Raw genomic sequence first — 55,742 nt, forward strand, 5'->3', positions numbered from 1 at the left:
GGTTCTCAGTCGTCTTCTCGCGAGGACGGCTTTTTGCCTCGTGGCGGAGCCACTCGGGAAAAAGACCCCGCAGCGAGAAGACGACTGAGGTTCCGCTGAATGACCCGCTACCCAAGACGGACACCCGAGCCACGCTCAAGACAGTCCCTGGACGGAGGGCTAGCCTCGTGCACGCCATGGATTCCGCACTCGCCCGGCGCATGCTGGCCGCTTCCACCGAGATCACCAAGGCGGCGCTGTCCGCCGACGATCCCGACGTGGTGCTGCCGATGGTGGTGCGCCGCGCCGCCGCGCTCGCCGAAGCCGACCTCGGCCTCGTCATGGTGCGCGCCGACGACGGCAGGCTCACCGTCGAAGCCGCCTACCCCGCCCAGCCCGAAACCGCGGGCGACCCCGTCGGCGCCGTGCTCTCCGCGCGTTCCGCCGCCGCCCGCGTCTCCCGCAGCGGCGTGCCGATCGTGGTCGACGACCTCATCGACGACCCGCTCACCGCGCCCTACGTGCCGTCGTCGCTGCGGATCTACGGGCCGTTCGCGGTCGCCCCGTTCGGCACGCGGGAACGCAGACTCGGGGCGCTGGCCGTGTACCGGCGGCGCGGCGCCCCCACGTTCACCCGCGTCGCCGTCGAAGTGCTCACCGGCTTCGCCGCGCAGGCCGGGCTCGCGCTGGTGCTCGCCGAGGGCTCCACCGCCCGCGAGCGCATCGCCGTCTACCAGGAGCGGGAACGCATCGCCCGCGACCTGCACGACGTGATCGTGCAGCGGCTCTACGCGGCGGGGATGCAGCTCGAAGTGCTCGACCGCAAGCTCACCGGACGGCTCGCCGCCGAGGACTCGGCGCGGCTCACCGACACGATGGACCAGCTCGACCAGACCATCGCCGAGGTCCGCGCCACCGTGCGGACCTTGCGGTCCGCCGACCCGGACACGCCCGCGCACGCCCCGGACCTGGCGGATTCGATGCGTTCCGAAGTGCAGATCGCGGGGGAACTGCTCGGCAGGCCGCCGAAGCTGGAGATCGAGGGCGACCTCACTGAGGTCCCGGTCGCGCTCGCCGACCACGCCCGCGCCGCGATGCGCGAAGCGCTGTCGAACGTGGTCCGCCACTCCGGGGCGCGTTCGGTGCTGGTCCGGATCCGCCGCTCGGCCCGCTCCATGCGGCTGCAGGTCGTCGACGACGGCTGCGGCATCCCCCGCGACGTCACCAAGCGCGGCCTCCGCCACCTGGAGGAGCGCGCCGCGGCAGCGGGCGGCAGCTGCGTCATCCACTCCTCCCCGGACAGCGGCACCACAATCACCTGGGAAGTCCCGCTTTGATTGGGTCCCTTCTGCGAACGGCCTGCTTAGCGGGTCGGGTGGCGGAACCTCAGCGGCTTCCTCGCTGCGGGATCGATTTCTGATGTAGCTCCCTACACGGCGAAATCGCTGTCCTCGCGAGGAAGCCGCTGAGAACCCGCCGGTGGTCGACTTGCTCAAGCCGGTCGCTGCTCAGCGGCTCCGCCGCTGACAAGACAAAGATCAAAAGATCAGCGAACAACCCGCCTTGCGGCCGAAGGCCGTGCCTCGCGGCGAAGCCGTGCCTTGGGCGAGCGGAGCGAAGTCTGCCTTGCGGCCGTAGGCCGTGCCTGTATGTGCGAAGCACATAGCCCACGTCAAGAAGACACCTGAGGTTCCGCTACCCGGACACCCGAGCAAAACGAGCCCAGGAACACCGTCACCCCTGCCGACGGGCCACCCAGGCTGCTGCTTGGGTGCGGCGTTCCATGCCTAGTTTGGCGAGCACTGCGGTGACGTAGTTCTTCACGGTCTTCTCCGCCAGGAAGAGGCGTTCCGCGATCTGGCGGTTCGTCAGGCCTTCGCCGATCAGGTCCAGCACTTTGCGCTCCTGGTCGGTGAGCGCGTCCAGTTCGTCGGCGGGGCGGTCGGCGCCGCGGCGCATCCGCTCCAGCACTCGCGCGGTGGTCACCGGGTCCAGCAGCGAGCGCCCGGCCGCGACTTCGCGCACCGCGTTGACCAGGTCGCGTCCGCGCACCTGTTTGAGCAGGTAGCCGGCGGCGCCCGCGTTGATCGCCCCGATCAGCGCCTGCTCGTCGTCGAACGCGGTGAGCACCAGGCACTGCGGCGGCACCGGCAACGCCCGCAGCCTGCGGCACAGGTCGAGGCCGTCGCCGTCGGGAAGCCGCATGTCGACCACGGCCACGTCGGGTTCCGCGGCTTGCGCCCGGACCACCGCCTCGCCGACTCCGCCGGCCTCGGCGACGACGTCCAGGTCCGGCTCGGTGCTCAACAGGTCCCGCAAGCCGCGGCGAACCACTTCGTGATCATCGACGAGCAGCACGCGTACCGGCACGTCCTCACGCTACGACCGACTCCACCGGACGTGCAGGTAAGGGTGCCCTGAGCCGGGCGCGAACGGGTCTCGTTCGCGCCCGGGAGGGGTCAGCGGCGGCGGGCCTTGCGGGCGGCCTTCTTCGCCTGCTTGACGTTGAGCTGGGTCTGCTCCGCCACGCGGGAGGCGCCGTGCTTGGCGCGGTAGGCGACGGACGGTTTGCCCTCGGTGTCGACCGCCGTGATCAGCAGCCCGCCGAGCAGGCCTAGGTTCTTGAAGAAGTGGATCTGCTGCCCGGCGCGCTCTTGCGGGTCGTCGAGCTCCCAGAACCGGTGGCCGGCGAGCGTCGTCGGCACCAAGGTGCCCGCGAGCAGCAGCGCGGACAGCCGCGGGGCCTTGCCGAGCGCCAGCAGCACGCCGGCGCCGACCTTGACCGCGCCGTCCAGCTTCACCAGCGTCACCGCGTCGGTGGGCACCTGCTCCGGCAGCGTGTCCTCGACTCGCCCGACCGTCTGGTCCAGCACGGGTTGAGCGGTCTTGGTGAGCGCTTCGGGATTGCGCAGGGCGCCGATGCCGCCGTAGATGAACATCGCAGCGAGCATCGGACGGGCCAAACGGCGGACGATCATGAGACCTCCTCAGTGGACGCGGCCCCGACCGTACCGCGCCGCGTGCCGGTGCTCCGGCTCTGCTGTTGATCTTCACTCCAGGTGCGTCCCGTTCGCACGAGATGTCGGGGTGCTGCTCCCGGTTCCGCGCGGAGTGCCGGTCGGGTGATCGGCGAAAAGCCCTGGTCGGCGACCAGCGAGGGATGTCGTGGGCGGCGAATCGAATCTTCTTCGCTGCGCCGGGAACAATCCGCAAAGTTGAGTCGTTGAGGCTCATGTAACCGCAGTGACCGGGCATCCGCTTCGGTGATGACCCGGCTTCGATGAGGGAGTGATGAGTGATGGCTCTTGCCGTTCGTGGCTGGGACGCGTTCACCGGCCTGGACCGTGAGTTCGACCAGCTGGTCCGCGGCGCCTTCGCCGGTCGCGGTGGTTCCGGACAGGCGTTCGCCCCCGCGGCGGACGTGCTGCGGGACGGTGCCGACCTGGTGTTCCGGCTGGACCTGCCCGGGGTGGACGTCGAGCAGGACGTGACGGTCGAGGTCGCCGACGGGACGCTGGCGATCAGCGGCAGTCGCACCACCCGCGCCGACGCTCCGGCCGAAGACGAGCCGGAAGCGCCGCGCGCGCTGGTCCGGGAGCTCCGCGGCGGATCGTTCAGCCGTCGCTTCCGGCTGCCGAAGGGCGTGACCGGTGACCAGGTCGAAGCGGACTACGACCGCGGCGTCCTGGAGGTCCGGGTGCGCGGCGCGCTGGAACAGGCGACCCCCACCAAGGTCACCATTCGCGCTCGGAATGCGTCGGAGTGACCTGTGTAGGGGTCGGGTGGCGGAACCTCAGCTTCCTTCTCGCTGCGGGATCTTTTTCCCGAGTGGCTCCGCCACGAGGGAAAAAGCTGTCCTCGCGAGAAGGAAGCTGAGAACCCGCTGGTGGTCGGCTTGCTCAAGCTGGTCACTGCTCAGCGGCTTCGCCGCTGATAAGAAGCTGACCGGAAAAGGTGCTGAGCCGTGGATCAGTTCTGGTCGGCGCGGGCGAAGACCTCGTCCCAGGCCGCGGCGACCTGGTGGGCGCACAGGCGGGGGTTCACGCCGCCGACTCCGGTGCCGAGGCCGGGCAGCGCGATGGTGCGCACGACGTCGCGCACCCGCATCCCGTTCTCCAGCACCCCGTGCGTCCACAGCCGCAGCACCGCTCGCGCGGCCAGGTACGGGTGCACGGTGTCGGAGGGCAGCACCTCGCCGGGAGTGCGCATCGTGGGCGAACTGACCAGCCAGGCGGGCGACGGGGCTCCAGTGGGCACGAGCAGCGCCTCACCGACCGGCAGCTCCCCGCCGTGGTAGGCGAGCACCGCGCTGCGCACCGACTCCTCCACGTTCGGGAAGGCGCGCGAGTACAGGGCGTCGACCCCGCCGCGCATCCACCCGTACGAGTTGGCCGGGCTCACCACCGCGTCCACCCGCAGGTCGAGCACCGATCCTTGGTGGACGTCGAGGTTGTCGCGGTCGGTGGCGACATCGCGCCATGCTGCCGTCAGCGGCTCGTCCAAGGCGCAGAGGACGAGCCGGAGCTCCGGTTCCGCTCGGTCTGCTGAGCGCTCCGAATCCGCGGTCACCCGCACAGCATCGCAGGAACGGACGACTGAATGTAATTGGGTAGGTCACACCTTCGGGGAATGATGATCACCGATCTGGGGTCGGGGGAGGGGTTCAGCGCGGGCCGTAGGCTGGTGCTCGTGCCGCACATCGCCTACCTGGGGCCGCCGGGAACCTTCACCGAACAGGCGACCCGGATCCTCACCGAAGGCTTCGACGCCGACCTGCTGCCCTACGAGACCGTGCCGCAGGCGCTGGCCGCGCTGCGCGCCGGTGAGGTGCTCGCCGCGGGCGTGCCCGTGGAGAGCTCAGTGGAGGGCTCGGTGCCCGCCACGCTCGACGCGCTGATCAGCGGTGACCCGCTGATCGCGGTGGCCGAGGCGACCGTGCCGGTGCAGTTCGACGTGCTGGTGCGCGCCGGCGTCACCGCAGACCAGGTGCGCACCGTGGCCAGCCACCCGCACGCCATCGCGCAGGTCCGCGGCTGGCTCGCGGCGAACCTGCCGGACGCGGACGTGCGGATGGCCTCGTCCACGGCGGCCGCGGCGAAGGAGGTCGCCGACGGCGAGTTGGACGCGGCCATCGCCGCACCGCTGGCGATCGAGCTGTTCGACGGCCTCAGCGCCCTCGCCCGCGGCATCGCCGACACGCCCGACGCCATCACGCGGTTCCTGCTGCTGCGCAGGCCGGGCGCGCTGCCCGAACCGACCGGCGCCGACCGCACCTCCATCGCCGCCGTCATCACCGACGAGGTCGGCACCCTGACCGAGCTGATGCTGGAGCTGTCGCTGCGCGGCATCAACCTCAGCCGCATCGAGTCCCGGCCCACCAAGGACCGCCTCGGCGAGTACCGGTTCTTCCTCGACTTCGACGGGCACGTGGCCGACGCGCGGATCGGGGACGCGCTCAGCGGCCTGCGCAGGCGGTGCAGCGAGGTCCGCTTCCTCGGTTCCTACCCGAAGGCCGACCACTCGCCTGCGAACGTCCGGCCGTCCGCTTCCGAACAGGCTTTCCAAGCATCCGCCCGCTGGCTGGCGCGGCTGCGCGAAGGAGGTGTCGCATGAGCCCGGTGTTGCGCGCGCACGCCGACGGACTGCGCCTGGTGCTGGTGCGCCACGGCCAGACGCCGTCCAACGTGCGGGGAGTGCTCGACACGCTCCCGCCCGGCCCCGGGCTCACCGACCTGGGCAAGCGGCAGGCCGACGACCTCGCGGACCGGCTGGCCACCGAGAAGGTGCTGTCGGTGCACGCCAGCCGCGCGCTGCGGGCGCAGGAGACCGCGCTGCCGACGGCCACCCGCCACGGCCTCGACGTGCGGGTCGTCGACGGCACCCACGAGGTCTTCGTGGGCGAGCTGGAAGGGCTCGGCGACGAGCGGTCCCGGGCGCTGTTCGACGAGATCTACGAGGGCTGGCACCACGGCGAACCGGACCGGCCGATGCCCGGCGGGGAGACCGGAACCGAAGCGCTGACCAGGTTCTTCGGCTCCGCGCAGCCCGTGCTGGACGACGTCACGACCGGCTCGGTGGTGCTGGTGAGCCACGGCGCGATGGTGCGGCTGGTCGCGAACCGGCTGGCCGGGGAGATCTCCGCGCGGCGCTCCAGCGAGGCGTACCTGCCCAACACCGGGGTCATCGTGCTCGAAGCGGACTCGGGCACGGAGACCGGTTGGCGCTGCGTCCAGTGGGACGACCTGCCCGACTGACCTCGCGGGCCGGTCAGCCCCAGCCGAGGGCGTGCAGGGTGTCCTCGTTGATGCCGAAGTGGTGGGCGATCTCGTGGACCACGGTGATCGCCACCTCGTCGACCACCTCGTCCTCGCTGTCGCACATCTCCAGCAGCGGCTCGCGGTAGATCGAGATCCGGTCCGGCAGCACGCCCGCGTAGTTGCTCTGCTCGCGTTCGGTCAGCGCGATGCCGAAGTACAGGCCGAGCAGTGACGGATCTTCCTCGTTGTGGTCCTCGACGAGCACCACGACGTTGTTCATCGCCGTCGCGAACTGCTCGGGAACCAGGTCCAGGGCGTCGGCGACGAGCTCCTCGAAGCGCACCCGCGTCATCTCCACCGGCATCGCCGATCAGCGCTCCCCGGCGGCGGGAACGCCGGGCTCGATCGGCGCGGTGTCCTGCGGGGCGGGTTCCTGGCCGACCTGCACGTCGCCCTTGACGCTGCCGGTGATCGGCGCGAGCCCGCTGCCGTCGGGCAGCTGCGCGCTGGCCTTGCAGTTGACCTCCCGCGAGCCCGCGTCCCAGCTCTCCTGCGGCAGCGTGTCCCAGTAGGCCACGAGCTTCTTGTCCGCCACCGCCGTCGGGCTGCCCGCGTACTCGGCGGTGAGCTCACCGCACCGGGTCGCGAGGAAACCGTCCTGGTCGTCCTCCGACGGGTATTCGGCGGGGAACTCGGTGCCGAGGTCGACCACGCCGGTGATCTCCACCGAGTGCGGCTGCGCGCAGTCCACCGAGTCCCACACGTCGGTGCCGTTGATGCCGAGGCAGCGCCCGACCTCGTAGGTGTTCGACTGGTCCTGGCTCGCCACGTTGCCCTTGCTGGCGTAGAGCTTCCCGGACGGACCGGGCTGCTGGAGACCGCAGTGCAGCTTCCGGTCCCCGGCGCCCCAGCCCTGCTGGCTCGGGGTGAAGGCGCCGACGGAGAACCGCCCGTTCGGGTCGAACCGCCCGCGGAGGTACTGCTCGGAGACCGCGGTGCAGCGTTCCTGCTTGAGCTGTTGCCACTGCTCGGCGCTCGGGTACGGGGCGGTCTTCGCGAAATCGGCGTTCAGGTCGGCCTTGCCGGTGACCTCGAAGAGGTGGCGTTCGCCGCATTTGACCTGGCGGATGTCCCTCGCGTCCGGTTCGGTCCAGTGCAGGCAGGTGCCCGCCTTCGCCTCGAACACGGGCGGCGTGGCGGGCGAGGCGCCCTCGCGGCCGGGGCCGCCGATGCCGGAGCCGCCACCGCCGGTCGGGGTGTTCAGCAAGGCGCTGATCAGCAGAACGAGTGCGCCACCGATGGCGGCGGCGATCATCACCAGCCGGGTGTTGGGCTTCCGGCGGTGCTTCTGGGTGTCGCTGCGCTCGGCCATCGATCACATCATGCCTGTCGGTCCGGCCGTGTGCTCAAGCGCTCACGCATCGCTTTGAAACCGATTCGTGTCCGGCTGCGTCACAGCAAGGCGTACCCCGTGCGGGGGCACGGTGGGTAGTGTTGCTGCTGGGAGTGGGCTATGACGGAAGATGGCAGACCATTGGCAGACCAGGACGGGCCGCAGCGCAGCGACCAGCCCTCGACGGGCGGGTCCGCTGACGACGTGACGCAGGCGAACGCAGGTGGCGAGCAGCAGGACGCGGGCCAGGCTCGTGGCCGGATGCGCTACCAGGACGAATCGACGACGCCGCGAGAACCGACGCTCGCCGAGAAGCGGGCGCGCATCGCCGCGGAGAAGCGCCAGGAGGAGCAGGCCCAGGCCGCCCTCGCCGAGCAGGAGAGCAAGACGCAGAAGCGTCGTCGCGTGATGGTCGGTGGCGGTGTCACGGTCGGCGTGGTCGCGCTGGTCGCGGCGTTCTACTCGGGCTCGGCCTACAGCGCGGAGCAGAACGCGGTGCAGGAGTACTGCGCAGCCGAGAAGCAGGGCGAGGTGGCCCAGAACCCCGACCTCTGCGACGAGAACTACGTCCGGGAACAAGGCGGGTACAGCTCCGGCGGCATGTTCTTCATGCCGATCTTCCTGCCCGGTGGCGGAATCGGCGGGTACAACTCCTACCGGTACGGCTACACCCCGCCCGGCGCTCCGGCGCCCACCCCGGGGCAGACGGTGTCCGGTGGAAGCTTCAACAAGCCCGCCGACGCGAACATCAAGAACACCAAGGGCCAGACGGTCCAGCGCGGCGGTTTCGGAATCAGCAACAAGAGCGGCAGCAGCGGGAGCTGAACGAGTGCGTCGGAGGACAACCGAGCGTCGGCCGGACTGGCAGCGCAAGGTCGAAGAACTGGGACTGGTGTTCGGCACCCCGGCACGCGCGGCGGACGGTTCGCAGCGCCCCTACTGGGACGAGGGCGTGCACTACGAGTTCAGCTTGGACGAGGTGCTCTCGCTGGAGGCCGACGTCGAACTGCTCCAGTCGATGTGCCTGGACGCGGTGGACCAGGTCGTCACGACCGAGCGGTACAAGGACTTCGGCATCCCGGAATGGGTGTGGCCGAAGATCGCCGAGTCGTGGAAGCGGCACGATCCGCACCTCTACGGCCGGTTCGACCTGCGCTACGACGGTTCGGGGCCCGCGAAGCTGCTGGAGTACAACGCGGACACGCCGACCTCGCTGCTGGAGGCGGCGGTCGTGCAGTGGAACTGGCTGACCGAGTGCCACGAGGGCGACGACCAGTGGAACTCGATCCACGAGAAGCTCGTGGAGCGCTGGGGCGAGATCAGCGACCAGCTCGCCACCCGCGAAGTGCACTTCACCTGGTCGAGCTCCGACACCAGCGGCGAGGACAACATCACCTCCGCTTACCTGCAGGAGACCGCGGCCGAGGCCGGCATGGACACCGTCGGCATGTCGATCGAGGAGATCGGCTGGGATCCGCTGCTGGAACGCTTCGTGGATCTCGAAGAGGCGCCGATGAACTCGGTCGTCAAGATCTACCCGTGGGAGTGGATGGTCGACGACGACTTCGGCCGCCACGCGGTGAACACGCTGCCCGCGACGCAGTGGATCGAGCCGCTGTGGAAGATGCTGCTGTCGAACAAGGCGCTGCTGGCGGTGCTGTGGGAGATGTACCCCGGGCACCCGAACCTGCTGCCGACGTTCCTGGACCAGCCCGGCCTGCTCACCGAGTACGTGCGCAAGCCGCGGCTGGGCCGCGAGGGCAACAACATCACCGTCGTCGCCCCCGGCTGGGAGACCGAGACCGGCGGCTTCTACGGCGAGGAGGGCTACGTCTACCAGGCGTTCGACCCGCTGCCGGAGTTCGACGGCATGCGGCCCGCACTGGGCGCGTGGGTCGTCGGCGACTCCTCGGCGGGCCTCGGCATCCGGGAGACCGCGGGCCTGATCACCGACGACGGCGCCGCCTTCGTCCCGCACCGCATCCCCGGCTCCTGACCCGGTCCGGTTCGACCCGCGGTGCGACCCCAGCGGGGTTCGGGAAGAACCGGGCCAGCTAGGCTCACCAGCTGTGATCGACCTGAAGACGCTTCGCGAAGATCCGGAGGCCGTGCGCGCCTCGCAGCGCGCCCGAGGTGAGGACGTGTCCCTCGTGGACGCGCTGCTCTCCGCCGACGAGCGTCGCAGGTCAGCGGTGTCCCGCGCCGACACGCTGCGCGCCGAGCAGAAGCAGCTCGGCAAGCAGGTCGGCAAGGCCAAGGGCGACGAGCGCGACGAGCTGCTGGCCCGCGCGAAGGACCTCTCCGCCCAGGTCAAGCAGGCCGAGGCCGAGCAGACCGAGGCCGACGCGGAGCTGCTGAGCACGCAGAAGAAGGTCTCGAACATCATCGAGCCGCAGACCCCGCCCGGCGGCGAGGACGACTACGTCGTGCTCAAGCACGTGGGCACGCCGCGCGAGTTCGACTTCGAGGTCCGCGACCACCTCGACCTGGGCCTGGGGCTGCGCGCGTTCGACATGGAGCGCGGCGCGAAGGTCGCGGGCGCCCGGTTCTACTTCCTCACCGGCATCGGCGCGCAGCTGGAGCTGGCGCTGCTGAACATGGCCGCCGCGCAGGCCACCGCGGCCGGGTTCACCCTGGTCGTGCCGCCGGTGCTGGTCCGCCCGGAGATCATGGAGGGCACCGGTTTCCTCGGCTCGCACTCCACCGAGGTCTACCGGCTCGAAGAGGACGACGCGTACCTCGTCGGCACCTCCGAGGTGCCGCTGGCCGGGTACCACTCGGGCGAGATCCTCGACCTGGCCGAGCAGCCGCTGCGCTACGCGGGCTGGTCGACCTGCTTCCGGCGCGAGGCCGGTTCCTACGGCAAGGACACCCGCGGCATCATCCGCGTGCACCAGTTCAACAAGCTGGAGATGTTCGTCTACTGCCGCGAGGAGGACTCGCGCGCCGAGCACGAACGCTTGCTGGCCTGGGAAGAGGAGATGCTCGCCAAGATCGAGGTGCCGTACCGGGTGATCGACACCGCGGCGGGCGACCTCGGGGCGAGCGCGGCGCGGAAGTTCGACTGCGAGGCGTGGGTGCCGTCGCAGCAGGCCTACCGCGAGCTGACCTCCACGTCGAACTGCACGACGTTCCAGGCCCGCCGCCTCAACACCCGCTACCGCGAGGCCGACGGTCCCAACGCCATCGCCTCCACGTTGAACGGGACGCTGGCCACCACCCGGTGGATCGTGGCGATCCTGGAGAACCACCAGCAGCCCGACGGTTCGGTGCGGGTGCCGGAGGCGCTGCGCCCGTTCCTCGGCGGCCGGGAAGTCCTCGAACCCGTCGCGTGATCCGGGGGCGCCGGGTCCGTCCCGGCGCCCGCCGACCACCTGGTCAGGCCGGGGCGGTGATCTCCTGGAGGAGCCCCTTCTCCAGGGTGATCCGGACCAGCGCGGCGGAGAGCCGGGCGTAGTCGTCCGGCTCGACCAGCCGCGCCAGCCGGTCCACGTCCGTCGGCAGCCCGGCCTGCTCCGCCCCGGACAGCGCCTTCTTGTCGAAGTAGGGCCGCAGCTCCGGCCACACGGCCTGCGCCTCCCGGCAGAAGATGTGCGCGCCGACCGGCCCCAGGCTCGGCACCTCGCACAGCAGCTCCCGCATCCTCGGCACGTCGCCGTCCGCTTCGGCACGGAGCCTGCGCAGGTCACCGCGGTACTCGTCGAGGACGAGCTCGGCGCCGCGGCCGAGCGCGGTCGCGGTGCTCTCGTCGTAGCGCACGTAATGCCCGCGGCCCAAGGCGTCGACGCGCTGCTGCCAGGTCGCGTCGCGCATCCGCTGGGCCGTCGGGAACTCGCCCAGTTCGCGCGCCGCGGCGACCGCGATCTCGGCCTTGATCCGGGTGGACAGCAGCACCGACAGCACCAGCAGGCGGTACAGCGGCGACGGCTTGTCGGTCAGCGGCGCACCCGCCTGCTCCGCGTAGGTCGTGCCCGCTTCGCGCAGCAGCGCGCGGGCGGTGGATCGCTCGGACATCTCGCACCTCCTTCCGCTCCGGCCTACCCGCCGGTCCCGGCACGCACACCGGAGCGCGACCCGCCGCGGTCCGGTGCGGGGCGACGCGTGGTACCTGCGCTTATGGTGGAGGATGTGGCGGATCGATCAGCTGAGGCGCACGGCTCGCGCGACGACGGCCGGGTCGGCCGGGTGCTCGCCGGGATCGGCGAGCGGGTCGGCCGGCTGCGCGCCGAACGGGAGATGTCGCGGACCGCGCTGGCCGAGGGCGCGCACGTCGGCGAGCAGCGCTTGGCGGACGTCGAGGAGGAACGCGGCACCCCGACGCTGGCGGAGCTGACGGCGGTCGCCGCCGTGCTGGACGTGCCGTTGGCGGAGCTGTTCACCGACGCCGTTCCCGGCCCGGCCGCCGTCGTGATGCGCGGTGACGAGGTGCCCACCGTCGAGTCCGGTGATCTCGCGGTGCAGGTGCTCACGCCCAGGTCGGTGCTGCCGGGCCTGTACGCGGCGCGCTACCGGCTGTCGCCCACCGGTGGCGGGGTGCGGCCGGTGCAGCACGAGGGGCACGACTGGTTGTACGTGCTCAGCGGGCGGCTGCGGGTGGAGTTCGAGCAGGACTCGGTGACGCTGGGAGCGGGCGACAGCGCCAGCTTCGGATCCGCGGTCTGGCACCGCCTCGTGGTGCCCGGCGACGAGCCCGCCGAATTCCTCGCAGTCGGAGCAACCTTGCTGACCACTCCTGCGAGCACTGAGTGAGCGCTTGGCCTGCGTAGGGGTTGGGTGGCGGAACCTCAGTGGCTTCCTCGCTGCGGGATCTTTTTTCCAAGTGGCTCCGCCACGAGGAAAAAAGCTGTCTTCGCGAGGAAGCAACTGAGAACCCGCGGGTGGCCCGGCTGCGTGCTGGGTCGCTGCTCAGCGGCTTCGCCGCTGACAGGACAACGATCAACAACACCGCTCACGTGGAAAACCGAGATCAAAGGCGGGCGGTGAGGTTCCGCCGACCCATTGCGCGAGCCGAGATCAAGGACGAACTCGGGACGATCACAGTTCGGGGAGCACCTCGGAGGCGATCTCCTCGACGGTGGATTCGGTGCCTTCGTAGGGGGATTCGGTGCGGGGCCAGTGCGTGATGACGTCGGTGAAGCCGAGTTCGGCGGCGCGGCCGACCACTTCCTTGAAGTACTCGGCGCTGCTCAGCGAGTACTTCGGCGCGGCATCGGCCTGCAGGTAGCGCGCCACGCGGTGCGGGGCGCGGCCGTCGGCGGCCAACGTGTCGTCGAACCTCTTGGTCAGCTCCGCCACACCGCGCCACCAGGCTTCGAGGTCGTCGCCGCCCTCGTTGGTCCCGGTGGTCACCCAGCCCTGCCCGTAGCGGGCGGCGAGCCGCATGGCGCGCGGGCCGTTGGCGGCGATGACGAACGGCAACCGGGGCAGCTGCACGCAGCCGGGTGCGCGGCGGGCCTCGACCGCGGTGTAGTGCTCGCCGTACCAGCTGGTGTTGTCCTGGGTGAGGATCTTGTCGAGCAGCTCGACGAACTCCTCGAACCGCTCGGTCCGACCGGCCGGCGCGGGCGCCTGCCCGCCGAGCACGGTGGTGTCGAAACCGGGGCCGCCGGCGCCGATGCCCAGCGTGAGGCGCCCGTCCGAGATGTCGTCGAGCGCGGTGACCTCGCGCGCGAAGTGCACCGGATGCCGGAAGTTGGGCGAGGCGACGAGGGTGCCGAGCCGGATCGTGGAGGTCGCGGTGGCCGCCGCCGTGAGCGTGGGCACCGCGTCGAACCACGGTTTGTCGACCAGCGACCTCCAGCCCAGGTGGTCGTAGGTCCAGGCATGGGCGAAGCCGTACTCCTCGGCCATCCGCCACAGCGGCTCCGCGGCCCACCACCGGTGTTCGGGCAGTATCACAATCCCAACGCGCACACCGCTGACCGTATCGGTACCACCCGGAAGGGTTCGACCCTGTGCGGGTTGTTCTCGCGCATCGGGACCGGCGACACGTCCGTGTTGCAGGTCACCGGGAAGATCCACACGCTCAGGTGAAGCGGAATTGATCGGCCACCGCGCTGGTCACGGCCTCGCCAGCATGTCCGGCGTGAACAAACCTGCGCTGGTCGCATCCGATGTGGACGGAACATTGCTGGACTCTTCGGTCCGCGTGAGTGAACGGACGGCGCGCACCGTGCGCGCCGTCGCGAACGACACCCCTTTCGTGCTGGTCACGGGACGACCACCACGATGGGTGCCGCAGATAGTGGAGGGGTTGGGAACGGCGGGGCTCGCCGTGTGCTCCAACGGCGCCGTCGTCTACGACGCCGCCGCGGACAAGGTGCTGCGCAGCTCCGAGATGGAGCCGGTGCGGCTGCGCGACGCGGCGCGCGAACTGCGCGACGCGCTGCCCGGCTGCACGTTCGCCGTCGAGCGCTCCACCCGGCGGGCCCGCGACGACGTGGCCGAGCAGTTCCTGGCGGAGGCGGGCTTCCACCGCGTGTGGCCGAACCGGGACATCCGGGTGGTCGACGACGGGGAGCTGTTCGACCGGCCCGCGGTGAAGCTGATGGTGCTGCACGAGGACCGGCTCGACATCGACCTGGCCTCGGCGGTCGAGGAAGTGCTCGGCGCCGGTCTGTGCCTGACCTGCTCGATGCAGGGCGGCCCGGTCGAGCTGTCCTTGCCGGGGGTGGACAAGGCCAGCGGGCTCAGGTCCGTCGCCGACGACATCGGCGTCGGCAGGCACGAGGTGATCGGGTTCGGCGACATGCCCAACGACATCCCGATGCTGGACTGGGTCGGCCACGCCGTGGCGATGCGCAACGCGCATCCGGGCGTGCTGGAGGTCGCCGACGAGATCACCACCTGCAACAGCCAGGACGGCGTGGCCCAGGTGCTGGAACGCTGGTGGTGAACGCGCGCCGGATTCGGCGTGCGCACGTGAAAACTCGATGAACGAACGGTGCGCCGTGTTCGGGCTGGGGAGGCGAACACGGCGTCCGGGCTACACCCCGGCGGGCACCTGCTCGGTGGGCGGCTCGGCGGGCCGCCGCGGCCGGTGCAGCGCGTAGGCGACGGCGCAGGCGATGAGGAACCCGATCCCGAGCAGCGGGTAGGAGTTGCCCACGACCTGCTGCGAGAACGTCCAGTCCAGTTCCCGGTCGTTGGTGTAGGGCAGGTACCAGTGCGGCGCCACCAGCACGGTGAGCGCGCAGAGCCCGGCGTAGAGCAGCACCCCGTACCAGCGGTGCCACCAGGCCATCGCGACCATCAGCGCCAGCGCGGGCCCGGCCCACACCCAGTGGTGCGACCAGGAGATCGGCGACACGATCAGCACCAGCACCGCGTTGATGATCAATGCCAGCGGCACGTTGCGGGTGTGCAGCGCGTAGCGCATCCCCAGCACGGCCAGGACCAGCAGCAGCACCGAACCCGCTACCCACAGCGAGTCCAGCGGCGCGCCGGTCAGCTCCTGCTTGGCGAGCAGGCTGCGCAGCGTCTGGTTGCCCGCGTACACCGCGCCCGTCTCCTCGCCGGTGGACCACATCTTGTCCAGCCACCAGTCCGCGGAGTCGTTCGGCGCCGCCAGCAGGCCCAGCAGCACGGTCGCGGCGAACGTGACGGCCGCGATGGACATCGCCCGGAAGTCCTTGCGCAGCAAGAACAGCAGCAGGAAGCCGAGCGGGGTGAGCTTGATGGCGGCGGCGACGCCCACCAGCAGCCCGCGCGGCCAGCGGGTGCGCGGCAGCAGGCAGTCGGCGGCGACCAGCGCCATCAGCAGCAGGTTGATCTGCCCGTAGTTCAGCGTGTCCCGGGTCGGCTCGATGATCGTCATGAACGGCAGCAGCGCCGCGGTGGCCACCGCCACCAGGCCCGCGCGGGGTGCCAGATATGTCGAGGAACGGGCCAGCGAATACGCGGTAACCAGGATCGACAGATGCGAGATCACCGCGACGGCGATCACCGCGCCGTCCTCGGATAACCACCACAGCGGGGTGAACAGGATTGCGGCGAATGGCGGGTAGATGAACGGCAGGGTTCCGCTCTCCGGGGATTCCGGAGTGAGGTCGTCGCCGTAGACCTCGTAACCGTTCAGCCACGCTCGGGCACCGAGGCGGTAAATCTCGGTGTCCATATAGCCACGAGTGTCGATCCAGTGGACGAACCAGATCGCCAGCACTTCCAGGATGATCGCCGTGACCAGCAGGTACCGGCCGTCGCGGGCCCGAGTCACGCTTCGGATCACCTTCTCGCTCGCGGGGCTGCCGTGGGGGCGCTGATACTACCCAATCCGACTCGCCGGGCCCGTCGCCGACCAGAGCGACATTGATCGACCCGATGACTCCGGAGGGTGCAGGAATGTTACTGTTCGTGGTGCGCAATCCGTCCTGATCGGACTCACCGCCACCCGGATGGCCAGCGAAAACACGGGTGGTAGTCGGATCGGGACGGGAACCTCAACGCGGTTTCCGGGCGCGGGTGGCTGGCCGCTACCCTCGACGACTGTGAGCTTCGCAGGCTATGACCTGATCGTTGTTGGTTCCGGATTCTTCGGACTGACGATCGCAGAGCGCGCCGCCACCCAGCTGGACAAGCGGGTGCTGGTGCTGGACAGACGTGACCACATCGGCGGCAACGCCTATTCGGAACCGGAACCGGAAACCGGTATCGAGGTGCACCGCTATGGCGCGCACCTGTTCCACACCTCGAACAAACGGGTGTGGGACTACGTCAACCGGTTCACGGATTTCACCGATTACCAGCATCGGGTGTTCACCCGTCATGAGGGGCAGATTTACTCGTTCCCGATGAACTTGGGTCTGCTGACCCAGTTCTTCGGTCGCGCGTTCTCCCCGGACGAGGCCAAGGCGCTGGTCGCCGAGCAGGCGGCGGAGATCGAGACCGCCGACGCGCAGAACCTCGAGGAGAAGGCGATCTCCCTGATCGGCCGCCCGCTGTACGAGGCCTTCGTGCGCGGGTACACGGCCAAGCAGTGGCAGACCGACCCGAAGGAACTGCCCGCGGCGAACATCACCCGGCTGCCGGTTCGCTACAACTTCAACAACCGCTACTTCAACGACACCTACGAGGGTCTTCCGGTCGACGGCTACACGGCCTGGCTGGAGAAGATGGCGGACCACCCGAACATCGACGTCAAGCTCAGCACGGACTACTTCGACGTCCGCGGCGAGCTGCCCGCCGACGTGCCGGTCGTCTACACCGGTCCGCTGGACCGCTACTTCGACTACTCGGAGGGCGAGCTGGGCTGGCGCACCCTCGACTTCGAGTCGGAGGTCGTGGCCACTGGTGATTACCAGGGCACGCCGGTGATGAACTACGCGGACGAAGAGGTGCCCTACACCCGGATCCACGAGTTCCGGCACTTCCACCCCGAGCGGGAGCACAAGCACCCGAAGGACAAGACGGTCATCGTCCGGGAGTACTCGCGGGCGGCCGAGAGCGGCGACGAGCCGTACTACCCGATCAACACCTCCGATGACCGGGTGAAGCTCGAGGCGTACCGGGAGCGGGCGAAGGCCGAGGCCAAGGAGCGCAACGTGCTCTTCGGCGGTCGGCTGGGCACCTACAAGTACCTCGATATGCACATGGCGATCGGCTCGGCGTTGAGCATGTTCGACAACAAGCTCACCCCCTATTTCACCGAGGGCCGTTCGCTGGACGGCTCGCTGGAGGACTGACGTGACCGACCGGACCCCCGACGAGTCCTCGGCCGCCGCGAAGCGTGCCGAGACCGGACCCGCAGCCGCGGGCGAGAGCAAAGTCAGCGACGTGACCTCGGTCCGCTCCGGCGGTCGCCGCAAGGTCGCCCCCGAGCAGGTGCTGCAACGCGTGGTGTTCCCGCGCGGTGAGGACCCGCTGGACGTGCGCGCGCTCTACATCGACGAGCCGCAGACCGGCACCACGACCGTCGTGAACCGGCGCTCGATCAAGGTGCCCGCGCACTCCAAGATCTCGCTGGCGTCCTACTTCAACGCCTTCCCCGCCAGCTACTGGAAGCGGTGGACGAAGGTCGGCGAGGTGGTGCTGCGGCTGAAGGTCAAGGGGGCCGGTCGGCTCGACGTCTACCGCTCGAAGGCCAACGGCGACAGCGTGCACCTGGAAGGTGCGCCGGTCGCCAGCCCGAAGTCGTGGACGTGGCTGGAGTTCCGGGTCTCGCTGCAGCCCTTCGAGGACGGCGGCTGGATCTGGTTCGACCTGTTCACCAACGACAGCGCGCTGGAAGTCGACGAGGCGGCCTGGACCACCGACGTCGAGCTGCCGCGCCAGCGGGTCGTGGTGGGCACCACCACGATCCGCCCGGCCGACTGCGTCACCGCGCTGCGGACGCTGGGGGAGGACCCCCAGGTCATGGACGTGGTGGAGAAGGTCGTCGTGGCCGACCAGGGCGGCCAGAAGATCCGCGACACCGAGGGCTTCGACGTGGCCGCCGAGCGGCTCGGCGACAAGCTCCAGGTGATCGAGCAGGCCAACATCGGCGGCTCCGGCGGGTTCACCCGCGTCATGTACGAGGGCGTGTACAACTCGGACGCCGAGCAGGTCCTGCTCATGGACGACGACATCGCGCTGGAACCGGACAGCGTGCTGCGCGCCAACGCGTTCGCCCGCGCCGCCACCAACCCGGTGATCGTCGGCGGTCACATGCTGAACCTGCAGGCCCGCTCGCGGCTGCACAGCATGGGTGAGGTCGTCGACGTCGGCATCGGCATCTGGCGCCCGGCGCCGGGTGCGGTCACCGACTACGACTTCGCGAAGACCCCGCTGCGCAAGAGCAAGAAGCTGCACAAGCGGATCGACGCGAACTACAACGGCTGGTGGATGTGCCTGTTCCCGCGTGAGGTCATCGAGAACTCCGGGCTGCCGCTGCCGCTGTTCATCAAGTTCGACGACTCGGAGTACTCGCTGCGCGCCGGCGCGAACGGGTACCCGACGGTGACGCTGCCGGGTGCGGCGATCTGGCACATGCCGTGGACGGACAAGAACGACGCCACGGACTGGACGGCCTACTTCCACACCCGCAACCGGCTGGTCATGGCCGCGCTGCACAGCCCGGAAGAGGTCCGCCAGGTCCTGGTCAAGCAGGGCCTGAAGCTGACGCTGCGGCACCTGCTGTCCATGGAGTACTCCACGGTGGCGGTGCAGCAGAAGGCCATCGAGGACTTCATGGCCGGGCCGGGCGAGCTGTTCGACTCGCTGCACACGGCCCGCCCCGACGTGGTGGAGCTGCGCAAGCACTACGACGACGCGAAGACGCTGCCCTCGGCCCGCGAGTTCCCGCCGCCCTCGGCGGACCCGATCATGGCGGAGGGCCTGCTGAAGCCGCCGGTGAACCCGGCGATCATCGCGGCCCGCGCGTCGAAGGCGCTGCTGCACAACCTCAAGGAGCCGGACCAGGCGGCGGGCGAGCGCCCGCAGCTGAACATCCCGGCCGACAGCGCCCGCTGGTTCCTGCTCGGCGCGCTGGACAGCGCGACGGTGTCCAACGCCGACGGCAGCGGCGTGTCGTTCCGCCGCCGCGACCCCGAGGAGTTCCGCAGGCTCGGGCTCCGCGCGCTGGCGAACTACCGCAAGCTGGCCCGCGAATGGCCGCGGCTGCGCGAGGTCTACCGCGCGGCGCTGCCGGAGCTGACCAGCCCGGAGTCCTGGAAACAGGCCTTCGACAAGAAGTGAGTACCCCCTGATCTGTGTGCCCCGACCCCGGAGACGAAGTGGCTGCTGAACCGACTACGACGACTCCCGGCGCTGCGAGCGCCGAGGAGCGGGAGTTCATCCCCGGCACCTGGGAACCGGTGCCGGAAGTCACCACCGAGACGCTCGCCCTGCGCAAGGTGCAGGGCGCGCTGGCGAAGCCGCCGGTGGTCAAGGCGGCCCGCGCGATGTCGCTGTTCGGCGAGCACGCGGCCGGGTGGCTGGCGATCGGTGCCGTGGGCGCGCTGGTGGACCGCAAGCGGCGCGGCGAGTGGGTCGCGGCGACGGCGGGCGTAGCCTTCGCGCACGGGGCGTCGATCGGCGTGAAGCGGGTCGTGCGGCGCAGCCGCCCCGGTGACCCGCAGGTCCAGGTGCTGGTCGGGACGCCGAGCAAGCTGAGCTTCCCGTCCTCGCACGCCACGTCGACGACGACGGCGGCCGTCCTCTACGGAGGACTGCTGGGCAAGCGGCTGACTCCGGCGCTGGTGCCGCCGATGATGGTCAGCCGGATGGTTCTGGGGGTGCATTACCCGAGCGACGTTCTCGCCGGTTCAGCGCTCGGCGGTGCCGTGGCGCTGGGCGTCCGGCGGTTCATGAGACGGCGGAGGAACCGTGGCTGACAAGAACGAGACGGGCGCGACCGTCAGCGAGCCCGAGAACGGGCTCGACGAGGCCGCGACCAACGGCGCGTCCGGCAACGGCAAGGCCGTGACCGAGACCGACGCGGACCAGGTGCGCAACGAGGTCGACTCCGACTCGGAGGGCTCGATCGGCTCTGAGGGCGGCGGCAGCGCCGGCGCGCTGGAGGAACCCGAGCAGAAGAAGGCGGACACCGGGGACGAGAAGGACAAGTCCTCCGACGCCTACCACGCGAAGGTGACCGCGAAGGCGGGCACGCCCGCGGGCCTGGTCAGCGGACTGATCAAGGAGCTTCGCCCGAAGCAGTGGGTGAAGAACGTCCTGGTGCTGGCCGCACCGTTCACGGCGGGCGCGCTGCTGCAGCCGTCCGTGGTGCTGGACGCGGCGCTGGCGTTCGTGGTGTTCTCGATGGCCGCTTCGGGCATCTACTTCATCAACGACGCCATCGACGTCGAGTCGGACCGCCAGCACCCGACCAAGCGCAACCGGCCGATCGCGGCGGGCCTCATCCCGCTGCCGATCGCCTGGGGCGTGTCGGTGCTGCTGCTCGGCGGCTCGCTGGCCATCTCGGCCGGGGTGAGCTACGGGCTGCTGACGGTGATGGCCGTCTACATCGCGGTGCAGCTGGGCTACTGCTTCGGCCTGAAGCACCAGCCGGTGATCGACCTGTGCATCGTGGCCTCCGGGTTCCTGCTGCGCGCGGTCGCCGGTGGTGCCGCGGCCGGGCTGGAGATCACCCAGTGGTTCTACATCGTGGTGGCCTTCGGTTCGCTGTTCATGGTGGCGGGCAAGCGCTACGCCGAGGTGAAGCTGGCGGCCGAGACCGGCGCGAAGATCCGCAAGTCGCTGAAGGCGTACTCGCCTTCCTACCTGCGGTTCGTGTGGGCCATCGCCGCCGCGATCACGATCATGACGTACTGCCTGTGGGCTTACGACATCCGCGAGATCGAGCAGTCCCGCTGGGGCATCATCTCCATCATCCCGATGGTGATCGCGATCCTGCGGTACGCGGTGGACGTCGACAAGGGCGTTGCCGGTGAGCCCGAGGAGGTGGCGCTGAAGGACAAGGTGCTGCTCGTCCTCGGCGCCTGCCTGGCGGGGTGTTTGTTCCTGGCTTACTACCTGTAATTCCTCGCTCCACTGGAACGCCCCCGGCCCTTCGGCCGGGGGCGTTCTGCGTTTCTTGCTTTGGTGGTCGGGTGGCGGAACCTCAGTGCCTTACTCGCTGCGGGATCTTTTTCCCAAGTGGCTCCGCCACGAGGGAAAAAGCTGTCCTCGCGAGGAAGGCACTGAGAACCCGCGGGTGGTCGGCTTTTGGACGTGGGCTATGTGCTTCGCACATACAGGCACGGCCTTCGGCCGCCAGGCAGGCTTGCTTCGCCGCCCAAAGCACGGCTACGCCGCAAGGCACGGCCTTCGGCCGCAAAGCAGGCTTGCTTCGCCGCCCAAGGCACGGCTTCGCCGCGAGGCGTGGGTTGGTCGCTGCTGCGGTCGGGGTGGCTCAGGCTGACGGGCTCTGGTCGAGGCCGAGGGTGTGGATGACGTCGTGGGCCATCTGGATCGCGTAGCTCTGGCCGCGGTCCTGCGGGTAGATCTGCGACATCGTGGCGAGCGTGACGCCGGGCATCGACGTGGTGTGCTCCGGGATCAGCGCGCGGTACTCGGGGGTGACGACGGGCTGGGCGAAACCGGCCTTCGAGAAGTGCCAGTCCTGGATCCACGACTCGTCGAAGTCCGGATTCAGCTTGCGCAGCCACGGGATGTAGCGCGACAGCAGCTCCGAAGGCTCGGTGGTGAACCGCCAGTCGTCGCGCGGCACGTAGTTGCCGACGTAGACGACGTGGCGCCCACCGTACTCGGCGCGGTCGACCATGTTGGTGTGCTCGACGACCGCGAGGAACGGGAACTCGGTGTCGTTGATGTTGAGCCAGTAGTACGGGATGACGCTGCGGTCGCACTCCAGCACGAAGCACGTCGCCCCGAGGTACTGGTTGCGCCACAGCACGTCGTCGGACTCGATGTCGGCGGCCTTCGCGAACACCGGCTGCGGCACGGTGACGATGAGCCGGTCGAACTCGTAGGCGGTGCCGTCGGCGGTCTTGACCTCCACCGACGCGGGCTGGCGGATGGAGGTGACGGGCTTGCCGAACTCGACGCTGCCGCCGCGTTCGGTCACCGCGTCCAGCAGCGCCCGGTACACCTGCTCGAAGCCGCCGTGCACGTAGCCGAGCCCGAAGGTGCGGTAGTGGATCCGCGCCCACAGCCACGCCATCGACACCTCTTCGGCGCGGTCGCCGAACTTCCCGGTCAGCAGCGGTTCCCAGATGGTCCCGGTGACGCGCGGCCCGGCCCAGCGGCGCATCCAGTCCAGCGCGCGCACCGAGCCGAACCGGGAGCCGTCGCGGACCGCCTTGAGCGCGGCGGAACTCGCGCCGAACCGCAGCCGGTCGAGTATCGAGAACTTCGGGAACTTCAGCATCTCCACCGGGGTGCCGAACGGGTGCAGCTCCCCGTCCAGGTACACGCCGGTGGTGGGGGAGTGGAACCGCAGCTTGTCGGCCAGCCCGAGCTCGGTGATCAGGTCGATGATCGCCCGGTCCGTCTTGAAGCTGTGGTGGTAGAAGCGCTCCAGCGGGGTGCCGCCGACCTCGATGGACGCGGCGAGCCCGCCGAGTTCGGCCGACGCCTCCAGCACGGTGACGTCGTGGCCGGCCTTGACCGCGTCGAACGCGGCCGTCAGGCCGGTGGCTCCGGCGCCCACGACACCCAGCTTCATCCGAAACTCCATCTCTTGTTGATCAGGTATTGCAGGACCACGACCAGCGGGATCGCGGCGGCCTTCACCAGGTTCGGGTTCAGCCCGAGCACCGCGGAGCCCAGGTGCAGCAGCAGGAACGTCAGCGCCATCCCGGCGAGCCCGACGCTGTAGAACCGGGCGAAGCGCAGCGGCAACCGGTCCGTGGTGCGGAAGTTCAACCAGGCGTTGAGCGCGAAGTTGTTCGCGATGCCGATGCTGGTGCTGATCGCGTTCGCGAGCTGCTCGTGCAGGCCGACGGTGTTGAACAGCAGCAGGAACACCAGGTAGTCGAGGGTGACGCCGCTGACGCCGATGATCCCGTAGAGCACCAGGGCGCGGCTGGGCCGCGGCAGCCTCGGCGGGCGCGGCTCAACTCTGGTCATGCCGGATCACCTTGCGCACGATGTAGAGCGGGCGCTGGCGCACCTCGTCGTAGATGCGCCCGACGTAGCTGCCGATCACGCCGAGCGAGAGCATCTGCACGCCGCCGAGGAACAGCATCACCACCATGATCATGGTCCAGCCGGACACGGTGACCTGCGGCAGGAACACCCGCATCGCCACGGCGTAGAGGATGCCCAGCGCGGCCAGCGCGAGGCTGAGGAACCCGATGCGGGTGATCAGCTTCAGCGGGGCGGTGGAGAACCCGGTGACCCCGTCGGCGGCTAACCGCACCATCTTGCGCAGCGGGTACTTCGTCTCGCCCGCGGCTCGCTCGTCCCGGTCGAACAACACCTCGGTCTGCTGGAACCCCATCGAGGCGACCATGCCGCGGATGAACCTGCTGCGTTCGCGGAATCCGCGCAGCTCCTCCGCGGCCCGGCGGTCCAGCAGCCGGAAATCCCCGGTGTCGACGGGAATGTCCACTTCGGCCAGGTTGTGCAGCAGGCGGTAGTAGGAGTGCGCGGTGAGCCGCTTGAAGCGGGTGTCGCGGCGGGTGCGGCGCCGCGCCGACACGATCTCCGCGCCCCGCGTCCACGCGTCGATCATCTCGATGCTGACGCGCGGCGGGTCCTGCAGGTCGGTGTCCATCACGATCACCGCGTCGCCCTCGGCGTGGTCGAGTCCCGCGGTGATGGCGATCTGATGGCCGAAGTTGCGGGCGAAGTCCAGCACCCGCACCCGCGGGTCGGCCTCGGCCAGTTTCCGCAGCACGGCCAGGGAATCGTCGGCGGACCCGTCGTTGACGTAGATGAACTCGTAGTCGAAGTCCGGCCGGGTGTCGATGGCGGCGATCAGCTCGCGGTGGAAGCGGCGGATGCCGTCCTGCTCGTTGTAGACCGGGAGCACGTAGGAGATGAGCGAACCCGTTGCCGCCTCCTCGGTCCGCTGGTGCGACGGCACCGGCACCGCTGGGCTGATCGTTTCGGCCACCTGACTCCCCCTCATCACCGCTCGCCCTGCGTGGACGCCGAGCGCGGCTGATCGGTTGCCCGGCCGCCGGGGACCCGTCGCGGGCCTTCCGGGCGCGGAACGCCGCAGGTGCCCGGCGTGGCCAGTTTTGCGCATCCGCGGGGACTTTCGCACCGAGATCGTGTGATCGTTATGCGTCGGCCCGGCGAACGCGGTGATCACGGGCTTGCGGCGGCTCGGCGCGTCACCGGATCGGCGGGTGCGGCGGGCGCGGTCACGGATGCAGGTTCCCCTCCTCGAACGGGTACTCGCCGTCGCCGTCCGCGCCGCCTTGGCGCACTCGGCGGGTCGTCCGGTCGTAGACGTCGCGGTCCAGGTCGTAGCTCACCGACAGCACGTGGCCCCAGGTGAAGCCGGGATCGCCGCGCAGCCTGCTCGGCGTCTCCCACCTGCGGGATTGGGTGGGAACTCCGGTGAACACGCCGCCGTAGGACGGGTCGAACGCCATCGAGCCCTCCCCGCCGGGCGGGGTGATGAGCAGGCCGGGGCTGTCGGCGGTGCCGTGCGAGACGCGCGGGTAGTCCACGTAGCAGGGGAACAGGAAGCTGATCGGCCAGTCGACCAGCGCCGGAACACCGCCGTCGAGCACGTCGCGCAGCGGCACCACGTCGCGCACGGCGGGCCCGCCGAACGCCAGCCAGCCCTGCTCGTCGGTGGTGGCGTCGGTGGCGCGCAGCCGCACCCGGTCCGCGCCCGCGGGCAGGTCGGCGGCGTCGACGGTGATCAGCCGCCAGGGGCGGAAGTCGCGCCAGTCGGCGGCGCGGCCCATCCGCGGGTCGTCGAACGGGAGCTGGCGCGGCGGCGGATCGCGCAGCTCGCGGGAACCCAGCGCGCGCACCTGATCGGCGGCTTCGGGGCCCGCGGTGTTCTGGCCGAACTCCACGCGCAGGTCGTTGCCCTGCTCGGGGCGCCCGGCGACCCACACCGACAGCTCCTGGCCGGAGCGCAGCGCGGGCAGCTCGAACCAGCCGGTGGTGACCTCGCCGGTGGTGCGCGGGCCGTCGGCGAGGCTGTCCCACATCAGCGGGCTCGCGTCGGTGGGCTCGGCCTCGGCGCCGGTGGGGCGCAGCGCGAGCTCGTCCGGCGGGCGGCGCAGCAGCGGTTCCTGCGGGGGCCGGCCGGGACGGCCCTGGTTGGCGACGAAACCGGCGGGTTCGCGGCGCGTCTCGTCCGGCGCGTCCTGCTCGGTGTCGTCCAGCGGTCCCGCGGTGAGGGCGAGCGTGCCGTCCTCGGCCAGCGGCAGCGTCTCCACCTCGTTCTCGATGCCGCAGCTGCGCGCCCGCACGCTGTCCCAGCTGGAGCGCCCGACGGAGAACGCGCCCGCGTGCGCGGGAGCCTGCAGGAACGAGCCGATCAGCACCGCGACCATCACCAGCGCCGACGTCGTGAACAGCGCCGTCGCGGGCAGCGTCCACGCCCCCGCCAGCGCCCGCAGCCGCACCAGCCCGAACGCGACGACGCCGACCAGCACCGCCGCCAGCAGCCACGGCAGCGGACCGTCCAGCGGCAGGTCCAGCGGACGGGTCGCCGTGTCCGACCACGGCACGCCGAAGTCCGAGTACTGCCACCACGAGTTCGGTCCCTGGAACGCCAGCGCAGCCGCCCCGGCACCGGCCACCGCACCGGCGACGCCGAGCTGCCGGGCCTCCCGGCGGGCGTTGGGCAACGAACCGACCCGGGCCAGCAGCACCACCGTCGCCGCCAGCAGCGCGGGCGCGACCCCGGCGAGCGCGCCGAAGTGGTGCGTCCACTTCGACGGCGTCAGCCACAGCGTCGCGAACACCGCCAGCACCGCGCCGATCAGCAGCGGCAGCTCCGGCATCCGCACCGCGCGGTGCAGCCGCCGCAGCACCCCGGCCGCGGCCAGCAGCACGGCGGCGAGCACGAGCAGCACCGCGAGCCGCTTGCTCGCGGTGCCCCACGTGCTGGTCCCCAGCAGCGACGAGTAGCGCTCGATCTCCTCGTACCAGCCGAGGTTCGGCCCGAACTCGTTGTGGATCGCGGTGGCCCGCGCGAAGCCGGTCCAGGTGGAGTCCGCGAACATCGCGACCACGCCGACCGACCCGAGGCAGCACAGCAGCACGGCGCGCGTCGGCACCGCCATCCAGCGCGGCAGCTCGCCCGGCAGCAACAGGAGCCGCCAGATCCGCGGCGCGAACATCAGCACGATCAGCACCGCCGCGATCCCGGTGGGCGTGACCGCGACGGTGAGCCCCGCCAGCAGCGCGGCCCCGCCGAGGTGGCCGAACGGAGCCCGCACGCCGGGAGCGGTGGCGCGCAGCAGCAGCGCGAGAACGGCGGCGGTGCCGAGCGCGACGAACGCCTCCGGCCGGATGCCGAGGTCGAACGGCAGCCAGCAGGCGAGGAAGAACACCGCGGTCAGCAGGTGCACCCCGGCCCGCCGGACGCCCCGGCACAGCGGGGCGACGATGCCGTGGCTGAGCACCAGCCAGGTGAGCATTCCGGCGACGACGCTCGGCACCCGCAGCCACGCCGGGGCCAGGCTGTACTCCGAGACCCAGCGCATCAGGTGCTGCACCAGCGTGAACGGCGCCTCCGAGGCGTTGAACCAGCGGTAGAAGTTGCCGATGTCGCCGGTCGCGGCGTGGTTGCGGATGGTCAGCATCGCGAAGCCGTCGTCGTCGCTGATCGGCCCGATGACCAGCCACAACGCCAGCACCACGGCGACAGCGGCATCAATCAGGAGTAATAGCGAGAGGTCGAAGCGGATGCGACGGAGGGCTGCTCGCCGGATTCCCGCCCACGTCGGCGGGGTGTGCGCGATGAGCAGCAGCAACGACGCGGCGGCCAGCACGATCGCGAACCCGGTCAAGGACAGCTTCAGCGACGTCGGGGCCGTCTCGAACCAGGTGTAGGTGCGGGCCGTGACCGACAGCTCCGCGGCCTGCTCCGGTGGCAGCCCGGTGCTGAACGTGAAGATCTCCGGCGCGGGCACGCCGGGCAGCGCGATCGGCGGCAGCGTCCCGACGGTGATCGTGGAGCGCTGGGCGTCGGCGCGGACGGTGAGGTCGCAGTCGGCGGGCAGCGGCGGCAGCGCCACGGCGCGCTCGCCCATGATCAGCTTCGGGGTGCCGCCTTCGGCGCTCAGCAGCAGGCCGTCGCGGTCGCTTCCCGGCGGCACCGTCGCGAGCACCATCGTCGGATCCGGCCGGTCCAGCGCGGACCGCAGCACGGGGCACGGGACGTTCGCGGTGAACTGGGCGGGCCGGTACGGGGCGAGCAGGGCGGTGGTGGACACGGCGGGTTCGTCGGCGGCGGGCCAGCTCACCTCGCTGCGGTCGGCCCACACCGGGGCGAACGGCAGCGCGAGCGCGCAGCTCAGGCCGGCCGCGCCGAGCAGCAGCGCCACCACGTGCGCGATCCACCGGGCGCGGCGTGCCGCGGGGGCGGGCAGCGCGTCGAGCGGACGGCTCGGCGGCGCCCCCGGTCTTTCCCCGGGTGTTCCGTCCGAGCGGATCGGGCTGCTGGGCTCCACGACACCGTCCTCAAGAAGATCTTCCCCGTCGCCGCGGGATCATTCTTGCGCACGCGTCAGGCCCGGCTCCGGTTGCCGCCGGGGGAGCCGGTCTTCCCGCCGGCGGTCAGAGCGATTCGTCGAGGAAGGTGGCGGTGTCGCCGGGGCTCAGCGCCGCCGCGCGGAGCCGGGTGAACGCGGTGTCGTACCAGTCGGTCTGGGCGGGCCCGTCGAGGTAGTCGGCGTTGACCAGGTTCTCGATGTAGACCAGCGAGCCGGGGGTGGGCTGCTCGAAGCGCAGCAGGTGGAAGGTGGTGCCCATCGCGGCGTGCGCGCCGGTGCCGAACGGCAGCACCTGCACCGTGATGTTCGGCCGCTCGGTGAGGTCGCGCAGGTGGGCGAGCTGCTTGTGCATCACGGCGCAGCCGCCGACCTGGCGGCGCAGCACGGCTTCGTTGAGCACGGAGGTGAGCACCGGCGGTTCGTCCTTGCTGAGCACCGATTGGCGGTCGGCGTTGATGGTGACGAGCCGTTCGAGCTCGTCGGCGTCGCGGCGCGGGTCGGTGGCGAGCCCGACGGCCTTCGCGTACTCGGGGGTGCGGAACAGCGCGGGCACGAGTTCCGACTCGTACGTCGAGATCGTGGCGGCGATGCTTTCCATCGCGATGAATCGCTGCGCCCAATCGGGAACGCGAATGTGATTCCGTTTCCGCGCTTGGCGGGCGAGTTGCACAACGGTGTCCGCGGAGTCGCCCGCCACCCCGTAGCAGTCGATGAGCAGCCGGACATCTCCCGGTCCGATGGTGGCCTTGCCCGTCTCGATCTTGCTGATTTTCGGTTTGGTGCATTCCAGTGCGATCGCGGCCTGTTCCTGGGTCTTTCCGCAGCTCTCGCGCATGTCCCGCAGAAGCCGGCCCAGCTGCAGCCGGGCGACGGGCGGGCCGGTGATGCTCATCGGTGGCCTTTCGAGCGAATTGTGTGATCACCACCAGTTCTTCCAGTGCCGGGACCCGAAGGCAATCAAGATCATCCGAATGGGTAGTTCCTTGTGGAATGAACTCTCTTTATCGTTCAGGTACACGGTTTCGTTTCGGATGTCGATCGTGGTGCGCGAACGACGCGGCGGACCGGAATGCCCCGGATTCCTCCCGGTGGTTCCGCGCCGCGCACCGCCGTCCGCGGCGACGAACGAGGAGGTTCGCGGTGTTCATCAGGTCAGCCGGCCCGGTCGCGTACTGGCGTCCGGCGCAGGGCGAGCGGCACGCCTTGTCCCCGGAGCAGCGCCCCTACCCGGGGCAGGCGCGCGAGGCGTTGTGCGGGCTGCGGCTGACGGTCACCGAACCCACCGACTGCGACTGGTTCGCCGAGACCTGCTCGGACTGCCTGGTCCGGGCCAAGGCGCTGCGCGACGCGCGGGAGCAGGCGTGATCGCGGCGCTCGTCGTCGCGGCGCTGCTGATCGCGCCGGCGCTGCTGCTCCCGCTGCGCGGCGGGACGGGCGAGCACGCGCACGCGGGGCCGGGGACGGTCACCGTGGACCGGCTCCGCACCGCGCCGCCGCCCCCGACGGCCGCGGCGGCGATCGACGTCGTGCCGGACGAGGAGATCGCCTGGCCGGTCGACGAGCCGGAGCACGTGGGCAAGCACCGGCTGCGCACCGAGGAGTGGGCCTGCCACCGGTTGGCGACGCTGCTCGCGCTGCGCGCCCACCACGAGCGGCGTCCCGTCGTCCCGAGCGGCCCGTCGCCGCGCGCGGATATTCGCTTGCACGGCGCCGTAATCTGAACGACGTGATCAGCTGACGTAGCAGCCCGCTCGCCGACCTCGGCCCGGTGCTCCCGAAGACGGTGCTCCCGAAGACGGGGACCCCCGGTGGCCTCGGCGCGAACTCCGCGCCCGCGGTTCGGCACGAGCGCTCGCCGGTCTCCGCCCGAGACCGGCGCCTTCGGCGTCCCCACCACTCGTCGCGCGGTTGTTTCCGCGGCGGAGAACGAGGTTTCCATGTCAGCCACGATCGTCCTGATCCACGGTGCGGCCAGCACAGCCGCGATCTGGGGCCCGCTGCAGCGCGAACTGGCGTTGCGCGGTCACCGCAGCCTGGCGCCGGACCTGCCCGGCCACGGGTCGAACGCTCACCACCCGCCCGGCTTCTACCAGGCCCCGCAGGACCTCGACGAGTTCGCCACCGCCCCCTCCGCGCTGGCGGGCGTCGGCGTCGACGACTACGCCGACCACGTGGAGGCGCTGGTCCGCCGCGTCGCCGAGCACGGCCCGGTGCTGCTCGCCGGGACCAGCGCGGGCGGTGTCCCGATCACCGCGGTCGCCGAACGGGTCCCGGAGCTCGTCGACCGGCTGGTGTACCTGTCCGCGTGGTGCGCCGTCGCCTCGGACTCCATCGGCGAGTACACGGCTTGGCCGGAGCGCGAGGGCAACCTGTTCGACCGGATCCCGTGGCCGGCGGTCGGCGATCCGGCCCGGCTCGGCGTGGGCCGGATCAACCTGCGCAGCTCGGATCCGGAGCTGGTGCGCGCGGCGAAGGCCGCGATCATGGCCGACGGCACCGACGACGAGTTCCGGGCGTTGATCGACGTCATGGAGCCGGACGTGAACTTCCGCATCGGCGCGGAACCCCGGTTCGCCACCGCCGCTCGCTGGGGCCGGGTGCCGCGCACCTTCGTGCGGTTCACCGCGGACGAGTCGATCCTGCCCGCCGAGCAGGACCGCATGATCGCCGAAGCCGACGCGTGGGCGCCCGCGCAGCGGTTCGACGTGCGGTCGATCGATTCCAGCCACGCCGGGTACTTCTGCCGTCCGGCGGAATTCGCCGACCTGCTCGGAGAACTCGCCGCCGAGCTCGGCTGAAGCAGCGCGGAGCCGGGCCGCCCGCGAGGACGGCCCGGCTCGTCAGCGCCGGATCACCACGGCGAGTCGGAGACCCCGCCGGTGGCCTCGTCCAGCACGACGTAGCCGTGCTGGAAGTCGACCTGCGTGCCGCCGTCGACGGCGTGCGGGTTCTCCGTGGGGTAGCCGAGGTAGCCGGCCTGGCGGTCGAGCTGGTCCCAGCGCTCCAGGATCGGCCCGGTCAGCCAGTGCGCCCCGGACTCCCAGGACCAGTAGGCCGCGCCGGGTTCCTCGTCCTGGCCCGCGAATTCGTTGTAGCGACCGCTGCCGTCGGCGACCGCGAGCTCGTCGGTCGTCGGGTAGCCGAGCGCACCCGTCTCCCAGCCCTGCGCGGCCCAGGCGTTGCGGATCTCGCCCTGCACCGAGTGCGCCCCGGTCGACTCGGACCAGTAGACCGAGGCGCCGGCGTCGTCGCGCCCGTCGAAGTGGTTGTAGGCCCCGGCCCCGTCGGCGGTGACGGAGGTCGTCTTCGTCGGGAAGCCGAGGTAGCCGATCTCCCAGCCCTTCGACTCCCAGAACGTCCGCACCGGGCCCCACACGCCCTGCGCCCCGGTCGCCGGCGTCCAGTAGATCGAGGCGCGGCCGGTGGCGTCGCTGCCCGCGAAGTGGTTGTAGCGGCCCTCTCCGCCGGGCGTGCTCCGTTCGTCGAACTCGGCGGCGCCCAGCACGCCGTAGCCGCCGACCGCGTTGTAGCGGGCCGCGATGTCGCCGTGGATCTCGGTGACGCCGGTGGCGCCGGTGTGGAACAGCCAGCCGTACTGGAACTGCTGGTAGGTGGTGTCCCCGTCGGTCTTCTGCGAATCGACGGGGTCGCCCAGCAGTCCGCGCAGCGCCGCGTCGTTCCAGTAGCGGTCCTCGATCGGGGTGAACGCCTGCTGCTCGGCCTGCCCGGCGGGAGCCGGCGCCGCGGCGGCGGTGGCCGGACCGGCGAGCGCGATCGGCACGACGGCCGCGGCGAGCATGATTCCCCAGCGAGTGGTCTTCACGACGATCCCCTTTTCTGTTGCCCCACAAGGAATTCTGTCGATGTGGAACACGCCCGGCGGCGTCCGCCGGTTGCCGGGGACGGCGACGTTCACCGGTTCGGCCGTACCCGCCGGGGACATCGCACTCGAACGCCGCCACGGCCGATCTCGTGAAAGCCGCGCGGTGCGGCGACCCGACGTGGCAGAAAGGAAGAGGTGCGCCTGACGGACCCCACTCCGTCAGGCGCACCTCAGCTCGTCGCGGCCCGATTACCGGGCCGCACAGCGCAGAACTCGGCTCACTTCGGGAAGTCGAAGACCTTCCCGGTGGCGCGGTGCCAGTCGATGTGGCCGAGTTCGAACTCGGTGCTGCGGCCCCAGGTCACGTCGTGCTCGCCCCGCACCGGGTAGCCGAGGTAGGACCGCTCCCAGCCGAGTTCGGCCCAGCGGGCGCGGATCCCGCCGTAGACCTCGACGGCGCCGGTCTGCGGCGACCAGTAGACGGAAGCCCCGCCGGTTCCGGTGAAGTGCGCGTACCGGCCACGTCCGTCCGGAGTGGACAGCTCATCGGTGGTCGGGTAGCCGAGCAGCCCGTTCGGCCCGCTGAACTCGATGTAGCGGTCGCCGATCGCGCCCCGCACGGAGTGCGCGCCGGTCTCCGGGCTCCACACGATCCCGGCGGCGAACTCGCCGTCACCGTCGAACCGGGCGTACTTGCCGCGGTCGTCGGCGGCGGTGAGCTCGTCGGTGGTCGGGTACCCCAGCGGGCCCGCCTCCCAGCCCGACGCGGCCCACTTGTCGCGGATCGCGCCCTGCACGACGTGCGTCTCGTTGTCCCTGGTCAGGTAGATGGACGCGCCGCCGCTGCGGGAGAAGTGGTTGTACGCGCCGAGCCCGTCCGGCGTTGCCGCGGTGTCGCTGGTGGGGTAGCCGAGGGCGTCGCCCGCGCCCAGCTCGGTCCACTTCTCCAAGATCGGCCCGCTCAGGTGGTGCGCGCCGGTCTCGCCGGTGAAGTAGATCGCCGAAGCGGTCTCCGTCCCGTCGAGGCTGATGAACTCGTTGTAGCGGGCGCCGCCGTCGTCGACGGTCTCGTCGGTGGTGGGCACGCCGATGACGTCGTGGCCGCCGAGCGCGACGAACCGGTCGAGGATGCCGCCGAACACGATGCGGGTGTCGGTGTCCGGCGTCCAGTAGAAGCGGGCGTGCTCGTACTCCCGCCACCGCAGCGAGTCGCTCTCGACCTCTTCGTCGCCGAGCGGGTTGCCGATGGCGTCCTTCACTTCGCGGGGCAGCGCGGAGTAGCGCTCGTCGATGGCGCCTTCGCCGGGCGCGTCCCGCTCCTCGGTGGCGGGCGCGCTCGTGGTGGGTGCGCCGCTGGGCTCGGGCGCGGCACTGGCCGGCTGCTCGCTCGACCCCTCCACCGCGTTGCGGAGGAGGCCGTCCGGCGCGGTGCCCTCCGCGGTCGTCGCGGCGCCGCGGGTCGTGGTGGCGGACCCGCTGATGAGCTCGCTGATCGGCTGCGCGTGCGCGGCGCCGGGCAGCACGCACAGGACGCACAGGGCCGCGGCGCTGAGGGCGGCTCCGGCGAATTTGGTGACGGTCACTCCTGACCCCTTTCGAGTCGTCACCCCTTGATCGCCGGCGGGGTTCGAAAGGTTGCAGCCTGTTACCGTTTTGAGTCCGAGTTTCCTATCGCAACATGTTTCGGACTTTTCCGGCCGAACAGTAACGATCTTGATGTTACTCGGAGTGATCGAGATCTTCGCTGGTAACGGGAAGTTCGTCCCGGATTCCGGGCCTGATGGCGGCTCTGAGAACTACGGTGCGCGATCAACTTTCCGTCGCAACCGTCCGTGTTCGAGCCGCGCGCCGCCCGGCTGCTCGTTCCGTCGAACAGCGCTGCAACCGGCCCGGAACGAACCAGGCCCCACGGGGCACCGGAATCGCGCGCCGTCCTCACCGCGCTCGATAGCGAGGGTGAGCGCAACGTAGCGACCCGTTCACAGCGGCAGCACAGGCCGGCAAAGCGGTGGGGGTGAGCTGGAACCCCACCCCAGGAAGGACACCGCCCATGAGCATCTACGACGAGATCGGTGGCACCCCGGCGCTGGAGCAGGTCGTCGCCGCGTTCTACGAGAAGGTCCTCGCCGACCCGGAGCTCGCCGGTTTCTTCACCGGCACCAACATGTCCCGGCTGCGGGGCAGGCAGGTGGAGTTCTTCGCCGCCGCGCTCGGCGGCCCCGAGCCGTACCGGGGCGCCCCGATGAAGCAGGTCCACCAGGGCCGCGGCATCCGGCAGCCGCACTTCGACCTGGTCGTCGAGCACCTGTCCGCATCGTTGGCCGCGGCGGGCGTCGAACCGGCCACTGTGGACGCGATCCTGGCCGTCGTCGCCCCGCTCTCCGCGGACATCGTCACCCCGTCGACCTCGGCGGCGTGATCCACCAGGGCACCGGCCAGCCGCACGCGTCCACCCCTGCCGAGCCGCCCGCACCCCCCGGCGGGCGGTTCGGCCAAGGTGGCCGCCGATCAGCGGGCGCCGATCAGCGGGCGTCGGTCGTCTCGCACCGCACCTGCGGCGCGGCCTCGGTGCCGGAGGCGACGCAGGAGACGCCCAGGCCCTCGGCGGGAATCGGGTAGCTGAACACGGTCGGCGCTTCCGGGGCCTCGCCGACGGAGAACTTCAGGACGGTCGGCTTCCAGGAATCCGACCCGTGCAGGGTCTTGGAGTAGTACGTGGTGCCGGGCGCGACGGCGGTGCCGAAACCCTCGCCGTCGGCGGTGAGCTCGCGCACCTGCAACCAGTAGTTCCCGGCGGTGTACTCGCCTTCGCCCTCGTGCCCCGGGGCGACGGGGGGCGCGTCCGCGGCCTGGTGGCCCGAGGCGGCGGCGGCACCGCCGAGCGCCACCACCGCGGCACCGGCCGCGATACCGGAGAACAAGATCTTCCTGGTGCTGAACCGCATGTGCACTCCTCGCTTCGCGTGATCGACCCGACGCCGCGGCGTCGGTGCTCGGTCGATCATGAAACTAAGGGGAGTCGGCGGACGGTCGCTTCGGCTCTTCGGCCCGTGAGTTCGAGCCGATCGGCCAAAGGTGGCGCGGCGGGAATCCGGGAGTCCCGGGCGGTGATTCCACCGAACCCGGAAAGCAAGAAACCCCCTGCGACTAAGTAGGGGGTTTCTGCTGTCTCGACCAGACGTGCGCCCGAAGGGATTCGAACCCCTAACCTTCTGATCCGTAGTCAGATGCTCTATCCGTTGAGCTACGGGCGCTTGTTCAGTTGTGGATCCCCGCCTGGGCGGGAACCCCTGCGGAGGCTCCGGGATTTGAACCCGGGAGGGGGCGTGACCCCCAACCGCATTAGCAGTGCGGCGCCATAGACCAGACTAGGCGAAGCCTCCCGGTAGTCCTCTTGGCCACTGCGGAAAGACTACACGGCCCTTCAGCGCCTCAACAAAGGGGGTGGGGTTTGATCTCCGTCAGTCCTGCGAACCCTTCGCGAGCTGCACGAACGGGTTCAGCGCCGCCGGATTGCGCAGCGCGTCGCGGCTGACGGCGCGCTCCGGGTCGGCACCGGCGAGGATCTTCTTCACCGGAACCTCCAGCTTCTTGCCGTTGAGCGTCTGCGGGATCTCGTCGATCGGCAGGAACCGGTTCGGCACGTGCCGCGGTGAGAGCTGCTCGCGCAGCCGCTTCTTCAGCTCCGGTTCCACGTCCTCCAGCCGGGCTCCTGCGGCGAGGACCAGGAAGCAGAGCAGTTCGCCTTCGCCCGTCGCGCCCGAGGTGTCGATGACGAGCGAATCCGCGACCTCGTCGAACGCCTCCACCACGCGGTAGAACTCGGCGGTTCCCATCCGGATGCCGCCGCGGTTGAGCGTCGAGTCGCTGCGGCCGTGGATCACCAGGGTGCCGCGGTCGGTGACCTCGATCCAGTCGCCGTGGCGCCAGATCCCGGGATAGGTGTCGAAGTACGCCTCGTGCAGGCGCGAGCCGTCGGGGTCGTTCCAGAAGAACACCGGCATCGTCGGCATCGGCTTTGTGAGGACCAGTTCGCCGACCTCGCCGCGCAGTTCGGCGCCGTCCTCCGAGTAGGACCGCACCGAGGCGCCGAGCATCGGGCAGGAGATCTCACCGAGCCACACCGGCACGGTCGGCGCGGCGCCGACGATGGCGGTGCACAGGTCGGTGCCGCCGGACACGCTGGCGATCTGCACGTCGGCGCCCACGGCGTCGGCGATCCAGCGGAATCCGTCGGTGCTCAGCGGCGAACCGGTCGAGCCGACGGTGCGCAGCGCGCTCAGGTCGTGGGCGTCGCCGGGCCGCAGCTCCTTCTTCAGGCAGCTCTGGATGAACGGCGCGGAGGTGCCGAAGTAGGTGACCCGGTGGCGCGCGGCCAGTTCCCACAGCGCGTCCAGCGAGGGGTGCCCGGGGCTGCCGTCGAACAGCAGCAGCCGGGTGCCGGTGAGCAGACCGCCGAGCAGGAAGTTCCACATCATCCAGCCGGTGGTGGTGAACCAGAAGAACGTGTCGCCGGGGCCGAGGTCGGCGTGCAGGCCGATCATCTTGAACTGCTCGAGGACCATGCCGCCGTGGCCGTGCACGATGCCCTTCGGCAGGCCGGTGGTGCCGGAGGAGTACAGCACCCACAGCGGGTGGTCGAACGGCACCGGGTCGAAGGCGAGCTCGGCGCCGCGGTGGCGTTCCAGCAGCGCCGACCAGTCGTGCGTCCCGGCGAGCTCGCCCGCTCCGACGTAGTCGACGAGCACGGTCCCCGCCAAGCCGGGCAGCTCCCCGCGCAGTTCGTCCACAGTGGACCTGATGTCGAAGGTGCGGCCGCCGTAGACGTAGCCGTCGACGGCCACGAACACCGTCGGCTCGATCTGCACGAAGCGGTCGGCGACCGCGCGCACGCCGAAGTCCGGCGAGCACGACGACCAGGTGGCGCCGAGGCTGGCGGCGGCGAGGAAGGCGATCAGCGTCTCCGGGCAGTTCGGCGCCAGCGCCGCCACCCGGTCCCCGCGGCGCACGCCGAGCTCCGCGAACGCCGCGCGCATCGCGGCGACGCGGGAGCGCAGCTCGCCGAAGGTGAGCTCCGAGCCGTGCCCGTCCTCCCTGGCGAAGACCACCGCGACGTCGTCGTCGGCCTTGCCGGGACCACCGCGCAGCGCGTGCTCCGCGTAGTTCAGCGTCGCACCCGGGAACCACCGCGCTCCGGGCATGACCTCGGCTTCGAGCACCTGATCGGGCCGGTCGTGGAAGGCGACGTCGAAGAAGTCCGCGAGGGCTCCCCAGAAGCCCGTCAGGTCCGAGACCGACCAGTTCCACAGCGCCCGGTAGTCGGGCAGGTCGTGGCCGCGCTCGGTGCGCAGCCACTCGCCGAACTCGGCGATGCGGGTGCCCGCCACGTGCTCCGGAGCGGGGTTCCACAGGAGTTCGGGCGGCTGGCCGGTGTGGGTGCTCGAGGTCATGACTAGCTTCCTAACTCACGACACCGCCTCGACGCCATAGTGCACCCTCCGTGCGCACCGCAAACAGGTTGCACACAGGCTGTGGACAACTTATCCACAGCCTGTGTGCAACTCGGGTCCTGCCGCGGCTCAGCGGAGGTGCGTGTCGAACCAGTTGCGCGCCCGCTGCCAGGCCTCCACCGCCGCGTCCAGATCGGTGTCGAAGCGGTGCTCGCCGCTGCTGAAGTGCACCACGTCGGTCGCCACACGGGCCGTCGCCGCGGCGTCGCGCAGCTTGTTCACCTCGTCCGACGGGATGCGGGAGTCGGCGGCGCCGTAGATGCCCAGCCACGGTCCGGCCAGCTCCCCGGCGATCTCCACCAGCGGGGGCAGGCCGTCGGACAGCGGGCTCAGGATGCCGCCGCCCGCCACGGTCACCGCGGCGCCCAGGCTCCGGCTCGCCGCCACCACCAGCGCGGCCGAGCCGCCGATGTCGAAGCCGATCACGCCTTGGCGGTCGCCGGGCACGCCCTGGTCGGTCAGCCACACGAAGGAGGCGTCGGAATCGGCCAGGATCGACTCGCCCGATAGTCGTTGCACCTGGTCGAGCACTTGTTCCTCGGCGTGGTCGTCGGAGAACTCGTCGGTGCCCTCGCGGTGGTACAGGTGCGGCGCCACGGTCAGCCAGCCCTCGTCGGCGAGGGCGCCGACCAGGGTGCGCACCCGGTCGGTGACGCCGCGCGCCTCGTGCAGCACCACCAGCCCGCCGCGCACGACGTTCTCCGGCTCGGCGACGGTCAGCCGGAGCTCGGTGCCGTCCGTGAGCGCGAGCGTCTCGGTCCGGGTTTCGGTCATGTCGTTCAGGTAACCAGGAATGGGTGAACAGCAGTCAACGTGATCATCCGGATGGCGGAGGGCGGTTGACAGACCGTCGCCACCGCCCGGAGGCCCTCGCCGCAGCTCGCGGAGGTCGCCGAGCCGATCTCCGATCCGCCCCGCGGTGCACACGTCACGTGCGGTGATGCGCTCGACGCGGCGGACCGGAACGTCCCGGGCGCCAGGGCGGGCGGCAGCGGAACAGCGCCGCGGGGCCGCCGTGGATGTGCGCGGTATTACACCCGATCGGCGCCACCCGGGTACCGACGTCGGGCAAGGTCGATGCGGACATCGGGCAGGTCAACGGACCGCGGTCCCGGCAGTCGCTCCCACGCCGGGCAAGACCGGGTCGGACCGAGTTGTCCACAGTCATCCCGAAGTTGTCCACAAGCAGTGGTGGCCGGTCGGCAGCGCGCGATCACTCCGGGGAAGTCGGGCTCGGCCCCACGGATTCTGCGCCTCCCCGCCCGATCCAGCGGCGTTGCGCCCCCCGGCCGGTTCTACAGTGGTCGGGCGGCACTTCCAGCGGCGAAGCGGTGGTGCCGCCCGAACCAAGGAGCCGTGCATGACCGTCCGCATCCGCGCCGACCTCGACCAGCTGCCCGCCTACGTCGCCGGACGCACCGTCGCCGGATCGCTGAAGCTGGCCAGCAACGAAGTCTCGGCGGGCCCGCTGCCCAGCGTCACCGAGGCCATCGCGCGAGCCGCCGGCGAGGTGCACCGCTACCCGGACATGGGCGCCACCCGCCTCACCGACGCGCTCGCCACCCGCCTCGACGTCGACCCGGCGCGGATCGCGGTCGGCTGCGGCTCGGTCGGCCTGTGCGAGCAGCTCGTGCAGATCACCTGCACCACCGAGGACTCCGTCGTCTACCCGTGGCGGTCGTTCGAGGCGTACCCGATCATGAGCCACATCGTCGGCGCCACCCAGATCCAGGTGCCGCTGACCGCCGAGCACGCGCTCGACCTCGACGCGATGGCCGCCGCGATCACCCCGGACACCCGCCTCGTCTTCGTGTGCAGCCCCAACAACCCCACCGGCCCCGCCGTGCGCCGCGCGGAACTGGAGCGGTTCCTCGACTCGGTCCGCTCCGACGTGCTCGTCGTGCTGGACGAGGCCTACCGCGAGTTCGTCACCGACCCGGACGTGCCGGACGGCGTCGAGCTGGCCGCCCGCTACGACAACGTGCTCGTGCTGCGGACCTTCTCCAAGGCCTACGGCCTCGCGGGCCTGCGCATCGGTTACGCCATCGGCCCGGAGCACGTGGCGGAGGCGCTGCGCAAGGTGTGCGTCCCGTTCAGCGTCAACGCGGTCGGCCAGGCCGCCGCGCTGGCCTCCCTCGACGCGCAGGACGAGCTGCGGGCGCGTTGCGCCGCGATCGCCTCCGAGCGGGTGCGGGTCCGGGACGAGCTGCTGGCCCTCGGCTTCGAGGTGCCCGAGACGCAGGCCAACTTCGTGTGGCTGCCGCTGGGTGACCGCGCCGCCGAGTTCAGCGAGCACTGCCTCACCGAGCGCGTCGTGGTGCGCGCGTTCGCCGGTTCCGGCGTGCGCATCACCATCGGCGACACCGGCGAGAACGACACCCTGCTCGCCGCGGCCAAGACCTTCCACCCGGCGGGCTGAGAACGTCGATCACGGGTCGACCGCGTTGCTACGGTGCCCGGACGGCGGTGGAGATCGGGGGCCTGCGATGGCGGCGGAACACGGACCGGACGGCGAACGCACCGGCTACCTCGTCGTGGACGCGGAGACCTCGGAGGTGCTGCGGCGACGCGACTCGCGGCACCGCTTCCGCTCGGCGTCGCTGGTGAAGCCGCTGATCGCGCTGGACCACCTGCTGCGCCGCGGTGAACCCACCGAGGCCGACCGCGCGCTGCTCGAACCGATGCTGCGCGCCAGCGACGACGACGCGGCCAGCGAGCTCTGGGACCGCGGCGGGCGGGAGGAGATCATCCACCGGATGGTCGCCGAGATCGGACTCGCAGACACCGAACCGCCCCGCGACCCGGACATGTGGGGCTACGCCGTGTTCACCGCCGCCGACGTGGTCCTGACCTACCGCCACCTGCGCGCGGCGGGAGCTCCCGGCGCGTACGTGCTCGACGAGCTGCGCCGCTTCACGACGTTCGCGTCCGACGGGTTCGACCAGTCCTTCGGCATCCCGTCGGTGGAGCGGGCTCCGGAAGCGGTGAAGCAGGGCTGGTCCGGTTTCGGGCCGGGCCCGAACGAGCCCGCCCCGGCCGAACCCGCGAGCGGTCGCCGCACGGTCCCGGACGACCGGGTCGACCTGGACCGCCCCGCGATGCACACGACCGGCCTGGTCCGCCGCGGCGGCCGGGTGCTGATCGTCGCGCTCTGCACCGTGCAACCCGCCGGAACCGAGTGGGAGACCGCGGCGAACCGGCTCACCGAACTCGCCGGCGGCATGCTCGACTGAGTGGAAACCGTTGCGGCGCAACGAGAATCGGTGAGATCGCGGGAAAGGGATCTCACCGGTGGCGCGCTGGAACGCCGTCACCGCAGGAGATTCGCCGCGTGCGGCGGGAAACGGTGATGTCCGGCGAAGAGAGGGGGAGTACTCCGCCGGACATCCCGAGAGGAGTGACCGCCGGTCGGACCGGGGCGACCACGCCGACTGCGTAGTGAACTACGCCGCACGCGAATCTAGCCGTGCAGTGGGAAATTCCGCCGTGCGCAGCAGCCATGATCGCACTTTCGAGTGGCAGATCCAGCTGGTTCAGCGCGAGCCTGAGCCGGTCTCATCGCCGCCGGTCCGCATCGCCTCGATCGGGCGCGGTTCGGAGCGCTCGTCGGACTCCTCCTCGACCTTCTCCCCACCGCGGCGTCGGAAGAACTGGAAGCCGGGAATGCCGACGATGGCGCGGCGCACGTCGTGGGTGACCTCGAGCAGTTCGTGGATCTCGGGCCCGACCTTGTCCAAGGTGCGCAGGATCGGCAGCACGTCGGAGAGCACGTGTTCGGTGAGCACCGGCAGTTCGTCGACGAGGCGGATCGCCGCGTCGACCTCCTTCTGCGAGAGCTCGTCGACGAACAGCTGCGCCATCGGCGCCGCTTTCCGGGCGAGGGGTTCGTAGGTCGCCAGGAGCTCGTCGGCCATCGCCGCGGTCTTCTGCACGTCGGCGACGGTGTTCGCGGCGGTGTCGCTCACCGAACCGGCGCTCTCGACGATGGTGCGCGCCTCGGCGGAGATGGCGCCCGCTGCTTCGACGGTGGCGCTCGCGGCGGCGGCCACGGTCTTGGCCTCCCGCAGCACCTCTTCGACCTCGTCGACGGTGCGGCCGGTGCGGGCGAGGATCTCCTCGGCCCCGTCGACGAGGGTGTTCACCCTGGCCAGCAGGGCCTCCACGCCGTCCACCAGACCCAGCACCCGAGCCGGTGCCGCGGCGACCGTCGTCGCGGATTCCACCGCCCAGCCGACCGTGGAGCGGGCCATTCCGAGTACGTCGCCGGGCGTGGGGATGCGGATCAACATGTCACCACTGTGCACGTGCCCGTGCCCCGTCGACCACAGCGAGGGTCGGAACGGGGCACGGGCACGGTGCGAAACGGGACGAAACGCGTCAGCCGGTCACGGCCGCGTGGCCCGCGACGGCCACCGGGCTGGGCGCGGTGGGCAGCTCGGCCGGCGACACCTGCTGGGCCGGAGCGCTCGGCGCCGGTCCGGGTGCCGGAGCGGGAGCGGGCGCCGGTCCGGGGCCGGGGCCCCCGCCGTGACCCCCGCCGTGGCCGCCGCCGTGACCGCCGCCGTGACCGGGCTTGTGCGGCTTCTCGGGCTTCTCGTGGTCGGGCTTCTCCGGCTTGTGCGACGGGTGGTCGACGACCGGCGCGTTGACGCATTCACTGGTCTGCGGGGAGAGCAGGGAGACGACGGCTCCGGCGACCGCGACGTTGTTGCCGCACAGCTGGATCGGAACCAGGCTCACGTTGTTGTCGTTGCCGACGTTGATCCCGTCGTTGTCCGCGCTGTCGGCGAACGCCGGAGCGCCTGCCAGCAACAATCCAGCGGTCGCCGTGATGACACCGGCGAAGCGTGCTTTGTTGTGCACTGTCGCACTTCCTTCGTTTCGATTTCCGGGATTACTGTGGGGCCGGCTTTCCGTCGTCCGGTCAGGCCGGGCTCATCGTCGCGACAGGGTTGTTGCGTGGTCCCTGCCGCCTTCCCGCCGCGTTCCGTCTCCGCTGGTCCTACGACGTGTCGTCACTGCAGCAACACGAGCGTTCCCAGCGGCAGTGTGCTCAGCAGCCGTAATGCGTCCGGCGGTACTCGCACACAGCCGTCGCTGGCTTCTTCGCCGAACACGGCCGGATCCGGCCAGCCGTGCAGTGCGACGGTTCCCGGTCCGCCTCCGTAACTGTTGAAGGTCTCGGAGTGGGTGCCGAGGGGAAGGATGATGGGGCTGAAGTCCGTGACCGTCTCTTCGATCGCGGCCATCAGGTAGGTGCGCCCGCGCGGTGTCGGGGAGTCCGGCGAGCCCACCCCGACGGTCCAGGCGCCGATCTCGCGGTCGCCTTCCCGCACCACGAGCCGCTTCGCGTCGACGTCGACGTCGACGCGGTACGGCGTGCGGGCCTGGGTGACCGGGTTCGCCGGGCCGACGCGGATCCAGCCGCTGCTGCTGTTCGGGCGGGAGGGGAGCAGGACCTGCGCCCAGTCGGCATGCCGGGCGATCACCGGAACCCAGGTGGGATTGCCGAGCTGCATCGCGGGCAGTTTGGCGAAAGCAGGTCCGCCGGGCGTGCCGTGCACGGCCACGTCCCGCTCGACGCGCAGCACGACGCCGTCGGTGGCGGCGTCCGGCGCGGGGTCGGTCCCCGCGCTGTCGATGTCGCCGAAGGTGCTGGCCGCGGGAAGTCCGGTGAGGTCGACCCGGTCGGCTTGTCCAACCGGTGCGGGGGCGGCGGATTCCGCTGCCGGAGCAGGTGGCAGCGCACCGCCCCCGCACCCGGCGAGCAACGCCGCGAGGCCACCGGCCAGCAGCGACGATCGCGCGCAGCCGAGCACCCGGCGTGGCGCCGGGGTGGTGCGGGCGGATCGGGTTCGCGCTGTCATGACTCGTTCCTCGGTTCCTGACCCGGCCATGCCGGGCTGCGGCGATGCGGTGAGGGAATGCCGGAACGGCATTCGGGGAAGTGCAGAACGATCGGGGGTGACACCGAATCGCCGGATACCGCCGATCAGGTGTCTGGCGGACGCTAACCCACCGAGAGGATCAGTCCAAACGGAAAGGTACGCGCGTACGTGTCGGCGCCGATGCCGAGAACCGGTTCCTGAGCAGCGAAAACCGTCGATTCAGGCGGATTCGCCGAATTCGCCGGAAATGGGTTGCCCCACTTTCAGGTGCATAACTTCACCGTTTCGAGTGACATTCGAATGCGAGTCGCCCGGCAGTGCGGAGCCGCGGGCGGCGCCGCGCATCGAAAGGAAAGCCGCATCCGTGCGGACCGACGGGCTCGCTCCCCGAGGGCACCGGCTCTGCGGCGCCGTCCGACGAGCACGGCGGCCCGTCCGGCTCGATCACCGCTGCGGCCCACGCGCGAAGCGCGCCGCGACGAGAACGACCTCGCACCGAGTCGCGTGCCGTTCCCCGTCGTTCGCCGCGCTGGCCGAAAGTAGTAGATCACGTTGGCTGTGAAGGTGATTCCGCTTCCGCGGCGGATCTTTAGCTTTGCGTGTGACCGAATCGCGGAGCACGCAGGAGGATTTGATGGGCAAGCCCGGCACAGCGGCACTGTTCGCGGCGGTGGGAGCGGTCGCGCTCACGGCGGTGTTGGCGCCACCCGCTTCGGCGATCATCGGAGGTCATGACGCCACCGCGGACTACCCGTTCATGGTGAGCGTGCAGAAGGACGGCCACCACTACTGCGGGGCGACGCTGATCGAACCGGATTGGATCGTGACCGCCGGGCACTGCACGGTGAACGTCGAGCCCGAGCAGCTGTCCGTGCGGATCGGGGACCACGACCGCACGAAGGGCGTCGAAGCCCAGGTCACCGAGGTCATCGCGCACCCGGACTTCTCCTACGAGCCGTTCCGCGCCGACGTCGCCGTGATGAAGCTGGACCATCCCGTGGACGCGCAGCCCGTCGAGATCGCCGCGGAACCCGGCCCGATCGGCACCGGCACCCGCCTCCTCGGCTGGGGGATGACCTGCGAGGACGGCAGCGAATGCCCGGACCCGCCGAGCACGCTGCAGGAGCTGGACAGCGAACTCGTCCCGGACGACCGGTGCACCGAGAACTACGACCCGGACAACGAGCTGTGCACCGACAGCCCCACCGAGAACGCGCAGGCGTGCATCCTCGACTCCGGCGGCCCGCAGCTCAAGGGTCGCCCCGGTGACTGGCGGCTGATCGGCGCGACCAGCCGCGACGGCGACGCCGACCCGACGTGCGCCACCGGCCCCGGCATCTACACCGACCTCACCGCCCACCGCGACTGGATCGAGCGGACCACCGCGCGCTGAGGTCTGCGGGCGGAGGCGGGGGCGCGGAAGAGCCCGGCGGGGTCGTCCTCGCCGGGCTCTTCTCGTGCTGTTCACCGGAGCGGAAGCGGGAATCGACGCTCCGGTCCCGCTCGCAAGGTCATGTGCGGGGCGACTCCGGGTAGTTCAAGCGGGTTGGCCGCTCTCAGCCTGCCGGGACCGCTCGCCCTCGCCGTCCTGCCGCGCCGCGCGCGAAAGCGGTGATTCCGCTGACCACTCCGGTTCCGACGAGCATGCCGGCGAAGACCAGCACCGCACCGACGGCCCAGAGACCGCTGTCGTCCGCTCCTGCGGCGGTCCAAGTCCAAGCCGCGGTGAACGCGACGGGCATGATCGGGACGACGAGCCACGCGGGCAGCCGAACGCTCGCGCCCACACCCAGCGCGACGAGGCAGACGACGCAGCCGACCACTTGCCACGCCTGGTAGGGACCGCTGGCCGCCCCCGTCGCCGGGTCGGTCTGATATCCCTGGTCCCAGGCCATCCAGGCCCACCAGCAGGACGCGGTCAGCACCGCCAGCACCACGCTGAGCCCCGAGCGTTCGGCAGGTCGCCGCACGTGCCTTTCGTTGATCATTGAGCGATGGTGGCACCCGCACCCCGCACCAGGGATCCGTGAAAGTACTCATCCCCGTCGAACGCGAGCAGGTTCCGCGGCTCTGGCGGGCGGTCGCGACCGAGACCAGCACCGGGCCGAACGCAACGGAGCCGGGCCGGCCACCGGGATCACTCGTCGACGGCCGGTCGTCCCGGACGGGGCGCGGCGTGGGACGTCGCTGCGTGATCCTTGCCCCGCCAGAACAGTGCCGTCGTCCGGCGCAGCACGTCGAGTTGAGCCGGGTTGTAGATCTCCTTAGAGACCTGCTCCACGGTTGAGTGGAAGCGTCGAGGATCCGACGCGCCCAGCTCGAAGACACCGGGGTGCTGCTCGCGCAGCGTCTCCAGGTGCGCCGCCATGCGCACGGCGAGGTCGTGCCGGACGGCTTCTCCGGCGTCGGCGGCAAGGCCCTCGAAATCGTCGTCGACATGACTGCGCGCATCGGAAGCGACCAGGTCCGCGTATACCTGGCGGTCGTCGCGATCGAGCAGCCTGCCCAGGACCGAGGTCAGGCGCTTGTCCGCGTCGGACATCGGCACGGCCGCGGTCACCGCGAACTCGGACGGCAGATCCGTGGCGAGCTGCTCCTCCAGCATCATCGTGACTTCGGCGCGTGCCTTGCTCAACCGGCTCATCTGTTCGCCGAGCTCGGCGTCCAGGGCTCGCAACGTCTCCACCGGATGCTCGTCATCGCCCAGCTCGGCGATGGTGTGCAGACCGACACCGAGCTCGGCGAGTCGCTTGATCCGCAGCAGCCGGATCAGGTGGGTCACGCCGTACTGCTTGTAGCCGTTGCTGCGTCGTTCCGGCTCGGGCAACAGCCCGATCTGGTGGTAGTGGCGAACCGTGCGCGCGGTCGTCCCCGCCAACTCGGCGAGTTCCCTGGTGCTCCACGCCATTACCGGCCCTCCCGGCCACTCGTGTCCGTCGCTCCGCTGGCCGCTGCGCCGGTGATCACCTCGCAGCCAGGGCTTGAGTGTGACGTCACGTCAACGTGTCCACTTGGTCGCGGCGAACACGTACGCGCCACCGACGACCGAGGAGTGGAGAACAGCATGGCAGGTAGCACCGCTGCACCGTGGGCGGTCGACCCCGCGGAGACCGGCACCGACCGCGCGGGTGGCGTCCCCTACCACCGGGCCCTGGTCCACGACCGGCGACGGGTGGGACGTGGCGTCGCCGCCATCGTGCTGGTGGTCGTCGGGCTGTTCGGGTTCGGATCGGTGATCACCTGGCTGGCGGCCCAAGCCGACCTGGCCATGGGGCGGGTCAACCCGACGCTCGGCGGTGACGACGTCACGGTCCTCTTCCAGGCCGCCGGGGCCGCCTCGATCGCGTTGCTCATCCCGTGGAGCATGCTCGTGCAGCGCTGGCTCTACGGAGTCCGGGGACGCTCGCTGATCTCGGTCGTCTCCCGGTTCCGGTTCGACCGGTTCGGATGGGCGTTCCTGTTCGCCGGCCCGCTGTCGGTCCTCTGCATCGCCGTCGTCTCGCTCGTGACCCCGGTCGAGCCCGCGCAGTTCAACAGCGCGGATCTGATCGGTCTCCTCGCCGTCACCCTGCTGCTGACCCCGCTGCAGGCAGCGGGGGAGGAGTTCGGGTTCCGCGGTCTCGTCCTGCGCGTCGCGAGCAGCTGGAACCGGAACCCGCGCACCGCACTGGTCGTCGGCGTGGTGGTCTCGGCAGCGTTGTTCGGCGCGATCCACTTCCAAGGCAACCTGTGGCTGAACCTGAACTACCTGACGCTCGGCGTCGGCGCGGCGCTCATCACCTGGCGCACCGGTGGGCTAGAGACGGCTGTGGTCCTCCACGCTCTGAACAACACCGTCAGCTTCACCTTCGCGCTGGTGCTGCACACCGACCTGCTCGGCGGCACGGGCGAACCGGCGCTGCTACTCCTCACCGTACCCACGATCGCCACGACAGCCGCAGTCTTCGCAACCACCCGCCGACACGACCCCACAACCGCGCGGGTCCGTCCGACGAGGCTGTGAGGAAACCGGGACCGGAACCAGTCGCACCGACGCTCAAGCGCAACGGAGCCCGGCGGGGTTCATCCGCGCCGGGCTCCGTTCGTGCTGGTCAACGCTGCGGAAGCGGGGGGATTCGAACCCCCGGTCCCTCTCGGGACGCTCGCTTTCAAGGCCTGCGACCCGACGTTCGCCCTGTACGGGGCGGTCCGTAGGTGCAGGTCAGGGCTGTGTCCGAACTCAGGCAGACATGGCCGGACGGACACGAATGAGACGAGAACTGAGACGAGGGCGCCCGTCAGGATGAAGAGGACTGCCTCCGGAGGGACGTAACGGCTGCGGTCATTTTGCCTGATCAAGCGGACGGCGGTTGTCTACACGGCAGAGCCTTGCACGCCCATTGCACGTGCGAGCGCTCGATGTTCGTGGTTCGCTGCGGCGTCTGCATGTCACCCGTCGCGAACTCCGTTGCGGGGCTGACCGCCAGGATCGTGACCAGCGCGCGTTGCGCTGGCCCGCTACTGCATTGGCGCACGCACGGCTTCCTGCCCAAGGTCGTCCTTGACCCGCTCGAAGCCCAGGATCTGCGACACTTTTGCGGCACTCCGGTTAACCGGTCCGTGTTCACTGGTGACATACTGTGACCATGTCGATCCAGACCGTGTCCGTCTCCTCGGGTGAGGTAACGAAGATCCTCCAACTTGAGGAAGGTCACTTTGTTGACCTGAAAGCAATTGAAGTGATGCCTGCCAAATTAAGCAGATCGATAGCCGCATTTGCTAATGCTGACGGTGGTGAGCTTTATATTGGAATCGACGAAGACTCAACGCGTCAACGTCGAAACTGGAGGGGGTTCGATAGGCCTGAAGATGCAAACGGCCACATTCAGGCCTTCGAATCAATCTTCCCGCTAGGGCAACACTTCTCATGTGAATTTCTGCGGAGAGAGTCTGGGCGCGGCGGCTATGTTCTCCGTGTGAACGTTCATAAGTCACGGGATGTAAAACGATCAACGGATGGGACGCCGTATCTCAGGCGAGGGGCTCAGAACATTGCAGTGAAGACCGAGGAAGCTCTGGATGTTCTTAAGAGAAACAAAGGGATTACCTCGTTCGAGACAGAAACGATCGCGATTCCGGTTGATTTCGTCGAAAACTCGGAAATCATGATTGAGTTCATGGTTTCGATCGTGCCGATCATAGAGCCTGAAGTATTCCTGAAAAAGCAACTGCTAATGCACGAAAATAAGCCCACCGTTGCAGCTGCGCTGCTGTTTAGCGATGAGCCGCAGGCTGCATTGCCGAAGCGGTCGGCAATCAAGGTGTATCGGTACAAGACTACGGATCGAGAAGGAACGCGAGAAAACCTCGCGTTCCCGCCGATAACGGTAGAGGGCAGTCTCTATAGGCAGATCTACGGTGCCGTTTCGAAGGCTGTAGAAGTTATCGAAGAAATCCGCTATCTTGGACCATTGGGCCTGGAGAAGATCGAATACCCGATTGAAACTTTGCATGAGATCATAACCAATGCGGTACTCCATCGAGACTACGGTGTAGCCGACGACGTACATATTCGAATCTTTGACAACCGCGTCGAGATCGAAAGCCCTGGCAGACTTCCTGGTCACATTACTTCAGGGAACATTCTGAACGAACGGTACTCGCGGAACGGCAATATCGTTCGATGGATCAATAAGTTCCCCGAAGCCCCTAACAAAGATGTCGGCGAGGGGCTGAACACGGCATTTGCTGCAATGAAGAAGCTGAAGCTGAAAGACCCGGTCATCTCTGAAACAGATCACTCAGTTTTGGTTGAGGTGCGTCACCAGAAGCTGGCGTCTCCAGAAGAGGTGATCATGGAATACCTGGAGAACTTCCCTGAAATAACCAACAAGATCGTTCGTGAGCTCACTGGGATTGGTTCGGAGAACAAGGTTAAGTCCATGTTCTATCGGCTCGCTGAACGAAATCAGATCGAACGAGTGCCAGGGAAGGGTGGTGGCTCGGCAGCGTGGCGAAAGTATACAGGCGAAGTTTAGTCTGTGTCGGTGAGCGCCAGAATCAACTGCCTGGCGCTTCTTCGCTGGCTGCTCCTGGGTTGTGGGGCGATGTTGCCGTGTGTCTTATTGCTGCCATGGTGGGCAGTCTTTTTCGTGATGCCAGACCTGCTTGTTCGGAAGACGTCGCCAGTGAGTTTCCGCGCTTGCCGGGCTCGCGTCGAGCGAGGATCGCCGTGTCAGCCGGCTGTGATGTAGGTGCCCATGCCGTTGACGACGGTGAGTAGGCCAGCTTCTTGCAGGTGGCGGATGGCCTTGGTCGCGGTCACCTTGGTGACGCCGTAGATCTCGGCGAGTTCGGGGCCGGAGGGGAGGCGCTGACCTGGGGTGAGTTCGCCGGATTCGAAGGCAAGGACACGACCGATCGGACCCCCACAGCCCTTGATCGACCAGCTCAAGTTGCAGACTGCGGAACGAGAGGAGGCGCAGGACCTATGGGTCGACGGCGACTGGCTGTTCGCGGACCAGGCAGGTCGGCCGCTCAACCACCGCACCGACCTCAAGCGGTGGAAGGACCTTCTCGTCGCTGCGGGAGTTCGGGATGCCCGCCTTCATGACGCCCGGCACACGGCGGCGACGGTGCTTCTGGAACTCGGCATCACTCAGCGGGCTGCGCAGCACGTGATGGGTTGGTCGAATCCGTCGACGGCCAACCGCTACCAGCACGTCACCGGAACGGTCCTCGAAATGATCGCGGACAAGGTGGGGGAGACGCTGCGAGCGGAGACAGAAGCGTCCCAAGAAGGACAACTGAGACGAGGCGCAAACCGGCCCGGCGGGGGAGATCCTCGCCGGGCTCTGTTCGTGCTGGTCACAGTTGCGGAAGCGGGGGGATTCGAACCCCCGGTCCCTCTCGGGACGCTCGCTTTCAAGGCGAGTGCATTCGGCCGCTCTGCCACGCTTCCAAGGCGGGAGCCTAGCCCTCCGGGCGGGCGCGAGGACATCGGGGAGGGGGCCGGTTCAGGGCTCGGCGTGGTCGCGCAGGCGGGTTCTGACTCGTTCGAACACGGCGGCCAGGACCTGCTTCTCCGCGGGCTCCAGGAGGTCGATCAGGTGCTCGCGGACGCTGGCGACGTGGGAGGGGGCGGCGGCGCGCAGGACTTCCTCCCCGCGGTCGGTGAGCACGGCCAGGACGCCGCGGCCGTCGTCGGGGCAATCGTTGCGGCGCACCAGTTCCGCGTTCTCCAACCTGCGGATCTGGTGCGATATGCGGCTCTTGGAGTGCGCCACGTCCTTGGCGAGTTCGCTCATCCGCTGTTGCCGGTCGGGCTGCTCCGACAGGCGGACGAGGATCTCGTAGTCGGCGATGGACAGGTCGTGCGCCGCGTGCAGCTCCCGGTTGAGGCGGTGCTCCAGCAGGGCGCTGCCCTCGGTGTAGGAGCGCCACGCCGCCATCTCCTCGTCGTCGAGCCAGCGGACTCGTTCTTCGCTCCCATCGATCACGCCGCCAGGTTAGTCGGGTTCGTGCCGGAACCGGTTCGATCCGTCAGGTCGAGGCGTGGCCGCGCCGGGGCGGCAGTCGTCCGGCGGGGCCGATCTCCTGTCACGGCCGCAGGTCCACCCAGGTGAGGTGGTGGTCGGAGGCGTCGTTGAGGCGTGCCGTCGGGTCCTGCGGGGTTGGCCAGAAGACGCCACTTCCGGTGGGGCGCAGCGGCCAGGACGGCAGCACGTAGTCCACGCGCAGGTTGCCGGGGGCGTCGTCGCTGAAGTCGGCGGTGTCCAGCCGGGCCGGTCCGCGGTGCTCGGCGTTGGCGCCGCCCTGGTCGTGCGCCGCCTGGACCGCGCCCGCGCTGGCGGGTTCCGGGTCGCGCACCCGGTGCGCGTCGAGCAGGCGGTCCGCGGCGCCGGGAACGCTGTCGCCGTCGACGGGATCGGAGTTGTGGTCGCCCGCGATGACGAACCGCGCTCCGGGGGCCAAACCGCCGCTGCGGCCCGCGTCATCGTAGAGGTAGTCGCCGCGCGCCGGGTGCACGTAGTCGGACCAGAAGCGGATCTCGTCGTGGTTGCGCAGGCCGTTGCGGTCCTCGGGGCCGTCGAAGTTCGGGGGAGTGGGGTGCGCGGCGAGCAGGTGGATCCGGCGGCCGCCGACCTCGACGGGGACGTCCCAGTGCGACTTCGACGACAGCCGCACCTCGCGCAGCTCCTCCGGTGAGTACCAGTCGGCCGGTTCGGGCGTGGCGGGGTCGTCGGGCAGCAGCGCACCGGGCATGTCGGCCCAGCGGAACCCCTGGAAGGTGCGCACCGCGTCCTCGTCGATGGGGTGCTTCGAGAGCACGACCATGCCGTACTGGCCGGGAAATTCGCCGAAACCGTGGGCGTCGCCGGGACCGCCGACGACGCCGTCGTGGTCCAGGTCCATGCCGGAGGGGACGCCGGTGTTCACGGGAGCCGTGTAGCTGTACGGGTAGTCGATGGGCCGGGCGCCGTGGTGGCCGACGGCGAGGTAGTTGTCCCGGAACGCGTCCACGGCCGCGCCGCCTTCGACGTGGTCGAACTCGTTGAGCAGCAGCACGTCCGGCCGCGCCCGCTGCACGACCTCGGCGACCTTCGCGGCCTGCGGATCGTCCGGTGTGGACAGGTCGGCGAGCAGGTCGCCCGCGGCGGGGCGGTTCAGCGAGGCGTTGAACGTGGCGAAGCGGACCGCGGGTTCGCCGCCGGCGGCGGTCGCGGGCGTGGTGAGCGCGGTGCCGGCGACGACGGCGCCGATGGCGGCGAACGTGGTGCAGCGTCGATTCACGGAGTCCTCCCGGTGTCGGCGCCACTCTCACAGGTCTCGGCGACGCGCAGGTGAACGCCGGGAATTGAACGGACCGTTCGCCCGACGGGACGGGACGAACGGTCCGTTCACCAGCCTCAGATGCGGTCGTGGTCGCCGAGAGCGGGCAACGGGGCCTGCGCGGTACGGAGCCCGGCGCGGTCGGCGCGGGTGCCGTTGACGCCTTCGGTGCTCTGCGCGTACTGGCCGATCGTGGTGGCCAGCGCCTTCGCGTTCCGCTCCAGCGCAACCTTGTCCACATTGGACAGGTTGTCCTGCGGGGTGTGGTAGTTCGGGTCGAAGTTCACCCCGGCCGTGCCGCCCCACTTCGCGGCCTGCTCCTCGGTCTTGGTGCCGTCGCCGCCGGTGAACAGCCCGCCCGCGGGAATGCCGTTGGCGATGAACTCGCCGTAGTCCGAGCGCCCGTCGAAGTCGGTGCCCTCGACCTCCACGCCCTGGGCCAGCAGCGCCGCGCCCAGGTCGCGCTCGATGACGCCCGAGCCGTGCGGGCCGGGACCGGCGCCGACGCCGTCGGAGTCGTCCCCGTCGTAGGCGAAGTACCCGGCGTTCGGCGAACCGATCATGTCGAAGTTCAGGTACAGCGCGATGTCGAGCTGCTGCTCGAAGCTGAGGCTCTGCACGTACTTCGTGGACCCGACGAGGCCGGACTCCTCCGCACCCCAGAACGCGAAGCGCACCGCGTTCGGCGCGTCCGGAGCGCCGCCGAGGGCGAGCGCGGTCTCCAGCAGGCCCGCGGTGCCGCTGCCGTTGTCGTTGATCCCGGCGCCTTCGGCGACGCTGTCCAGGTGCGCCCCGGCGGTCACCACGTTGTCGGTGCGCCCGGTGCGGGTCTGGGCGACGACGTTGCGGGTGGTGATGTCCTGCAACCGGGACTGCACGTCCAGGTGGACCTCCGCGCCCGCCTGCTCGGCGAGCCGCTGCCCGGTGGCCTGGTCCACGCCCGCGCTCGGGATCCGCGCGTCGGCGGGGTCGCCGAGGGTGCCGTTGACCGGGCCTTCGACGTTGTTGTAGATGATCGTGCCCACGGCACCGAGGTCCGCGGCGATCTGCTGCTTCTCCGCGAAAGTGCAGGAGCCGCGCTGCACGAGCGCCACCGATCCGGCGACGTCGGCGGGGAAATCGGCCGCCTCGCAGCCGGGGGTGTCGTCGACGGCGGCGACCGACAGCGGCGCGGTCAAGCCGCCCTGCGGGGTCGCGGGCGAGTACTCCAGCGCGTCCCCGTCGACCGGCGCACCGGCCACGGCCAGCGCGAACGAGTCGAGGAAGTAGGCCTGGTAGTCGAATTCCGGCGTGGTGACGTCGAATCCGGCGCCGCGCAGCTTGCCCGCCACGTAGTCCACGCTGGCCTCGTACCCCTCGCGGCCGGACGCGCGGTTGCCGTCGTGGCCGTCGGCGATGCGCTGCAGCGCGACGAGGTGCCGGTGCACGGCGTCGACCTCGACCTGAGCCCCCAGATCGGTCGGCGCGGCGGACGCGGGGGCGGCGGCGACCAGGGCCGCGGCGAAGGCGGCGGACACGGCCGCGAAGCGGCGGCCCGATCTCACAGCAGTCATCTCGTTCTGCTCCCCAAGGGTGAGTGTGTGGTGGTCAGCTTCGACAGCTCTCACCGGTGAAGTCAAGATTGTCCGGATAATGGTTACAGCGGAACGGTTTTTCCCGGTATTGCCGGATCGGCGGCAACGACTACGGTCGTGACCATGTACGCCATCGCGATCCGTGAGCCGGGTGACCCGGAAGTGCTGGAGTGGACCGAGCAGGCCGATCCGCGGCCCGGTCCCGGTGAAGTGCTCGTGGACGTCGCGGCGGCCGGCGTGAACCGGGCCGACCTGTCCCAGCGGCAGGGCAACTACCCGCCGCCGAAGGGCGCCAGCGAGATCCTCGGCCTCGAATGCTCCGGCACGGTCGCCGAACTGGGCGAGGGCGTCACCGGCTGGCAGGTCGGCGACGAGGTGTGCGCGCTGCTCGCCGGTGGGGGCTACGCGGAGCGGGTCGTGGTGCCCGCCGCTCAGCTGTTGCCGGTGCCCGACGGCGTGGACCTGGTCGACGCGGCGGGACTGGCCGAGGTGTCCTGCACGGTGTGGTCGAACGTGGTCATGGAAGGCGGCCTCACCGAAGGGAAGCTGCTGCTGGTGCACGGCGGTTCCGGCGGCATCGGCACCAGCGCCATCCAGATCGGGCGGGCGCTGGGCGCCCGGGTCGCCGCGACCGCGGGCGCGGCCGAGAGCCGGGAGTTCTGCCGGGAGCTCGGCGCCGACCCGGTGATCAGCTACCGCGACGAGGACTTCGTCGAGGTGGTCAAGGGGCTCGGCGGGGCCGACGTGGTCCTGGACAACATGGGCGCGTCCTACCTGGACCGGAACCTCTCGGCGCTGGCGCCGGACGGGCATCTCGCGGTGATCGGCATGCAGGGCGGTCGCAAGGCCGAGCTGGACCTGGGGCGGATGCTGGTGAAGCGGCTGCACATCTCCGTGCTGGGCCTGCGCGGACGTCCGCTGGACGGGCCGACGGGCAAGGCCGCCATCGTCGCCGACGTGCGGGAGAAGCTGTGGCCGCACGTCGCCGCCGGGCGGGTCCGGCCGATCGTGCACAGCCGCATCCCGTTGCCGGAGGCGTCCCGCGCGCACTCGCTGCTGGAATCGGGCGGCGTGCACGGCAAGATCCTGCTCACCCGCTCCTGAACGGCGCGGATCAGTCGAGCGCGGCGACCGCCCGCAGGAGCTGATCGACCTCGTAGGTGTTCGTGTAGTGGGTGAGGCCGACGCGGACGGCACCGCCCACTTCACCGACGCCGAGCACCGCGAACACGCCGTGCGTGCCGGGGTCGGCGAACGCGCACACGCCCTGGTCGGCGAGGTGCTCGATGGCGTCGACGGCCTTCACGCCGTTGACGGTGAACGCCATCGACGGCACCCGGCGCATCGCGTCGCCGATGACCATCACGTGCCGCAGCCTGCGCAGCCCGCCGGTGAGGTTCGCCAGCAGACCCGCCTGGTAGGCCTTCGCCGAGCTCAGCGAGGTGAGCAGCCGCTCCCGCCGCGGTCCGATCGCCGCGTCGTCCAGGCCCGCCAAGTAGTCGATGGACGACACCAGCCCCGCCAGCAGCGGGTAGGCGTGCGGGCCGAGCTCCAGGCGGTCCGGTCCGCGCCAGCCGGGTTCCAGCGCCGCCGACGGCAACTGGTCGATCATCGCCGGGTCCCGGAACACCAGCGCGCCCACCGGCGGCCCGCCCCACGCGGAGGCGTTGAGCGCGAGCACGTCGGCGCCCATCGCGGTGATGTCCAGCGGCAGGAACGGTGCGGCGGCGGAGGCGTCGACGACCACCAGCGCGTCGTGCTCGGCGGCGATCTCGGCGATCTGGTGCACGTCCGGGCGGGTGCCCACGGCACCGGACGCGGCGGTGACGGCGACGACCTTGGTGCGCTCGTTGACCAGGTCGCGGTACTGCCACGCGGGCAGTTCGCAGGTCTCGATGTCCACCTCGGCCCACCGCACCTGGCAGCCGGAGCGCTGCGCGGCGCGCTGCCAGCACATCACGTTGGACGGGTGGTCGAGCCGGGACACGACGACGTCGTCGCCGATCATCCAGCCGTCGCCGAGCCCGTCGGCGAGCCGTTGCAGCAGCACGGCGGAGTTCGGCCCGAGCACCACCCCGGCAGGGTCGGCACCCACGAGATCGGCCAGTGCGCGACGAGCTGCGTCCACGATGGCCTCGGCGCGCTGCGAGGCGGGGAAGATCCCGCCAGGCCCGGAGACGGGGGCGCGCAACGCGGTGGAGACCGCGGTCGCGACCTGCTCGGGAACCTGCATGCCCGCCGGGGCGTCCAGGTGCACCCAGCCGTCGCCCAGCGCGGGGAAAAGCCCGCGAACAGCAGCGACGTCGAACGCCATGGTCACACCGTAGTGAGCGGGCCGGACTTGATGACCGCCGGGTGGCCCATTCCGGCTCCTCGTGCGCCCGATGCGCGCGCCAGGCGTCAGGATGGGGGCATGAACCAGAACGAACAGG

Annotated in this window: 52 protein-coding genes, 3 tRNA genes and 1 pseudogene (1 of these 56 running past the window's edge); 25 read left to right on the forward strand and 31 right to left on the reverse strand. The window is 70.1% G+C overall.

What is annotated here, in order from left to right:
* The first annotated feature begins 176 nt into the window (after positions 1-176).
* Complete coding sequence (locus tag ACWD38_RS10015; protein WP_184483849.1) at positions 177-1,316, forward strand: GAF domain-containing sensor histidine kinase; 1,140 nt, start codon at positions 177-179, stop codon at positions 1,314-1,316.
* Positions 1,317-1,713: 397 nt separating this feature from the next.
* Here the strand turns inward: ACWD38_RS10015 and ACWD38_RS10020 are convergent, their stop codons facing one another.
* Positions 1,714-2,349 (reverse strand): response regulator, encoded by a 636-nt coding sequence (locus ACWD38_RS10020; RefSeq protein WP_184483847.1) that lies wholly within the window; start codon positions 2,347-2,349, stop codon positions 1,714-1,716.
* Positions 2,350-2,438: 89 nt separating this feature from the next.
* Positions 2,439-2,957: a DoxX family protein gene (locus ACWD38_RS10025; protein ID WP_184483845.1), complete on the reverse strand. Its 519-nt coding sequence runs from the start codon at positions 2,955-2,957 to the stop codon at positions 2,439-2,441.
* A 320-nt stretch (positions 2,958-3,277) separates the two neighbouring features.
* Between ACWD38_RS10025 and ACWD38_RS10030 the strand changes: the two genes are divergently transcribed.
* Positions 3,278-3,745 carry an Hsp20/alpha crystallin family protein gene (locus ACWD38_RS10030; RefSeq protein ID WP_184483843.1) on the forward strand — a complete coding sequence of 156 codons (468 nt, stop codon included), beginning with the start codon at positions 3,278-3,280 and terminating at the stop codon, positions 3,743-3,745.
* A gap of 203 nt (positions 3,746-3,948) precedes the next feature.
* On the opposite strand, the gene ACWD38_RS10035 is transcribed toward ACWD38_RS10030, so the two are convergent.
* On the reverse strand, positions 3,949-4,548 hold the full coding sequence (locus tag ACWD38_RS10035; RefSeq protein ID WP_425503584.1) for a macro domain-containing protein: 600 nt from the start codon (positions 4,546-4,548) through the stop codon (positions 3,949-3,951).
* A gap of 120 nt (positions 4,549-4,668) precedes the next feature.
* Between ACWD38_RS10035 and pheA the strand changes: the two genes are divergently transcribed.
* Together pheA and ACWD38_RS10045 are read left to right on the forward strand one after the other, a co-directional pair.
* The gene (gene pheA, locus ACWD38_RS10040; RefSeq protein WP_184485932.1) at positions 4,669-5,592 is read left to right on the forward strand and encodes a prephenate dehydratase; all 924 of its coding nucleotides are present in this window, start codon (positions 4,669-4,671) and stop codon (positions 5,590-5,592) included.
* Positions 5,589-6,233 (forward strand): histidine phosphatase family protein, encoded by a 645-nt coding sequence (locus tag ACWD38_RS10045; RefSeq protein ID WP_450123869.1) that lies wholly within the window; start codon positions 5,589-5,591, stop codon positions 6,231-6,233. Before pheA ends, ACWD38_RS10045 begins: the two co-directional genes overlap by 4 nt.
* Positions 6,234-6,246: 13 nt before the next feature.
* On the opposite strand, the gene ACWD38_RS10050 is transcribed toward ACWD38_RS10045, so the two are convergent.
* Together ACWD38_RS10050 and ACWD38_RS10055 are read right to left on the reverse strand one after the other, a co-directional pair.
* Positions 6,247-6,600, reverse strand: a complete 354-nt coding sequence (locus tag ACWD38_RS10050; protein WP_184483839.1) for a metallopeptidase family protein — start codon at positions 6,598-6,600, stop codon at positions 6,247-6,249.
* A gap of 6 nt (positions 6,601-6,606) precedes the next feature.
* Positions 6,607-7,608, reverse strand: a complete 1,002-nt coding sequence (locus tag ACWD38_RS10055; RefSeq protein ID WP_184483837.1) for a septum formation family protein — start codon at positions 7,606-7,608, stop codon at positions 6,607-6,609.
* Positions 7,609-7,749: 141 nt separating this feature from the next.
* Here ACWD38_RS10055 and ACWD38_RS10060 point away from each other — a divergent pair, with 141 nt between their 5' ends.
* From ACWD38_RS10060 to serS, 3 genes are all read left to right on the forward strand, one after another.
* Positions 7,750-8,454: a hypothetical protein gene (locus ACWD38_RS10060; protein WP_246457110.1), complete on the forward strand. Its 705-nt coding sequence runs from the start codon at positions 7,750-7,752 to the stop codon at positions 8,452-8,454.
* A 4-nt stretch (positions 8,455-8,458) separates the two neighbouring features.
* Entirely contained in the window at positions 8,459-9,625 is a 1,167-nt protein-coding gene (locus ACWD38_RS10065; protein WP_184483835.1) for a glutathionylspermidine synthase family protein, read from the forward strand.
* Between the two features lie 73 nt (positions 9,626-9,698).
* Positions 9,699-10,964: a serine--tRNA ligase gene (gene serS / locus ACWD38_RS10070; RefSeq protein ID WP_184483833.1), complete on the forward strand. Its 1,266-nt coding sequence runs from the start codon at positions 9,699-9,701 to the stop codon at positions 10,962-10,964.
* A 43-nt stretch (positions 10,965-11,007) separates the two neighbouring features.
* Here the strand turns inward: serS and ACWD38_RS10075 are convergent, their stop codons facing one another.
* Positions 11,008-11,643: an endonuclease gene (locus ACWD38_RS10075; RefSeq protein ID WP_450123870.1), complete on the reverse strand. Its 636-nt coding sequence runs from the start codon at positions 11,641-11,643 to the stop codon at positions 11,008-11,010.
* Between the two features lie 114 nt (positions 11,644-11,757).
* On the opposite strand from ACWD38_RS10075, the gene ACWD38_RS10080 reads away from it, so the two are divergent.
* Positions 11,758-12,378 (forward strand): helix-turn-helix domain-containing protein, encoded by a 621-nt coding sequence (locus tag ACWD38_RS10080; RefSeq protein WP_343071626.1) that lies wholly within the window; start codon positions 11,758-11,760, stop codon positions 12,376-12,378.
* Positions 12,379-12,663: 285 nt separating this feature from the next.
* Here the strand turns inward: ACWD38_RS10080 and ACWD38_RS10085 are convergent, their stop codons facing one another.
* Entirely contained in the window at positions 12,664-13,542 is an 879-nt protein-coding gene (locus ACWD38_RS10085; protein ID WP_184483829.1) for an LLM class flavin-dependent oxidoreductase, read from the reverse strand.
* Between the two features lie 235 nt (positions 13,543-13,777).
* Between ACWD38_RS10085 and ACWD38_RS10090 the strand changes: the two genes are divergently transcribed.
* The gene (locus ACWD38_RS10090; protein WP_343071625.1) at positions 13,778-14,524 is read left to right on the forward strand and encodes an HAD family hydrolase; all 747 of its coding nucleotides are present in this window, start codon (positions 13,778-13,780) and stop codon (positions 14,522-14,524) included.
* A gap of 90 nt (positions 14,525-14,614) precedes the next feature.
* Here the strand turns inward: ACWD38_RS10090 and ACWD38_RS10095 are convergent, their stop codons facing one another.
* Complete coding sequence (locus ACWD38_RS10095) at positions 14,615-15,844, reverse strand: glycosyltransferase 87 family protein (RefSeq protein ID WP_450123871.1); 1,230 nt, start codon at positions 15,842-15,844, stop codon at positions 14,615-14,617.
* Positions 15,845-16,115: 271 nt separating this feature from the next.
* Here ACWD38_RS10095 and glf point away from each other — a divergent pair, with 271 nt between their 5' ends.
* The 4 genes from glf to ACWD38_RS10115 are packed head-to-tail and all read left to right on the forward strand — an operon-like array spanning position 16,116 to position 21,084.
* On the forward strand, positions 16,116-17,309 hold the full coding sequence (gene glf / locus ACWD38_RS10100; RefSeq protein WP_450123872.1) for a UDP-galactopyranose mutase: 1,194 nt from the start codon (positions 16,116-16,118) through the stop codon (positions 17,307-17,309).
* A gap of 1 nt (position 17,310) precedes the next feature.
* Positions 17,311-19,299, forward strand: a complete 1,989-nt coding sequence (locus tag ACWD38_RS10105) for a glycosyltransferase (protein WP_343071624.1) — start codon at positions 17,311-17,313, stop codon at positions 19,297-19,299.
* Positions 19,300-19,337: 38 nt separating this feature from the next.
* Positions 19,338-19,937: a phosphatase PAP2 family protein gene (locus ACWD38_RS10110; protein WP_397545402.1), complete on the forward strand. Its 600-nt coding sequence runs from the start codon at positions 19,338-19,340 to the stop codon at positions 19,935-19,937.
* Positions 19,930-21,084: a decaprenyl-phosphate phosphoribosyltransferase gene (locus tag ACWD38_RS10115; RefSeq protein WP_425503583.1), complete on the forward strand. Its 1,155-nt coding sequence runs from the start codon at positions 19,930-19,932 to the stop codon at positions 21,082-21,084. The genes ACWD38_RS10110 and ACWD38_RS10115 overlap by 8 nt, the downstream gene beginning before the upstream one ends.
* A 373-nt stretch (positions 21,085-21,457) precedes the next feature.
* Here ACWD38_RS10115 and ACWD38_RS10120 read toward each other — a convergent pair whose 3' ends face one another.
* From ACWD38_RS10120 to ACWD38_RS10140, 5 genes are all read right to left on the reverse strand, one after another.
* On the reverse strand, positions 21,458-22,732 hold the full coding sequence (locus ACWD38_RS10120) for an NAD(P)/FAD-dependent oxidoreductase (protein ID WP_450123873.1): 1,275 nt from the start codon (positions 22,730-22,732) through the stop codon (positions 21,458-21,460).
* Complete coding sequence (locus ACWD38_RS10125) at positions 22,729-23,136, reverse strand: GtrA family protein (protein ID WP_184483819.1); 408 nt, start codon at positions 23,134-23,136, stop codon at positions 22,729-22,731. Before ACWD38_RS10125 ends, ACWD38_RS10120 begins: the two co-directional genes overlap by 4 nt.
* Positions 23,123-24,127, reverse strand: a complete 1,005-nt coding sequence (locus ACWD38_RS10130) for a glycosyltransferase family 2 protein (protein WP_450123874.1) — start codon at positions 24,125-24,127, stop codon at positions 23,123-23,125. The genes ACWD38_RS10125 and ACWD38_RS10130 overlap by 14 nt, the downstream gene beginning before the upstream one ends.
* A gap of 253 nt (positions 24,128-24,380) precedes the next feature.
* Positions 24,381-27,662, reverse strand: coding sequence for an arabinosyltransferase domain-containing protein (locus tag ACWD38_RS10135; protein WP_450123875.1), 3,282 nt, complete (start codon positions 27,660-27,662; stop codon positions 24,381-24,383).
* 106 nt (positions 27,663-27,768) lie between these two features.
* Positions 27,769-28,596 (reverse strand): helix-turn-helix domain-containing protein, encoded by an 828-nt coding sequence (locus ACWD38_RS10140; protein ID WP_184483815.1) that lies wholly within the window; start codon positions 28,594-28,596, stop codon positions 27,769-27,771.
* A gap of 248 nt (positions 28,597-28,844) precedes the next feature.
* Between ACWD38_RS10140 and ACWD38_RS10145 the strand changes: the two genes are divergently transcribed.
* The 3 genes from ACWD38_RS10145 (at position 28,845) to ACWD38_RS10155 (ending at position 30,502) form a co-directional block, all read left to right on the forward strand.
* Positions 28,845-29,069, forward strand: a complete 225-nt coding sequence (locus ACWD38_RS10145) for a zinc finger protein (protein ID WP_184483813.1) — start codon at positions 28,845-28,847, stop codon at positions 29,067-29,069.
* The gene (locus ACWD38_RS10150) at positions 29,066-29,425 is read left to right on the forward strand and encodes a hypothetical protein (protein ID WP_184483811.1); all 360 of its coding nucleotides are present in this window, start codon (positions 29,066-29,068) and stop codon (positions 29,423-29,425) included. The genes ACWD38_RS10145 and ACWD38_RS10150 overlap by 4 nt, the downstream gene beginning before the upstream one ends.
* Positions 29,426-29,641: 216 nt before the next feature.
* A complete protein-coding gene (locus ACWD38_RS10155) occupies positions 29,642-30,502 on the forward strand; it encodes an alpha/beta hydrolase (RefSeq protein ID WP_184483809.1) in 861 nt (286 codons plus the stop codon).
* A gap of 53 nt (positions 30,503-30,555) precedes the next feature.
* Here ACWD38_RS10155 and ACWD38_RS10160 read toward each other — a convergent pair whose 3' ends face one another.
* Positions 30,556-31,527 carry an LGFP repeat-containing protein gene (locus ACWD38_RS10160; RefSeq protein WP_343071621.1) on the reverse strand — a complete coding sequence of 324 codons (972 nt, stop codon included), beginning with the start codon at positions 31,525-31,527 and terminating at the stop codon, positions 30,556-30,558.
* Between the two features lie 278 nt (positions 31,528-31,805).
* Entirely contained in the window at positions 31,806-33,110 is a 1,305-nt protein-coding gene (locus tag ACWD38_RS10165; protein ID WP_450123876.1) for a hypothetical protein, read from the reverse strand.
* A gap of 467 nt (positions 33,111-33,577) precedes the next feature.
* On the opposite strand from ACWD38_RS10165, the gene ACWD38_RS10170 reads away from it, so the two are divergent.
* On the forward strand, positions 33,578-33,946 hold the full coding sequence (locus ACWD38_RS10170; protein ID WP_184483805.1) for a group I truncated hemoglobin: 369 nt from the start codon (positions 33,578-33,580) through the stop codon (positions 33,944-33,946).
* A gap of 103 nt (positions 33,947-34,049) precedes the next feature.
* Here the strand turns inward: ACWD38_RS10170 and ACWD38_RS10175 are convergent, their stop codons facing one another.
* The 5 genes from ACWD38_RS10175 to ACWD38_RS10195 form a co-directional block, all read right to left on the reverse strand.
* Complete coding sequence (locus ACWD38_RS10175) at positions 34,050-34,472, reverse strand: hypothetical protein (RefSeq protein WP_450123877.1); 423 nt, start codon at positions 34,470-34,472, stop codon at positions 34,050-34,052.
* Between the two features lie 236 nt (positions 34,473-34,708).
* Positions 34,709-34,781: transfer RNA gene (locus ACWD38_RS10180), tRNA-Arg, on the reverse strand.
* A 39-nt stretch (positions 34,782-34,820) separates the two neighbouring features.
* A tRNA-Ser gene (locus ACWD38_RS10185) sits at positions 34,821-34,910 on the reverse strand.
* Between the two features lie 78 nt (positions 34,911-34,988).
* The gene (locus tag ACWD38_RS10190; RefSeq protein ID WP_450123878.1) at positions 34,989-36,977 is read right to left on the reverse strand and encodes an acetoacetate--CoA ligase; all 1,989 of its coding nucleotides are present in this window, start codon (positions 36,975-36,977) and stop codon (positions 34,989-34,991) included.
* A gap of 129 nt (positions 36,978-37,106) precedes the next feature.
* Positions 37,107-37,811: a dienelactone hydrolase family protein gene (locus ACWD38_RS10195; protein ID WP_184483799.1), complete on the reverse strand. Its 705-nt coding sequence runs from the start codon at positions 37,809-37,811 to the stop codon at positions 37,107-37,109.
* A 586-nt stretch (positions 37,812-38,397) separates the two neighbouring features.
* On the opposite strand from ACWD38_RS10195, the gene hisC reads away from it, so the two are divergent.
* Positions 38,398-39,456: a histidinol-phosphate transaminase gene (gene hisC / locus ACWD38_RS10200; protein ID WP_450123879.1), complete on the forward strand. Its 1,059-nt coding sequence runs from the start codon at positions 38,398-38,400 to the stop codon at positions 39,454-39,456.
* Positions 39,457-39,523: 67 nt separating this feature from the next.
* Positions 39,524-40,270: a hypothetical protein gene (locus ACWD38_RS10205; protein ID WP_450123880.1), complete on the forward strand. Its 747-nt coding sequence runs from the start codon at positions 39,524-39,526 to the stop codon at positions 40,268-40,270.
* Between the two features lie 300 nt (positions 40,271-40,570).
* On the opposite strand, the gene ACWD38_RS10210 is transcribed toward ACWD38_RS10205, so the two are convergent.
* The 3 genes from ACWD38_RS10210 to ACWD38_RS10220 form a co-directional block, all read right to left on the reverse strand.
* Positions 40,571-41,326: a hypothetical protein gene (locus ACWD38_RS10210; RefSeq protein ID WP_450123881.1), complete on the reverse strand. Its 756-nt coding sequence runs from the start codon at positions 41,324-41,326 to the stop codon at positions 40,571-40,573.
* A gap of 88 nt (positions 41,327-41,414) precedes the next feature.
* Positions 41,415-41,900: a hypothetical protein gene (locus ACWD38_RS10215; protein WP_450123882.1), complete on the reverse strand. Its 486-nt coding sequence runs from the start codon at positions 41,898-41,900 to the stop codon at positions 41,415-41,417.
* Positions 41,901-42,052: 152 nt separating this feature from the next.
* On the reverse strand, positions 42,053-42,904 hold the full coding sequence (locus ACWD38_RS10220) for a L,D-transpeptidase (protein ID WP_184483791.1): 852 nt from the start codon (positions 42,902-42,904) through the stop codon (positions 42,053-42,055).
* Between the two features lie 655 nt (positions 42,905-43,559).
* Here ACWD38_RS10220 and ACWD38_RS10225 point away from each other — a divergent pair.
* Positions 43,560-44,318, forward strand: coding sequence for a S1 family peptidase (locus ACWD38_RS10225; RefSeq protein ID WP_450123883.1), 759 nt, complete (start codon positions 43,560-43,562; stop codon positions 44,316-44,318).
* A gap of 163 nt (positions 44,319-44,481) precedes the next feature.
* Here the strand turns inward: ACWD38_RS10225 and ACWD38_RS10230 are convergent, their stop codons facing one another.
* Both ACWD38_RS10230 and ACWD38_RS10235 read right to left on the reverse strand, forming a co-directional pair.
* Positions 44,482-44,913, reverse strand: a complete 432-nt coding sequence (locus tag ACWD38_RS10230) for a hypothetical protein (RefSeq protein WP_184483787.1) — start codon at positions 44,911-44,913, stop codon at positions 44,482-44,484.
* A 149-nt stretch (positions 44,914-45,062) separates the two neighbouring features.
* Complete coding sequence (locus ACWD38_RS10235) at positions 45,063-45,833, reverse strand: MerR family transcriptional regulator (protein ID WP_450123884.1); 771 nt, start codon at positions 45,831-45,833, stop codon at positions 45,063-45,065.
* 156 nt (positions 45,834-45,989) lie between these two features.
* On the opposite strand from ACWD38_RS10235, the gene ACWD38_RS10240 reads away from it, so the two are divergent.
* On the forward strand, positions 45,990-46,928 hold the full coding sequence (locus tag ACWD38_RS10240; protein WP_450123885.1) for a CPBP family intramembrane glutamic endopeptidase: 939 nt from the start codon (positions 45,990-45,992) through the stop codon (positions 46,926-46,928).
* A gap of 622 nt (positions 46,929-47,550) precedes the next feature.
* On the forward strand, positions 47,551-48,942 hold the full coding sequence (locus ACWD38_RS10245; RefSeq protein WP_450123886.1) for an ATP-binding protein: 1,392 nt from the start codon (positions 47,551-47,553) through the stop codon (positions 48,940-48,942).
* 197 nt (positions 48,943-49,139) lie between these two features.
* Here the strand turns inward: ACWD38_RS10245 and ACWD38_RS10250 are convergent, their stop codons facing one another.
* Complete coding sequence (locus tag ACWD38_RS10250; protein ID WP_450123887.1) at positions 49,140-49,358, reverse strand: GntR family transcriptional regulator; 219 nt, start codon at positions 49,356-49,358, stop codon at positions 49,140-49,142.
* On the opposite strand from ACWD38_RS10250, the pseudogene ACWD38_RS10255 reads away from it, so the two are divergent.
* Positions 49,288-49,572, forward strand: a pseudogene (locus tag ACWD38_RS10255) (tyrosine-type recombinase/integrase); the annotation flags it as partial. The gene ACWD38_RS10250 and the pseudogene ACWD38_RS10255 overlap by 71 nt on opposite strands.
* A gap of 208 nt (positions 49,573-49,780) precedes the next feature.
* On the opposite strand, the gene ACWD38_RS10260 reads toward ACWD38_RS10255, so the two are convergent.
* From ACWD38_RS10260 to ACWD38_RS10275, 4 genes are all read right to left on the reverse strand, one after another.
* Positions 49,781-49,865, reverse strand: a tRNA-Ser gene (locus ACWD38_RS10260).
* Positions 49,866-49,920: 55 nt separating this feature from the next.
* A complete protein-coding gene (locus ACWD38_RS10265; protein WP_184485910.1) occupies positions 49,921-50,355 on the reverse strand; it encodes a MarR family winged helix-turn-helix transcriptional regulator in 435 nt (144 codons plus the stop codon).
* 148 nt (positions 50,356-50,503) lie between these two features.
* Positions 50,504-51,697 carry an endonuclease/exonuclease/phosphatase family protein gene (locus ACWD38_RS10270; RefSeq protein WP_450123888.1) on the reverse strand — a complete coding sequence of 398 codons (1,194 nt, stop codon included), beginning with the start codon at positions 51,695-51,697 and terminating at the stop codon, positions 50,504-50,506.
* A 116-nt stretch (positions 51,698-51,813) separates the two neighbouring features.
* Positions 51,814-53,289 (reverse strand): M28 family peptidase, encoded by a 1,476-nt coding sequence (locus ACWD38_RS10275; RefSeq protein ID WP_184483779.1) that lies wholly within the window; start codon positions 53,287-53,289, stop codon positions 51,814-51,816.
* A gap of 144 nt (positions 53,290-53,433) precedes the next feature.
* On the opposite strand from ACWD38_RS10275, the gene ACWD38_RS10280 reads away from it, so the two are divergent.
* A complete protein-coding gene (locus ACWD38_RS10280; RefSeq protein ID WP_184483777.1) occupies positions 53,434-54,414 on the forward strand; it encodes an NAD(P)H-quinone oxidoreductase in 981 nt (326 codons plus the stop codon).
* A gap of 10 nt (positions 54,415-54,424) precedes the next feature.
* On the opposite strand, the gene ACWD38_RS10285 is transcribed toward ACWD38_RS10280, so the two are convergent.
* Positions 54,425-55,624 (reverse strand): cysteine desulfurase-like protein, encoded by a 1,200-nt coding sequence (locus ACWD38_RS10285; RefSeq protein ID WP_184483775.1) that lies wholly within the window; start codon positions 55,622-55,624, stop codon positions 54,425-54,427.
* 99 nt (positions 55,625-55,723) lie between these two features.
* Between ACWD38_RS10285 and ACWD38_RS10290 the strand changes: the two genes are divergently transcribed.
* A protein-coding gene (locus tag ACWD38_RS10290) for a bacterial proteasome activator family protein (protein ID WP_184483773.1) crosses the window boundary here: on the forward strand, positions 55,724-55,742 show its 5' end (the start). 515 nt of this gene lie beyond the right edge of the window; only the first 19 of its 534 coding nucleotides appear in the window; it begins with the start codon at positions 55,724-55,726; its stop codon lies beyond the right edge, outside the window.

Source organism: Saccharopolyspora sp. NPDC002578, assembly GCF_053592695.1.

What these genes read in the sequence shown, in the direction of transcription:
- ACWD38_RS10030 (WP_184483843.1), top strand. Translation starts at nt 3,278, where the DNA reads ATGGCTCTTGCCGTTCGTGGCTGGGACGCGTTCACCGGCCTGGACCGT.
- hisC (WP_450123879.1), top strand. Translation starts at nt 38,398, where the DNA reads ATGACCGTCCGCATCCGCGCCGACCTCGACCAGCTGCCCGCCTACGTC.
- ACWD38_RS10220 (WP_184483791.1), bottom strand. Translation starts at nt 42,904, where the DNA reads ATGACAGCGCGAACCCGATCCGCCCGCACCACCCCGGCGCCACGCCGG.
- ACWD38_RS10230 (WP_184483787.1), bottom strand. Translation starts at nt 44,913, where the DNA reads ATGATCAACGAAAGGCACGTGCGGCGACCTGCCGAACGCTCGGGGCTC.
- ACWD38_RS10275 (WP_184483779.1), bottom strand. Translation starts at nt 53,289, where the DNA reads ATGACTGCTGTGAGATCGGGCCGCCGCTTCGCGGCCGTGTCCGCCGCC.
- ACWD38_RS10225 (WP_450123883.1), top strand. Translation starts at nt 43,560, where the DNA reads ATGGGCAAGCCCGGCACAGCGGCACTGTTCGCGGCGGTGGGAGCGGTC.
- ACWD38_RS10240 (WP_450123885.1), top strand. Translation starts at nt 45,990, where the DNA reads ATGGCAGGTAGCACCGCTGCACCGTGGGCGGTCGACCCCGCGGAGACC.
- ACWD38_RS10175 (WP_450123877.1), bottom strand. Translation starts at nt 34,472, where the DNA reads ATGCGGTTCAGCACCAGGAAGATCTTGTTCTCCGGTATCGCGGCCGGT.
- ACWD38_RS10025 (WP_184483845.1), bottom strand. Translation starts at nt 2,957, where the DNA reads ATGATCGTCCGCCGTTTGGCCCGTCCGATGCTCGCTGCGATGTTCATC.
- ACWD38_RS10140 (WP_184483815.1), bottom strand. Translation starts at nt 28,596, where the DNA reads ATGAGCATCACCGGCCCGCCCGTCGCCCGGCTGCAGCTGGGCCGGCTT.
- ACWD38_RS10190 (WP_450123878.1), bottom strand. Translation starts at nt 36,977, where the DNA reads ATGACCTCGAGCACCCACACCGGCCAGCCGCCCGAACTCCTGTGGAAC.
- ACWD38_RS10265 (WP_184485910.1), bottom strand. Translation starts at nt 50,355, where the DNA reads ATGGCGGCGTGGCGCTCCTACACCGAGGGCAGCGCCCTGCTGGAGCAC.
- ACWD38_RS10045 (WP_450123869.1), top strand. Translation starts at nt 5,589, where the DNA reads ATGAGCCCGGTGTTGCGCGCGCACGCCGACGGACTGCGCCTGGTGCTG.
- ACWD38_RS10210 (WP_450123881.1), bottom strand. Translation starts at nt 41,326, where the DNA reads ATGTTGATCCGCATCCCCACGCCCGGCGACGTACTCGGAATGGCCCGC.
- ACWD38_RS10235 (WP_450123884.1), bottom strand. Translation starts at nt 45,833, where the DNA reads ATGGCGTGGAGCACCAGGGAACTCGCCGAGTTGGCGGGGACGACCGCG.
- ACWD38_RS10280 (WP_184483777.1), top strand. Translation starts at nt 53,434, where the DNA reads ATGTACGCCATCGCGATCCGTGAGCCGGGTGACCCGGAAGTGCTGGAG.
- ACWD38_RS10195 (WP_184483799.1), bottom strand. Translation starts at nt 37,811, where the DNA reads ATGACCGAAACCCGGACCGAGACGCTCGCGCTCACGGACGGCACCGAG.
- ACWD38_RS10170 (WP_184483805.1), top strand. Translation starts at nt 33,578, where the DNA reads ATGAGCATCTACGACGAGATCGGTGGCACCCCGGCGCTGGAGCAGGTC.
- ACWD38_RS10055 (WP_184483837.1), bottom strand. Translation starts at nt 7,608, where the DNA reads ATGGCCGAGCGCAGCGACACCCAGAAGCACCGCCGGAAGCCCAACACC.
- ACWD38_RS10245 (WP_450123886.1), top strand. Translation starts at nt 47,551, where the DNA reads ATGTCGATCCAGACCGTGTCCGTCTCCTCGGGTGAGGTAACGAAGATC.
- ACWD38_RS10125 (WP_184483819.1), bottom strand. Translation starts at nt 23,136, where the DNA reads ATGACCAGAGTTGAGCCGCGCCCGCCGAGGCTGCCGCGGCCCAGCCGC.
- ACWD38_RS10015 (WP_184483849.1), top strand. Translation starts at nt 177, where the DNA reads ATGGATTCCGCACTCGCCCGGCGCATGCTGGCCGCTTCCACCGAGATC.
- ACWD38_RS10060 (WP_246457110.1), top strand. Translation starts at nt 7,750, where the DNA reads ATGACGGAAGATGGCAGACCATTGGCAGACCAGGACGGGCCGCAGCGC.
- ACWD38_RS10075 (WP_450123870.1), bottom strand. Translation starts at nt 11,643, where the DNA reads ATGTCCGAGCGATCCACCGCCCGCGCGCTGCTGCGCGAAGCGGGCACG.
- ACWD38_RS10120 (WP_450123873.1), bottom strand. Translation starts at nt 22,732, where the DNA reads ATGAAGCTGGGTGTCGTGGGCGCCGGAGCCACCGGCCTGACGGCCGCG.
- ACWD38_RS10155 (WP_184483809.1), top strand. Translation starts at nt 29,642, where the DNA reads ATGTCAGCCACGATCGTCCTGATCCACGGTGCGGCCAGCACAGCCGCG.
- ACWD38_RS10285 (WP_184483775.1), bottom strand. Translation starts at nt 55,624, where the DNA reads ATGGCGTTCGACGTCGCTGCTGTTCGCGGGCTTTTCCCCGCGCTGGGC.
- ACWD38_RS10205 (WP_450123880.1), top strand. Translation starts at nt 39,524, where the DNA reads ATGGCGGCGGAACACGGACCGGACGGCGAACGCACCGGCTACCTCGTC.
- ACWD38_RS10050 (WP_184483839.1), bottom strand. Translation starts at nt 6,600, where the DNA reads ATGCCGGTGGAGATGACGCGGGTGCGCTTCGAGGAGCTCGTCGCCGAC.